This is a genomic window from Mycetohabitans rhizoxinica HKI 454 (assembly GCF_000198775.1).
Lineage (GTDB): Bacteria > Pseudomonadota > Gammaproteobacteria > Burkholderiales > Burkholderiaceae > Mycetohabitans > Mycetohabitans rhizoxinica.
Genome location: NC_014722.1, coordinates 458,934 through 516,604 on the forward strand (window position 1 = coordinate 458,934; position 57,671 = coordinate 516,604).

The following is a 57,671-nucleotide window of genomic DNA, read 5'->3' on the forward strand; positions in this document are numbered from 1 at the left end:
CGCCCTCGCCGCGCTGCGCGCCGATGGGCGGATCGCCGGCATGCCGCGCCTGGTGCTCGGCGCGGGCAGCAACGTCGTGCTCACGCGTGACTTCGATGGCTTGGCGCTCGTAATCGACTTGCGCGGCAGGCGCGTCGTCGCGCAGACCGACGATGCCTACATCGTCGAGGCCGCTGCCGGCGAGCGCTGGCACGACTTCGTTGACTGGACGCTGCAACAAGGCATGGCCGGATTGGAGAATCTCGCGCTGATCCCCGGTACGGTTGGCGCCGCGCCGGTGCAGAATATCGGCGCATATGGCCTCGAGCTTGCCGAGCGCTTCGAACGGTTGCGCGCGCTCGACATGGTCGATGGGCGTATCGTGGAACTCGATGCACCAGCCTGCGCGTTCGGCTATCGCGACAGCGTATTTAAGCATGCGGCGCGCGATAGGCTGATCATCCTGTCCGTCACGTTTCGCTTGCCGAAGCGATGGCGCGCCCGCGCTTCGTACGCGGACGTTGCAAGCCGACTTGCCGCGAGCGGGATTGGCGAGCCGACGGCGCGACAGATCTTCGACGCGGTTACCGCGATCCGACGTGAAAAGCTGCCTGACCCGGCGGTCCTGGGCAACGCAGGCAGTTTTTTCAAGAATCCGATCGTCGACGCCGAGCAGTTTGCGGCGCTGCGCGCGAAGGAGCCGGATATCGTGTGCTACACGCAGCGCGATGGCCGCGTCAAGCTGGCTGCCGGTTGGATGATCGATCGCTGCGGGTGGAAAGGGCGCTCGATTGGCGCGGCCGCCGTGCACGAGCGCCAGGCCCTGGTGCTGGTCAATCGCGGTGGCGCGACCGGCGAACAGATATTGGCGCTGGCGCGGGCAATCCGCGCGGATGTCAGCCAGCGCTTCGGCGTGCTACTCGACATGGAGCCGCTGGTCGTCTGAATCCGCGCATGCGAGGTGCTAGTGCTGGCGGCGGCGCGGCTGTCCGCCGCCATCGCGGGGCAGCTGGCGCGCATCCGGTATTGCGCATCCGATGTTGCGCACGGCCGACGAGAGGACTCAATGATTCAGGCGGCCGAGCATCAAGAACTCCATCAGCGCCTTTTGCACGTGCAGCCGGTTCTCGGCCTCGTCCCACACGACGCTTTGCCGACCGTCGATGACATCGGCGCTCACTTCCTCGCCACGATGCGCGGGCAGGCAATGCATGAACAGCGCGTCAGGCTGCGCGAGCGCCATCAGTTCCGCATCGACGCACCAATCCGCGAACGCGGCTTTGCGCGCGTCGTTTTCTTGTTCGAAGCCCATGCTGGTCCACACATCGGTCGTGACCAGGTGGGCGCCTTCGCAGGCGGCGCGCGGATCGTCGGTTTCTTCAACCGATGCCAGGTGCGCCGGGTCGATCGATGCGTGATCGAGCCTGTATCCCGGCGGCGTCGATACGCGTAGCTTGAAACCGAGGATGTGTGCGGCCTCGATCCATGTATAGGCCATGTTATTCGCATCGCCTACCCACGCGACGGTTTTGCCGCGGATCGGTCCCCGATGCTCGTGGAACGTGAAGACGTCGGCCAGCACCTGGCACGGGTGATACTCGTTGGTCAGTCCATTGATGACCGGAACGCGCGAATTTTGCGCAAAGCGCCGCAGGATGTCCTGGCCGAACGTGCGAATCATGATGATGTCGACCATTCGCGATATGACTTGCGCCGCATCCTCGATCGGTTCGCCGCGACCCAGCTGCGTGTCGCGCGTGCTCATGAAGACCGCGTGACCGCCCAACTGGAAGATCCCGGCTTCGAACGAGAGCCGGGTGCGCGTCGAGTTTTTCTCGAAGATCATGGCCAGCGTGCGATCGTGCAACGGGTGGTAGGTTTCGTAGTTCTTGAACTTCTGCTTCAGAATTCGGGCGCGTTCCAGCACGTAGTCGTAATCGTCGGCGGAAAAATCCCGGAATTGCAGGTAGTGGCGAATCGTCTTGGTGGAGGTCATAAAAACAGATACGGCGGACTGAGCCGGTCAGTACGCCGGGTGCCGCCGCTTGCCATGTGGATCATTCTATCCAGCATAAAGGATTTCGGCGCCTTTGACGAGCCGGCCTACGTCTGCTGCCGTGCCGGACCGGGCATCGCTACTTTGTACTGCGCCGGACGGTTCTTATACGCGGGCGACGCGGCCGGGTCGCCGGCGGGCAACAAGGCGGGCGCGCGTCAGCTTGTGCGCGCCTCCGGTTCGGCACGACGACTGCTCAGCGGGCAGGCAACTTAGCGCGACGGTGGCGAGAACAAGGAAACGACGGGAAAGCGCGGATCCGGTATTCCGGGCAAGATGGTGCACTGCGGCAAGGGACCACGTGCGCTATAATAAACGGCTTTCGCGGCGAGCCTGCCACCGTGGTGTCGCGCTGTGCGTGCGGCGGAACACGGTGTGGGAAACACGTCCGTGCGTCGCGGAGCCTCATTTGCCCCGTTCGCGGGTGCCGTCGAGTCGGTGCTGGCGGGGCGGTCTTTCAGGTGTTCCACATGGGCGACTCATCCTCAACCGAATACTTCATTCAAGGCATTACCAAGAGCGGAAAGAAGTTTCGGCCGAGTGACTGGTCGGAGCGGCTATGCGGTGTGATGTCGTCGTTTGGTCCAGGAGCGACGGGGCCGAACGCGAAGCTGAAGTATTCGCTATACGTGCGGCCTGTGATGCTCGGTGACATCAAGACGGTGATCGTCGATTCGCGGCTGCGCGACATTGAGCCGATGGCTTTCGATTTCGTGATGAATTTCGCGCGGGACAACGATCTGGTGGTGACCGAAGCCTGTGAGTTGCCGATCGAGCATCCAGTACAACGCGCCACGCCCAAACGCGAGGTTGGCTAAGCGAGGCGGCGAGCGACTGTTGCGGGCAGCGCCTGCTGCCGAATTGGCGTGGCCGCGCAGCGTCCTGCGGTTTGGGTTGTCATCTAAGCGCAAAAGCCCGCGATTGCGGGCTTTTTGCTTCGACTACTCCACTCCATCGCTGCACCACCGGTGTTGCGCCGGGCCGACTCGGTGCGTTTTGGCAAAACCAAGTCTTCACACGACGTGTCCGCTTGACGGGCCGCGCCGTGGGCGATCAACCGGTGTGGGGCTTTACGCTGCAGCCTGCGCCAGACCCTTGATAGCAGCGGCCAGGCGGCTCTTGTGGCGAGCGGCCTTGTTCTTATGGATGATTTTCTTGTCGGCGATGATGTCCAGCGTCTTCGACGATTGCTTCAGCACCTCGGCAGCCTTTGCCTTATCGCCGGATTCGATCGCCTTGCGCACGGCCTTGATCGCGGTACGCATTTTGGAGCGCAGCGCAGAATTGTGTGAGTTGGCTTTCGCGGCCTGACGGGCACGCTTGCGAGCTTGTGCGGAGTTAGCCATGACGGTTCCTTATCCTGTTTCCAGCGGTATTGGAGTATGAGCCGCGGGGAACGGTTGCCCGGCGGACTATCGAAACGGCGGATTATAACAATAAAACAATGGGATGCGCAATCGGCGTCCCCGTCCCGGATCGACCTAAGTAGGAACGTCCGGCCGGCTGCAGCGGCGACAGGCTCGGGCGGCCCATTGACCATCGCCCCGGGACCACCACCCGAGTCCCAGGACTACCGCCACGTCGCGCTGCCATCGGTCAGCGCGGCTACCGCGGCGTGCCGTGGTCGTGCCCGTCGCATAGGGTCCGTATAATTCCCCCGCATGAATCTACTCCGCGCCCTCGTCACCGTCAGTGGCTTCACCTTGCTTTCTCGGATCACCGGATTGGCGCGTGAAACGCTGATTGCCCGCGCTTTTGGCGCCAGCCTGTACACCGACGCGTTTAATGTCGCGTTCCGTATCCCGAACCTACTGCGGCGCCTGTCCGCCGAGGGCGCGTTTTCGCAGGCGTTCGTGCCGATCCTGGCCGAGTTCAAGAACCAGAAGGGGCACGAGGCGACGCGTACGCTGGTTGACGCGACCGCCACCGTGCTCGCCTGGGTGCTGGTCGGCCTGTCGGTGCTGGGCATCGCCGGCGCCGGGTTCGTCGTGTGGATGGTCGCATCGGGGTTGCGTCACGATGCTCAGGCGTTCGAGATCTCAGTGACGATGACGCGGATCATGTTTCCGTACATCGCGCTGATCTCGCTGACATCGCTGGCGTCCGGCGTCTTGAATACGTATCGGAATTTTTCGCTGCCGGCATTTGCGCCTGTCCTGCTCAATGTCAGCTTCATCGTCGCGGCATTGGTCGTTGCGCCGCGCTTGGCCACCCCAATCTACGCGCTCGCTTTCGCGGTGTTAGCCGGCGGCGTGTTACAGCTGCTTGCGCAACTGCCGGGGCTGAAACGGGTTCAGATGATGCCCCGGATCGGGCTCAATCCGGCCCGCGCGCTGGCCCATCCCGGGGTCAAGCGGGTCCTGTGGAAAATGATGCCTGCCAGCTTCGCGGTATCGGTCGCGCAGCTATCCCTGATCGTCAATACTAATATCGCTTCGCACCTGGCGCCCGGCAGCGTATCGTGGTTATCGTACGCGGATCGGTTGATGGAGTTCCCGACCGCGCTGCTGGGCGTCGCGCTCGGCACGATTCTATTGCCCAGCTTGTCCAAGGCGCATGCGGATGCCGATGCATCGGAATACTCGGCGCTGCTCGACTGGGGCTTGCGGCTCACTTTCCTGCTGGCTGCCCCCAGTGCTGTCGCGCTGTTCGTCTACGCTGAACCCTTAACAGCCACGTTGTTCAATTATGGACGGTTCTCGGGCCACGACGTCATGATGGTGTCGCGTGCACTGGCCGCCTATGGGGCGGGGTTGCTCGGGCTGATCCTGATCAAGATCCTCGCGCCCGGTTTTTATGCTAAACAGGACATTAAGACACCGGTGAAGATCGCGTTGGCGGTGCTAGTCGTCACGCAATTGTGCAATGTCGTGTTTGTGCCCCATCTTGCACATGCGGGCTTGTCGCTGAGTATCGGCATCGGCGCATGCGTGAATGCGCTGCTGCTGTTCGCCGGCTTGCGTCGGCGCTCGATCTATGTACCATCGGCCGGATGGGGACTGTTTTTTGTGCAGTTGGCCGGCGCGTGTCTTGTGCTTGCTGGCGTGATGCGCTGGTTCAACCAGTCGTTCGATTGGGTCGCACTGGGGCTCCACCCGGGTATGCGCATTGCAGCATTGGGTGCTACGCTGATCCTCTTTGCCGCACTATATTTTGCCATGTTGTTTTTGATGGGCTTTAAATATACGTACTTCCGCCGCCGCGTGAAATAACGAACCGATGACGACTTCCCGAATATTCGATTTTTTCACCACATTAGTCGCGCAGGACGAAAGCCTACCGCTGACCGAAGCCGCCTTGTCACTGGCGCAGGATGCCTATCCGGACCTGGACGTGCAGGGTACGCTCGCGGACATCGACGCGCTGGTGGTGCGGCTGCGTCGACGCATGCCGCAGGGTGCCGACGTGGCGCAGAAGTTATCGATGCTGAACCGATTCTTCTTCCGGGAGTTAGGGTTTTGCGCGAACCTGAACGACTACTATGATCCGGACAACAGCCATCTGAACATGGTGCTCAAGAAGCGACGCGGTGTTCCGATTTCGCTCGCCGTGATCTACTTGGAAATGGCCGAGCAACTCGGATTACCCGTCAAGGGCGTGTCGTTCCCGGGTCACTTCCTATTGCGGGCAACGATCGCGGAAGGCGAAGTGATGCTGGATCCGACGACCGGTGAGTCGCTGAGCGAGTCGCGTATGGTCGAGATGCTCGAGCCGTATTTGGACAGAGGCGGGCAATCGATCGCCGGCACGCTGCACGCGCTGCTGCAGCCGGCCACCGAGCGGGAGATCATCGCGCGGATGTTGCGCAATTTGAAAGCGATCTACCTGCAGACCGAACGCTGGCAACGGCTGCTGGCTGTCCAACAACGACTCGTCATCTTGCTGCCGGAGAACATCGAGGAAGTCCGCGATCGCGGCTTCGCGTATGCGCGGCTGGACTATTTACGACCGGCACTGGACGATTTAGAGCGCTATCTAGAGCAGGAGCCCGATGCAGCCGATGCGACTGTTATTGAGTCGCAATTGCAGGAGTTGCGCCAGCGTACGCGTCACGGCGATTGACGTCCCGACGCGGCGGCAACCAGTCCGGGTCCGGCTTGGGCCGTGCGCGAAGTGACTGCGGTTGCAATACAGGCCGTCTACCACGGTGATCAGGAGGCCCTGCATCAACGCCCGCTCATGTGAATGGCCACCGCCGATTCCATCCTCAAAAAGATCGCGCGTTGATGCAAAGTGATGTCTGGGACAAGACGCCAGCTAGATCTGTTGCCAAGGCGGTATGAGATGCCAGAGACAGTGCTAAGGCTGAAAATAACACAAGGCTACTCGTTCGGATGCGCATAGGGCTTCGTCAAAAAGACGGGAAAACGGATGGAGATCGACAATATGTGCTCGCTTACAACTGTGCGCTTAGTCGAAAGCCGACCGTGACGCGGGCCGTTGATAATGCCGATGGATGATACAGGGGCGTGCCGGCAGACAACTCGTACGTGTAGGTGGCCAAGCGCGTCGGCACCGTGCCGCGCAACCCTAGCGCCGCGCCGGCAAGCTGCATGCCGCTCTGGCCCTGTGTTAATGGACCAAAGACTTGGCCATAATCAAGCGCCGCGTAAGCGTGCTGCCCGGTGTGCGCAATCGGCGCTTGCAGTTCGTTGCGCCAGTAAAAGCCGCGTTCGCCGGCGAGCATTGTCTCGCCATCGAAACCGCGCACGGTGTAGCGGCTGCCAATGGTGAGGCCATCCAGATAAAAAAGCCGGTTGTTAGTGAACTGCCCGTGTGCGGCACTGACGTAGCGCAACGGCTGGCCCGCGAGTGTGAACGGCACGGACAGATTCGCATCCAGCGATGCCATGCGCAGTCGATACGTCGGACAGCCGCGTGGCAACGCTGGCATTGCGCCGAGCCAACCCAGACCCTGCCGGTACGCGAGCAGGCCGTCAAACTGTGCGCCGCCGAAATAATGTCGGTGAGTCAAGCCCAGCTCGATAAACGTATTATTACGTCGTTGTTGTTTGATTTCGGTGTCTTCAATAAAGCTCGCGCCAAAGCGCTTAATGCCGCGCAGCTGCACACCGAACACACCGGCCTGGCTGCGCGCTAATGTGCGATGCACGCGCGCGTCGACGAACTGGCTGTTGCCGCTCGCGACAAAGGTATGGTTCACGCCGGCAATCTGTTGGTAGTAGGTGTTGGTACTGGCAAACAGCGATGCTGTCCAGTACCCATACGGGATCGAATAGGAAGCGTTCCAGCCGTGCGAGCCGAGGCGCTTGTCGCCGAAACTCAGGTCATGGTTGGCCCCCACGTTGAGCATGTCGTTCAAGCCCAGCGGGTTATCGACGCCTACGCTCACTTGGCCTTGCAGCTTGCCGGTTGCCCGCGCGCCTGAGTTATCGACGGATGCGACAAGAGTCCACGGCTTGGCGCGCCTCACCTGGATCACCACGTCACTCTGACCTGGCATCTGGGCGGGCTCAATCCGCATGTCAACGTCCTGGCTCGGCACGCGCTTGAACTGCTCCAGGCCTTGTTCGAGATCGCGCAAATTCAGTGCGTCGCCGGCTCTAGCCGGAAATGCAGACTTCCATGTGCCGCGTATCGTTGGCTCCGAAAAACGCACGGCATGAATCACGCCCGGCACGAGCGTGACGGTCAACTTGCCGTGCGAGAGATCCTGCTCGGCCAGCATCACCCGTGATGTGATGTAGCCGCGGCTCAAAATCTTCTGTGCTAGCCCGCTGACAATCCGGTTCAAGCCTTGTTTGCCGACGCATTGACCCGCATAGTGCGCAAGCCATTGACGTGCAAATGCGAAGCGGTCCTGGGGCAACGCCGAGGCACCTTGTGCGCGCACGGCTGCCGGCAGCTGCTTGGGCACCTCAAGCGCGAAGTGCTCAATGCGAAAGCACGGCTGCTCGGTGGGCAACACCGGGTAAGCCGCGGCGGGCGGCGCGCTGGAGCGTACAGCAGGAGTGTTGATGGCCTGTTCGCGCTCTTGTGCCTGGCGCTGTTGCTCAAGCCGCTGTTCCGGATAGGCTGTCTGCGGCGTCGATTCGGGCGGGTTTTGCGCGAGCGCCCCGGGGCTGGTGCCTATGGCGCCGAGCAGCAGGGCCGTGCACCCTGCAAGCGGACCAGCGTAGCGAAGGGGTACCAGTGCTGTCGAGGTTGGCAAAGCAGGTGCTCCTTGGCAAATAGGGGCTGGCGCGGCCAGCGGGGACCTGATATTGGCATGGCGGGGCGGCCCACCAGGGTGGGCCGGTCCGTCCCGCGCAGTATTTTTTCTGATCGAATGGGGGCGGTGTCCGGGGCACGGCACAGGTGGTTGGGCAATGGCGAATCTTTATACTAAAGTGGTTAAATTGCCCGACGAGGCTAACCTATATGGCAATGCGTTGGATTCTAGTGGGTGTTGAGCCGGTGTGGCGTGTGGGCCGGGCCCGCTTCGTGGCGCTCGGGCTAAGCGCGTGGCCAGCGTGGGGCCTTGCGCAAATCGTGCCGGCTCCTGGGGGAGAGACTCGAGTCATCCAAACGCAAAATGGTTTGCCGCAGGTCGATATCGCCCGGCCGTCGGGGGCAGGGGTGTCGGTCAATCACTACCATCAGTTCGACGTCCAAGCGCCCGGCGCGATCCTGAACAATGCTTCGGCGGTTGTTAAAACGGATCAAGCAGGCTATATCAACGGCAATCCGCACTTCGACCCGAATCAGTCGGCGCGCCTAATCGTCAACGAGGTTCATAGCCTAGAGGCAAGCCAGCTGCGTGGCCATGTGGAAGTGGCAGGTCCGCGCGCCGAGGTGGTGGTTGCTAATCCGTCGGGCATTGTCGTGAACGGCGGGGGCTTCATCAACACAAGCCGGGCGACGCTGACGACCGGACAACCTTACTATGGCGCGGACGGCTCGCTAGCCGGCTTCAATGTGTCGCGTGGGCTGGTGACCGTGCATGGCGCAAAGTTTAATGCGTCAGACATTGATCAAGTCGACTTGATCGCGCGCGCAGTACAGGCGAACGCTAAAATTTACGCAAAAAACTTGAACGTGGTGACCGGCGCGAACCAAGTGCCTTACGACACGTTAGCGGCCACGCCAATTCATGGCGACGGGCCGGCGCCAAGCGTATCGATTGACGTTGGCCAACTTGGCGGTATGTACGCTGATAGGATCGTCATGGTCGGCACCGAATACGGTGTGGGGGTGCACAGCGCGGGTGAGATTAGTGCGCAGGCCGGTGATTTGACGCTGCACTCGAACGGCAAGCTCACGCTCACGCCAACGAGCCAAACCAATGCAAGCGGCCTATTAAGCGTGCGCGTGCAGGCCGACGTTCAAAACGATGGCAAGCTTTACGGCAAACAAGACGTGTCGGTTTCAAGCGAGAGTTTGCTGACCAATACGGGTACGCTCGCAGCTCAACGCAACTTGAAGGTCACAGCGCACAGCATGAACTCAAGCGGTGGGTTGGGCGCCGGGGCTGATGCCGACGGCGTGATCGACAGCACAGGCGAGCTCGAGGTCAAGACCACCGGTTCGCTGGTCGCCACGGGCCATCAATTGGCGGGCGGCAACATGACGCTTGAAGGCGCCGCCGTTGACCTGAAGCACAGTGAAACACTTACCGACGGTCATTTGGAACTTCATGCGAAGTCTGGCGATATCGACCTGACCGGCGCGGAAGTGGTGTCACAAGGCACTGCGCGCATCATCGCGGCTGATGGCGTAGTGAACCATAACCGAGGCAAGCTGTCGTCAGGCGACACACAGACGATCCGCGCCGCGGCATTGTCGAATCAGGACGGGCAGATTTTTTCAGAATCGACATTGGATATCGACGTAGCGGGGAAAATGGACAATCTCCGCGGGCTTGCGCGAGCAGCCGGGCGCGTCTTTGTGAAGGCCGGCTCACTGGACAATACGGCTGGGCGCGTCACATTGAGAAGCGATGACGAGCTGTCGGTGACGACGGCGGGCCAGCTGACGAACGCGGCGGGCCATACTGTGATAGGTGACCAAGGAGGCGTAATTGGCGGCAATGGCAACGTCAAAGTGCAAGCTGGCACGCTCAACAACAGAGGCCGCGTCTCCGCAAAAGAAATACTGAAGGTCAGAGGCCAGTCCATCGATAACACTGACGGCACGCTAAGCGCGAAACGGTTAGATGTGAAGGCCGATTCGCTCACGAATGAGGGAGGGTTGATTGCACAAACGGGCAAAGGCGACACCAAGGTCAGCGTAACTCACAAGCTCGATAATGCATTGGGCACGATCCGGAGCAACGGCGCGAATCTGACGCTGAGTGTCGGTAGTCTGATGAACAATAAAGGCACGCTTTACTACGGCGGCAGCGGCACACTGAAAGTGACTGAGGCCAGCACGCTGATGAACCTCGGTGGTTTGATCGATTCGACCGGCGCGATCGATGTGGATGGGCAATCGATTGACAACACCGGCGGTGTCATCCGTACGAAGTCCGGCTCTGTCACGCTCACCTCTGCGTCGACGCTCAAAAACAATCAAGGTGTCGTGCAAGGCGGGAATGGGCTCAAAGTGTCATCCGCCGACACGCTTTTCAATCAGGAGGGCACGCTCGTCAGCCTGAGCCCCACCGGCACGCTCACCGTATCCGCCCAAGAGCTCGACAATACGAATGGTCAAATTGCCGACACCGGTACGGTTCACACGTTGATTAAGGCCACGTCGATCCACAATGCCAATACGAACAGCCAGACCCATAGGGGTGTCATTCGCGGCAAAGGGGACGTGACGATCGACAGCGCCGCCGTGCAGAACGGCGCGAACGGCCAGATTGTCGCGGATCGGGACTTGACTTTTAAGAATACGGACCAGCTCACGAATGCGGGTCAGCTTACGGCGGATGGTGCGCTGACCGTCGATCAGCCGGACGCCGCCTTATTCAATGTGGACGGCCAAATCAGCGCGACGAAGATCAAGCTGACTGTCGCGAGCCTTGACAACACGGGCGGCCAGATCGCGAATCCGAAAGGCTCAAGTGGCGACATCAAGATGCAGACCGGCGTGCTGACCCATCATGCCGGCACCATCGCAAGCGCACGGGACCTGCAGCTCAGCGCGGCGTCGCTCATCGGCGATGGCCAACTCATCGGCGGTCGCGATGCGGCCATTTCGCTGCAAGGCGACTACACGCACGGTGCGAACAACCGGATCACCGCAAACCGCAACTTGATCTTCTCAACGACGGGTCAGCTGACGAACGCTGGCAAGCTGTTGGCAGTCGGTAACCTGACCACCCGCTCGAACGGTTTAATCAATCGAGGCGAGATCGGCTCGGGCACGCACGGTGTTCCCGGCACGGGGATAACTACGCTTGAGGCCGGCGGCGGCGAGCTAACCAACGAAGGGAAAATTAACGGCAATGCGATTACGACGACCAGCCAGCATCTGACGAACACGGGCTCGATCATCGGCGACACACTCACGCACACGGCGAACACGATCGTCAACGATGGTGCGCGGGCGGTCATGGCGGGCACGCAGCAGGTCAACCTCTATGGAGCCAATACTGTTACGAACCGGAACGGCGCAACGCTTGTTAGTCTCGGCGACTTAAACATCGCGAAAGACGACCAGAAGGATTCAAGCGGTAGACTGATTAATCAAATTGACACGGTGAACAATTTGTCGTCGACGATGGAAGCGCATGGTCTGATGAACATCGCGGCCCGTCAGCTCAACAATATCCGTCAAAATGTACAGATAGAGACCCGTTCGTCGAGTTCGACGCACACCATGCGCCAGTTGCCGTGGTGGAGGCCCTTTCCGCCGGGTAGTTCGCCCGCGTTCCAAGATGCGAATGTGCACATGCACCACGCGTACTATGTCAACCCAGCCGACATCATCTCATCGACGCCGATCCTGACGCCGGACGGCCATTGGGTAACTCAGCTTGTCGTGAACCTGCCGTGGAACGCATCGGTGTTCGAGTGGAAAAATAGTGGCCTAACTTATTGGCGACCCAATGGGGGCTATCAAGCGCAGTATCAGCAAGATTCGCGTGTTACGCTCCCGGCCGGTCAAGTGACACTCTATGCGTATGATGTGAAACACGGACAGTCGAATCCGGATCAGCAAGGCGGTACTGCGTGGGCTGAAAAATTTTCAAAAAATATCTATCTGAGAAGTTTTGGCAATACGGCCTACTCGAACCAGTACGGTAATTGCACAACAAACTGCGTGCGAATCGAAACTTATCCGGGCTATACCGACCCGAACACGCAGTTTATGAAAGAAACAGAGAGACGTCGTGAAGGCCATTGGCCGGTCGAGACCCAGCGGATCGCTCACCAGACGGTGACCGAGACCGAATTGTCGCCCAACAGCGGTGCGCCCGCGCTGTTGACCTCAGGCGCGGCGATGAACTTGACGATCGGTGAACTGGTGAACAACGACAATGGCACGATCGCCGCGGGTGGTGACTTAAACGTCAATGGCCAAAAGGTGCCGAACGGTCATGGCGCCGCGGTGATCAAGAATACGTCAACGCAGTTGACTAAAACGTATTCATTCACCAACCAATCCGGTTATAACCACGTAAAAGATCCTTATCCTGGCACTCCAGCAGAGTGGGTTACGTGGACCAACCCATCCATCACCTTCACGACTGGCATCGTGGGTGGCACGGTCACGAGCAACCAGGCTGTCACCCTCGATGCGGGCGACATTCGCAATATCAGTGTGCAGGCGACGCCCGTACCTGTAGGCGCGGACGCAGCCGTACTAGGTCTGACGGATTTGGATTTTGGCACAGGCCACGGCGTGGGAGCCCCGAGGGGCGCAAAACAGCGCTCAGGTGCGCCCGGTGTAATTAAGACGGTCGCGGGCGTGCGCACCAGCCGGCCCCAATTGAAATTGCCCACGAGTGGATTGTTTACCATCCAATCGGCACCTAATCATCCGCATCTGGTTGTCACCGATCCGCGTTTCACGAGCTACACCCAGTTCGTCTCGAGTGATTACATGCTTGGCCAGCTTGATTTGGACCCGCAAACCGTTCAAAAGCGGATCGGTGATGGCTATTACGAGTCGCAGCTGGTCATGGCGCAGGTGACTCAGCTGACGGGCAAGCGCTATCTGGAGGGCTTTACCAGCAACGAGGATGAATACAAGCAGCTGATGACCCATGGCGCGGCGTTTGGCAAACAGTTCAGTTTGAAACCCGGCATAGCGCTAACGGACGCCCAGATGGAGGCACTGACGACGGACATCGTCTGGTTGGTGAACCAAACGGTCACGCTAGCGGACGGCAGCCAGCAGACGGTACTTGCGCCACAAGTGTACCTCGCGAAGTCGAACCACGTCGATGTGACGCCGAGCGGTGCACTGATCGCGGGCAATACGGTCCAGATCAAAGGCACGGACATCGTGAATCAAGGTGGGACGATCGCTGCAAAAGGCGATGCGGCACTGGCAGCAAGCAACGACATCCAGAATTTAGGGGGAGCCATCCATGCCGACAACCTCGCATTGATGGCCGGCCACGACATCATCAATCAGTCGCTCATTAATACAGAGGCCCAGCATTTCACGACCGGCGCGTCGACGCATGCGTCGATCGGCGCACTCGGTACGCTAAACGCGAGCGGCGAGATGCGGATGCAGGCCGGTCATGATCTGACGGTGAAAGGCGCGCAGGTGACAACGGGGGGCAATCTCGGCGTGATGGCAGGCCACGCGGTAAACATTGGTACAGTGGAGACGGGTTCGACCATTCAAACGCACAACGATGCGCGCAATACCAGTGCGTACCGGAATACGACACAGGCGGGCAGCGCGTTGCAGACGGGCGGCAGCCTCGGCGTAACCAGCGGTGGCGATATTGGTGTGATGGGCAGCACGCTGACATCGGGTGCGGATATGGCGCTTGTCGGCACCGGCCATGTCACTATCCGGGACACGACGAATCGCGCCGCCGTGAATTTGAGCGGTGCGCATGATCGTGATTGGGCGTATGACAATCATATGGTGGAGACGAACGTAGCTAGTCAGCTGTCAGCAGGCGGCAGCGCCACGGTGGTGGCGGGTCAAGGTGCGTCTGGCAAACAGCTTGAAGTGCTGGGCTCAAACATTATGGCTGGCACGAAAGGACAGGGTAATGGAGCAGTGAACTTGGCTGCGTCGGGCGACGTAACGATCGCCGAGACGCGTACTCGTACCCGCGGCGATGCGGCCAGCCATTCAGAAGCAGACAAATTTTTGTCGAGTTCATCAACGGATACTGCGCGCAGTTATGCGGGCAGCAACGCGAACGGCTCGCTGGTGTCAGGCGAGACGGTGAGCGTGTCGGCCGGCCACGACCTGAACGTGCGGGGCAGTGCCGTGGTGAGCACGCACGGCACGGCATTGGCGGCAGCGAACAACATTAATATCGATACCGCGCAGAGTACGGCGCAGGAATCGAGTGACTATAAGCACCATCAATCGGGCCTACTGTCCGGAGGCGAACTGGCCGTGACGATCGGCTCGCGTAGGCAATCGGACCAGGCACAGTCATCGTCGCTCACGCATCACGGCAGCGTGGTCGGTTCGGTCAAGGGCAGCGTGACGATCGATGCGGGCAACGAACTGCATGTGACAGGCAGCGAGCTGATCGTCGCGAAGGACGTGGTGGGCAAGGCCAAAACGGTGACGTTGGAGACCGTGGCCGATGAACAGCACCATAGCGGACAACATGCGATGCGACAAAGCGGCGTGACGCTCGGGGTTCAAACGCCGGGCGTCGCAGCGGTGAGTAATGTGGTGCAGCAGGCCAGCGCGGGTGCCCACAGTCAAGACGATCGGGTGCGAGCGCTGCGCGGGATAGCCGGGGCAAGCGGCCTGTACGATGCGTACCAGTCGGTGCCGGGCGAATTAGGCACGCTGGCCAAGGGCGAGCTGCCCGAAGCGAAGCTGACGGTGAGCATCGGCTCGTCCGGCAGCCGCTCAGCGTTCAGCGAGGACAGTACGCAGGCGCGCGGCAATCGCGTGCAGGCAGGCGGGCTCGCAAAATTCCAGGCGACGGGCGAGAAGGACCAAGGCCAGGGGAACGTGATCATTCACGGTTCGGATATCGATGCGCAAAACGTCCACCTTGAGGCCACCCACCGGGTCGATCTGCTCAACAGCACCGACACCGAGCGTATGCGTAACGACAATGGCTCAACAAGCGGCAGCGTCGGCGTATCGATCGGCACGAAGGGGCTCGGGGTGTCGGCGTCGGCCGCGCGCGCCAAGGGCGACGGCAACTCGGACTGGGCGATGCAGAACAACACGCACGTTCGCGCGAGCGACACTGTGACGATCAAGAGCGGCGGCGATACGAACGTCGTGAGCGCGAACGTGAAGGGCAATCGGGTGGTCGCTGACGTACAGGGCGACCTGAATGTGGCGAGCGTCCAGGACACCAGCGTGAGTGCGGCGCACCAGCATAGCGCGGGCGTCGGGCTTAACGTGAGCCAGGGTGGGGGCAGTGCCAGTTTCAACGTGCAGAACGGTAACGCGCGTGGCAACTACGCGAGCGTTGCCGAGCAGGCGGGGATGCAGGCCGGCCAAGGCGGTTTTGACATCGCTGTGAAGGGCAACACCGATCTGAAGGGGGCGTATATCTCGAGCGAGGCCGCGAAAGATCAGAATCGCCTGAAGACTGGCACGCTGAGCTACTCGGCTATTGAGAACCACTCGGATTACCAGGCGAGCACCTTCGGCATCAGCGGTGGCGCGACGACAGGCGACGGCGGCAATGTGTACAAGCCGACCGGATCGACTTCGGGCAAGAATGCCGGGGGGGCGTCGCCGCTGTATCTGAGCGAGAGTGGCAGTAGTCGTGCCCGCACGCAAAGCGCGATCAGCGCTGCTGAGATCGAGATCACGAACCCTGATCAACAAAAGCAGGCTATCGCGGGGCTGAACCGCGATGCGACGAATCTGAACGGTCGGGTGGACAAGACGCCGGACGTCCAGCAGAGTTTGCAGAATCAGGGTGAGCTGATGAGCGCGATGCGTGACGCCGGCGAGGCGGTTGCGCGGCGGATCGGGGACGTGGCCGATGCCAAGCGCGACGCTTTGCTCCAGGCGGCTAGCGAGAGCGACGATCCGCAACTAAAGCAGCAGTATCTAGCTGAAGCGGAGCAATGGGATGAGAGCGGGCGCTACCGTGTTGGCCTGCAGAGCGCGGGCGGCTCGCTGGTGGGGGGCATTGGCGGAGGGCTGTTGGGAGCGGCGCAAAGTGGCGCGGGTTCGTTGGTGTCGGCGTTGCTGGCGAATAAGCTCGATGAGATGAGCCGGCAGATTGTGGATCAGAAGCCGACCGGTAATGCGGATTTGGACAAGACGCTGGGCAACATTGTGGCGAATGTGATGTCGAGCGTGGCGGGGGGCGTGGTTGGGGGAACGCAGGGTGCGCAGGCGGCGTACAACGTCGATCGGTTTAATCGGCAGTTGCATCAGGGCGAATACGATTTAGCGAAGCGGCATGCGAAGCTGGTGGCGCAGCAGCTCAAGATTAGTGAGCAGGAAGCGGAAGGCCGGATCGTAGCGGAAATACTGCGCAATTCGGATCAGCAAACAGCGGAAGCGACAGGCAGCAAGCATGATTACGAGATTCGCAGTATTGTAGGTTGCCAAAATCTGAATTGCTACGGTGATAAGAAGGATCTGCAATATGCGGATCATAATTACAACAGCCAGTACATCAAGCCGAATCAAGAGGCGTATGACGCAGGGCAGAGCCAGCTTGGGCGGGGACAGACGTATAACGAGCTAGTGACGTCGAACATCAATAAGGATCCGGTTGGTGCAACGGTGGCGGGCGCGGGGATGATGGGTCTAGGTTTGGCCGCGGGCGGTTCGTTGGCTCCGGCGGGCATGATGGGCGCGGGTGCGCTTTTGGGGCTGGGAGCTAATGGAGGTGTCCAACTCATGGGTGATCAGCCGTTTGACTGGACGAGCTTTGCGTTGTCGGGAGTGACGAGCGCGGTATCGACGGGGATGAAATTTGTTCCGGTGTTCATGACGGGAGTCGGCGGTGCGTTGACCGGCTCAGCACTGCAAGGTCAGAACCCGAATGCGGCGATGGGGGGCGCGGCGGTGGGGACGGTGATTGGGTATCCGATTGGAGCCAAAATTGAGGGCAAGCTCAATGACGTGCTGAATCCTTGGTATCGGCAGGAGTGGGTGGATGTTGGGATGGGGATGTCGAAGTATGTTGCGCCAAGTAAGCTTCCGTCATGGTTGGGCGGGGCTGCTGGTGGCGCGGCGCAAGAAAAAATGGGTGCTACTGTGCAGAACAAGCTTGACGAAGAAGCTGCAAAGAAATGAAGCCGAAGACAAGCTTTGAATTGTTTCGTTGGACATATTATTTTCTGTTCTGGTTTATAGGGATGGGGCTTTGCATCACTATCATCGAACTTGCCGCTGGCCCTGCGCTGCAATGGCTGCTGTACGACATTCCGTATCAATTGCCAACGTGGAATCGGGCTGGCCGAATGGCAGTGTTTGTTGTTCTGTTCAGTTTGTTCGCAGGAACAGTGACGTGGTTCAGTGAAAAAAAGTCATCGGGTCGATAGTCTGAAATGGTGAACAACCAGCATATGCTGAGTTCATCGTCTGTGGCGTTTGCCTGCTGCGGTGTCAGGGGATAATGGGCACGTCGGCGATCATGTAGTGATGTCTGATGTGGTGGTAATGCGTGGGTGCCGATAACTGACGCTAAAGAGGACATGCTGACCGGATAGGAATCCGGCGTGAGCAAGCAGGTCATTGGTGATCTGCATCCACGGGAAACGATGCGTCGGGCCTGGGTGAACGTGCTGTTTACGCTTGCGTTTCGCAAGTCGGCGGGCAAGAACGCAGAGCGCGATCAGCGCTGCTGAGATCGAGATCACGAACCCTGATCAACAAAAGCAGGCTATCGCGGGGCTGAACCGCGATGCGACGAATCTGAACGGTCGGGTGGACAAGACGCCGGACGTCCAGCAGAGTTTGCAGAATCAGGGTGAGCTGATGAGCGCGATGCGTGACGCCGGCGAGGCGGTTGCGCGGCGGATCGGGGACGTGGCCGATGCCAAGCGCGACGCTTTGCTCCAGGCGGCTAGCGAGAGCGACGATCCGCAACAGAAGCAGCAGTATTTGGCCGAAGCGGAGCAATGGGATGAGAGCGGGCGCTACCGTGTTGGTCTGCAGAGTGCGGGCGGCTCGCTGGTGGGAGGCATTGGTGGAGGGCTGTTGGGGGCGGCGCAAAGCGGCGCGGGGTCGTTGGTGTCGGCGTTGCTGGCGAATAAGCTTGATGCGGTGAGCCGGCAGATTGCGGATCAGAAGCCGACCGGTAATGCGGATTTGGACAAGACGCTGGGCAACATTGTGGCGAATGTGATGCCGAGCGTGGCGGGGGGCGTGGTTGGGGGAACGCAGGGTGCGCAGGCGGCGTATAACGTCGATCGCTTCAATCGGCAGACTAACGACAATGAAAAGAAGGCGATTGCGGAAAAAGCGGGCAGCAATAAGGCGGAGCAAGAGCGGCTAGTCAAAGCGGCGTGCTACGCGGTGAAATGCTGGGCCGAGTACAAGCCGGGTAGTGACGAGTACACAAAGCATTATGTGAGCCAGCTTGAGGCTTCACAACTTCAACCAGAAATCGATTGGGTGAATCAACAGAAAGAGGCGGGGCTGTTCAAGTACACGCCAGGTCAGAAGATTGGCGATGCGGTGAAGAGTGACCCGGTGGGGGTGGCAAAGGATGCGGCGAAGGTTGTTGTTGGAGGCGTGACAGCGAAGACAGGTGTTGGACTTTGCACGACAGGACTTGGCTGCACGGTCGGCGGCTGGATGGCGGGTTTTGGGTTGAGCGAAGTGGTAGAAGGTTCGACCGGGTTAATGAATCGCTATGGTGGCACTGCCTCGCCCGGAGTCAATCCATTGCGATTTGGCTTTAATCAGTTGGCCCCACAATGGGGGAGCACAATATATGATGGCATCAATTTCGGGATGTCCATCCTTTCTTTGAAGGCTCAGGTTCCGTTAAACGTTGGGATTGCTGATGGAATAAATAGGCCTGCTTCGATGTTTGGCGTGACAATCCCACGTATCGATAATGTGAATCTGCTGCCATTTATTAAGCAACCTTGGCCATATGGCACGACGCAAGGCGTCTTGCTTTACGGTGTTGGAGCGAAGGGAGCTGCCGTCGTCAACGATGTTCGGCAAACAGGAGATGAAAAATGAACTGGCGCAGACTGTATGCGACATTCCAAATCTGTTCTACTGTTTGCTTGGCCTCCGTAATTGGCGCTGGATGCTGGTCATTTCTTATTGCAGGGATATGCCGTTTGATATTCAAATTGGGTGAAGCTGTGGCGTTGCTTTCGATTGGGTTGCCATTATTTATTGTTCTGTTCATTGTGTTTACTAAGCATTTGCCGAAGCCGTTGCGCAAGTCGGGGATGCTGAGCGACGAACCGGAGAAATTCGGTCCGTGGTTCAGGTGAGAATCTGAGGCATGAAATGACACATCCGGCGGCCGGGCGCGTCATCTGCGGCATTTGCCTGCCTGCTGTGGTGTCAGGGGATGATGGGCACGCCTGCGTTCATGTAGTGATGGTCGGGCGTGATGGAAATGTACGGGTGTCGATAATCGACGCTGAAGAGCACATGCTGACCGGGGAGGGATCTGGCGTGAGCTAGCGGTTCAATCGGCAGTTGCATCCGATCGGCAGTTGCATCCGAAGGAGAGGAAGTGGATCAGTGATTGTGAAGCGGGTGTAGGCGAAGCGCTACGGTTTGACCGCTGAACAGGCGCGTGAAGAATTGACAATACAGACAAACCTGCAAGTGCAGAATGGCGCGCCAGGCGAATGGGATCAGCGAGCCCATGAATTTCTGAAGCAGGCGCATGGGATGCTGCCGGCAGACGGCGAAAGCGGGCTAGGGTATATGTTCTATGCGACGCCAGTGCAGAAGGCTGGTCCGAGCATGTATGCGGGCACTATCCGAGCGGCTTGGGGCTTAACGCGCCCTCACCAGGGGTCATCAATGCGTCAGTGAATCACGATGCAGCTAGTCGCGAGGTGATTGCAAAACAGACGCTGGGCGCAGCGTCTGGCGCGGCCGCGATTGCAGTGGGAGGCCCAGTTGCTGCGTTGCCAGGAGCGCCGATCCGCAACAGAAGCAGCAGTATCTAGCTGAAGTGGACCAATGGGGTGAAAGCGGCAGCTACCGTGTTGGCCTGCAGAGCGCGGGCGGCTCGCTGGTGGGGGGCATCGGCGGAGGGCTGCTGGGAGCGGCGCACAGTGGCACGGGTTCGTTGGTGTCGACGTTGCTGGCGAATAAACTCGATGAGGTGAGCCGGCAGATTGCGGATCAGAAGCCGACCGGCAATGCGGACTTGGACAAGACGCTGGGCAACATTGTGGCGAATGCGATGTCGACCGTGGCGGGGGGCGTGGTCGGCGGGGCACAAGGGGTGCAGGCTGCGTACAACGTCGATCTTACGAGATTCGCAGCATCGTGGGCTGCCAGAATCTAAATTGCTACGGTGATAAGAAGGATCCGCAATATGCGAATCACGATTATAACCGCAAGTTCATCGAGCCGAATCAAGAGGCGTATGACGCAGGGCAGAGCCAGCTTGGGCAGGGACAGACATATAACGAGCTAGTGACGTCTAATATTCAGAAAGATCCGGTTGGTTCAACATTGGCGGGTGCGGGAATGATCGGTTTGGGTGTTGCAACGGCAGGAGGCGTACCATCTTTGATGAGAATGGCAGTTGGTGGCAGTATTGGCGCTGGAGTAAATAGCGGTGTGCAGTATGTATTCAACAATGGAAAAATTGACCCAGTCGATGCAGGGGCAGCGGGTCTGGCAGGTGCGCTGACGTTTGGTACAAGCTTACTACCTGGTATGTTGATGCAAACAGGAGGTGCCTTGCTGAGCTCTGCTGTTAAAGAAGAGAATCCAAATGTTGGTATGGCAGGTGCTGCTGCTGGCTCACTGATAGGTTATAAAGTAGGTGGTTCGCTTGAGAAAGCCTTGAACGCGAAATTGAACCCGTGGTATCAGCCGGAGTGGGTTGATGTGGGCTTTGGCATGTTGAGATATGTTTCTCCAAGTGTGTTGCCTTCAACTCTCGGTACCATTGGAGGAACAGCGACTTCAGAGGGAGCTAATAATGCTACAGGCCGGATACTTAATCCTCCTGAATCGAAAAAGTGAGTGCAAGAATGAGTCGTGATGTTCAAGCATTATTTTTGTATATATTTATATGTTTAATAACATTAGCTGTCTTGGCGTTGGTTACTGAGTTTGGTGTGATTCCGATAATTGTTTGGATGCGTAATTCTTCAGTTTACTACTTGCCGGACTTAGCAAGGATGTATGCTTGGTGCAAGTTAATATTGTTTGCAGCAGTTGTGGGCGGTGCCGGTGCTTGGCTGTATGACAGAAAGCGGATCGGTCGATAGTCAGAGGTGTTACAGGTGAGGTAAGTAAGATAAGTGACACCGGCACTGTACCGCTTCAATTGGCAGTTGCATCAAGATGCGAATCCGCGCAAGGAAGAAAGAAAGCGCATTGAACAGGATAACGCGCCTGCGTATGCAGCAGCACACGCCGGAATGACGGTGGAGGAAGCTACCGATAGGCTCGTGGCCCAGTTGCTGCGGCAGGTGGATACGACGGCGGCAAGCGAGGGCGGTTGGGACCAGGATGCACCGAACTATTTGAATGCGTATGCGGCGGCCCATCCCGGTGAGACGATTGGGAAAGACCAGTGGGGCAATGCGGTGCCGTTGTTTGGCGCGGCGGCCGGATATCAGCGCAACGACAGCACGATTTTTAGCGCGAGTCCACAGACGACGAACCCGCCGCCTCAGTTGGGATTGGGTGCGGTTGGAGGATACTTTGCCGGGATGAGGCAAGGACTGGCCGACACTGTCAGTCATCCGTTGGATACGCTGTGGGGCGGGATCAAAGGTGCGTATGGGCTGGTCACAGATCCTCAGGGCACGGCGCAGCAGATGCAGGAGGCGGCGCGTCATGTCGTGACTCAGGCGGGGGAAGGAAACTTTGGGTCGGCAGGGCAGCAGGTGGGACGACAGGTCGGCTCGACGGTTATGGGTACAGCAGTAGGGGCGGGGGCTGGAAAAGCGGCTGCTGTACTCAAAGGAAAAAATACTTTAGCTTCCAACTACATGTATAACGCCATGACCCCCGGGCCTCTGCCAGATGGAGTCGCTGGCACGTTTGCAGGAGGACGTTACAGTGTTGGAACCGTTCAAGCTTCTGATACAGTTTTTTTAGGGCGGGAGATGCGAGCAATCCGGGTGGTTCTTTTTTTAGCTTCAAGATGCCCCAGAGCGTGGCGCAAGCGCGGATCGACAATGCGGTAAAGCCATATTGGACAGATCCTTCAACAGGGGCAATCACAGGTGTCTCACCCATTAACAGTGCCATTAGCGCTCGATTTCCGGTCGGAACAAAGTATTATTACGGCCCCGTTGGTATTCAGGGTGGGGTATACCTTGGTGGCCAAGATAGCATACAAATTTTCATTCCGAATGCCCGCACCATCGGGACGTTCACGCCTATAAAACCATTGAAATGAATAAATTCAGTACGCTCGATCAGTTAGCAGACACATTACTTAGGCTAGTGAATTTACTTACCCTAGATCCGTCATGTCAATGGGTACATAAATTTAAGCTCGATTTGGAACAGGCGAATCGGCTGAAAGCAATGTCTTTCAATTCGAGTGATCTTGCGAAATTATCTGCTTCTATTAGGCACGTATATGGAGGAATGGGGTCGTTCAACGACTACGAGCCAACTTGGTATGATTCAGCCACAGGGCGATATGTCCCTATTAAAGGAACAGAGGATTTTGATATGCTGCGAAAAAAGGTGTTTGATTTGGCGATAGCATTGATTACAGTGGGACCAAGTGACTTGCCATGAAAAGCCAGAAGCAGTTTGAAATTTGAGAAGCCGCTTCAGTCGGCAGTTCCATCAGGATGCGGATCCGTGCAAGGATGAAGAAAGCGCATTGAACAAGACATCGTATCTGCGTAAACGTCAGCACACGCTGGATGGCGGTGGAGGAAGCTACCGATAGGCTCGCGGCCCAGTTGTTGCGACAGGTGGATACGACAGCGGCGAGCCAGGGCGGTTGGGACCAGGATGCATCGAACTATTTAAATGCGTATGCGGCGGCTCATCCTGGTGAGACGATCGGGAAAGACCAGTGGGGCAATGCGGTGCCGTTGTTTGGTACGGCGGCTGGGTATCAGCGCAACGACAGCTGCTAAGGAATAAATCTACGAATGGGGAAAAATCTTCAGGCGTTGCTTGTGTATATGCTTATTTGCTTGTTGACGTTTATTGTAGGTGCATTGTTTGTTGAATTTGTTTTGAGGCCTTTTATTGTTTGGCTACAAGGTGGTAAGTTATATTATTTTCCAAATTTAAAAAGGATTTATGGGTGGTGTAAATTGATAGTTTTTGCTGCAATTTTGTGCGGATTTTGGGCATGGTTGTGTGATAAAAATCAGATTAATCGATAGTTATTTTCAATAGGCAGTTGCATCAGGATGCGAATCCGTGCAAGGAGGAAAGAAAGCACATTGAACGGGATATCCCACCTGCGTACGCGGCGGCACACGCCGGAATGACGGTGAAGGAAGCTACCGAGTCGGCCCTGAACAATCCGTCCAGGCTTATGCAGCAAGGCTGGAAAGCTGAAACGGTATTGTGGGGATTGCAAGAGGCAGGCATATTGGTGTGAATTTGCTGCAAATTTCGACGAGGGTTGAATGGGTTTAAAGACGCTGGTGTCAGAGAGGGATTTATTGCGCCAGCCGCTGCGCGAGCAGATCAACTTGAAGCATCCGTTGGTTCGCCTGGCTGATCTAATTGACTGGGACCGATTGAGCACGGCGATGAGCGCGAGCTTCGTGTCGCAGCGCGGCCGGCCGGCAACGTCGCCGCGTTTGATCGCGGGGTTGCTGTATTTGGGTAATCCCCCCAAAAAACCGGTGGGAACAGAAGTAGAATTTTCTCGTTAAGGGAGTTCTACGCAATGAAGAAGTCGAGATTCACGGACAGCCAGATCATGGAGGCGCTCAAGCGCGTGGAGGCAGGGCTGGCGGTACCGGATCTGTGCCGAGAGCTGGGCATTAGCACAGCGACGTTCTACAAGTGGCGCTCGAAGTACGGTGGCATGGACGTGTCGCTGATGGCGCGGATGAAAGAACTGGAAGCCGAGAATGCCCGGCTGCGCAAGATGTACGTCGAAGAGAAGATCAAGGCCGAAATCGTTTCGCAGGCACTCGCAAAAAAGGACTGAGGCCATCTCGCCGGCGCGAGATGGCCATGCACGCGGTGTCCAGCCGAGGCATATCGATCCGGCTGGCATGTGAGGCGTTTGGGGTCAGCCAGAGCTGCTATCGGTACGCTGGCCTGCGCAATGCCGAGAACGAGGAGATTGCGAACTGGCTGCTGCGTCTGATCGACAACCACCGGAACTGGGGCTTCGGGCTGTGTTTCCTGTACCTGCGCAATGTGAAGGGTTTCGGTTGGAATCACAAGCGGGTGTACCGGATCTATCGCGAACTGGAGTTGAACCTGCGGGTCAAGCCACGCAAGCGGCTAGTCCGGCAGGTTCCGGAACCGCTGTCGGTGCCCACTGCCGTCAACCAGCTCTGGTCGATGGACTTCATGCACGACCAACTGGCCGACGGACGCAGCATCCGACTGTTTAACGTGATCGACGACTTCAACCGCGAAGCGCTCGGCATCGAGATCGACTTCTCGCTGCCCTCGCAGCGGGTGATCCGTGCGCTGCAGCAGATCATCAGCTGGCGTGGCCGGCCCAAGGCGATTCGGTGTGACAATGGGCCCGAGTACCTGAGCGCGACGATCACCGAATGGGCCCGGCAATACGGCATCAGGCTCGACTACATCCAGCCGGGTAAGCCTCAGCAGAATGCGTATGTCGAGCGATTCAACCGGACGGTGCGTTACGAATGGCTGTCGCAGTACCACTGGGAGGACCTGGAGCACGTTCAGCGTTTCGCGACCGACTGGATGTGGACTTACAATCACGATCGCCCGAACATGGCCTTGGGCGGATTGACGCCAAAACAGCGGCTGGCCATGGCCGCATAGTTTCTACTTCTGAACCCCGTGGAAAACGGGGAGATTACCAGTCCGTTTCCCTCAGTGGGTGGTACTGTATTTGGCACAATAAGCTCAGAAGGAGCGGGTGGTGTGGTCAATGCAATCTTGAATCCTCCTTCCAAGGTTTCTGAGAAATGAATGTGCGAGTGAAGCGTGAGGTTGTTGCAATTAGTTACTTCTTTTTGTTCTTTTTGCTATTGCTAATTATAGCAGGGGGGGTATTAGAATTTATATTTTGGCCTTCTCTAGCCTGGATGTTAGGATCTGATGGCTATCGGACGCCATCAATAGACCGTTTATGCAAATGGGGGGAGGTTATTTTGATTGTTTCGCCTGTTTGTTCAATCATTATGTGGCTTTATGAAAAAATATTATCTGGCCGGTAGATGTTGGAAAACAATTGGTCTAGAAGGTTGATGGTAGGAGTTAGCGTTTCGACCGGCAGTTGCGTCTTAAAAAGAGGAATGGGTTAGGGATTGTGAAGCGGTGTATGCGAAGCGCCACGGTTTGAGCGCCGAACAGGCGCGTGAAGAGTTGGCAATACAGAGGCAAGCCTGCAAGTGCAGAATGGCTCGCCAGACGAATGGAACCAGCTAGCCCATGAATTTCTGAAGCAGGCGCATGGGATGTTGCTGGCAGAGGGTGACAGCGGGCCGGGGTATTGTTCTATACGACGCCAGATCAGAAGGCCGGTCCGAGCATGTATGCGGGGCATTATCCGGATGGAGTGGGTTTGAATTATCCATCGGCAGAGCAAATCAACAGCAGTGTAAGTAAGGAGCAAGCGGATAGGAACCTAATAGGCGGGGCAACAATTGCGGCAGTGGCAGGTGGTGCGTTGGCCGTTGGTACTCCGGTTGCGGCAGCTGTTGGAAATATCGGGTTTGCCACGATAGGAGCCTCGACTGGTGCAGGTATGGATGCTGCTGGTCAGTATGCGCAATCCGGTACGGTCCGGCCAGCACAGTCGGCATTAGCGGGGGCGACTGGTGCAATCGCAGGGCCCATTGGTGCGAACACTGGATTCGTGGGAAATATATTGTTGAGCGGTGCTAGCAGCGTTACCAATACATTTTTCAACAATATCTACTACGGTGAATCGAACAGCACCCTGTATGCTGGTGGAGTCGGTGTTTTGTCTGGAGTGGGCGGCTATCTCGTTGGCTCAGCCACAACCCGAGGGCTTACACAAGTGACACAGCCATTTATTTACCCAAATCTTAATCCTAAGATTCCTGCCTTGTTACAAGGTGTTAGAAATCTCTTCCCTGGATTTGGCGGTGCCACTGCGGGTTCTATAGTTCAAGGCACGTCGTCATTCGTGCCGAGCAAGGAATCACAGAAATGAGAATCTCGAAAATTGACGTGTTAATTTGCGACGATGGATGGAAAGGAGCATGTACTCGTGTATTAGGAATTGTTCTTGTTTATTTAGGATTCATGTATCTTCCTGTGGTTGTTGCTTGGGCATCTGCTATCTTAGATATAGTTGGTATGTCAGAAGCACAGTTGAGAAAGCATGAATCGATTTTGTACGTCATCAAAATAGTTGTTGTTATGGTAATCGCGGTTGAAGTAATACGCATGCTTTTGATTGCTGTTAAAACGCGATGCTAGTAACGATCTGACTTTCTGCTTTAACGGGCTGCTGCATCAGGATGCGAATTTGCGCAAGGACGAGAGAAAGCGCATTAAACAGGATAACGCGCCTGCGTATGCAGCAGCACACGCCGGAATGACGGTGGAGGAAGCTACCGATAGGCTCGTGGCCCAGTTGCTGCGGCAGGTGGATACGATGGCGGCAAGCCAGGGCGGTTGGGACCAGGATGCACCGAACTATTTGAATGCGTATGCGGCGGCTCATCCCGGTGAGACGATTGGGAAAGACCAGTGGGGCAATGCGGTGCCGTTGTTTGGCACGGCGTCTGGGTATCAGCGTAACGACAGTACGATCTTCAGTGTGGCGCCGCAGACGACGAACCCGCCGCCTCAGTTAGGCTTGGGTGCGGTCGGAGAATACTTGGCCGGGATGGGACAAAGGCTGGCTGACACGATCGGACATCCATTGGATACGCTGAGAGCCGGGTTAAAGGCGCCTATGGGCTTATCACGGATCCTCAGGGATGCAGGAGGCGATGCTTCATGTGGTGACGCAGGCAGGGGGAGGGAACTTTGGGCCGGCTGGTGAGCAGGTGGGGCAGCAGTTTGGTTTGACGGTCGTGAGTACGGCGGCAGGTATTGGGACTGGGAAGACGGGGATGAAATTTGTGCCGGTGTTCATGACGGGAGTCGGCGGTGCATTGACCGGCTCAGCACTGCAAGGTCAGAACCCGAATGCGGCGATAGGGGGCGCGGCGGTGGGGACGGTAATTGGGTATCCGATTGCGGCCAAAATTGAGGGCAAGCTCAATGACGTGCTGAATCCTTGGTATCGGCAGGAGTGGGTGGATGTTGGGATGGGAATGTCGAAGTATGTGCCGCCAAACTTTATTCCATCATGGACGGGCGGTTTCGGAGGTGGCGTTATACAAGAAAAAGCCGGCGCGGCTGTGCAAACAAGATAGATGGAGCCGGTAAGAAATGAAATCGAAGACTGCCTTTGAATGGTTTCGTTGGGTACATAATGTGTTGCTCTGGTTTATCGTGGCAGCCCTAATCGTGACAATAAGTGAACTGATTGCCGGCCCTGCGCTGCAATGGCTGCTGTACGACATTCCGTATCAATTGCCCACGTGGAATCGGGCTGGCCGAATGGTGGTGTTCGTCGTGGTATCCAGTTTGTTGATTGGCACGTTGATATGGTTCTAGGAAAAGAAGTCATCAGGTCGATAGTCTGATGAACAACCAGCATATGCTGAGTTCATTGCCTGCTGCGGTGTCTGAGGATAATGGGCACGTGCCGGTGATCATGCTGGTGTGATGGTAATGCACGGGTGCCAATAACCGATGCTGAAGAGGACGTGCTGACCGGATAGGAATCCGGCGTGAGCGAGCAGGTCATTGGTGATCTGCATCCACGGGAAAGCGATGCGTTAGGTCTGAGTGAGCGTGCTGTTTGCGCTTGCGTTCCGCAAGATGGCGGGCAAAAATGCAGAGCGCGATCAGCGCTGCTGAGATCGAGATTACGAACCCTGATCAAAAAAGCAGGCTATCGCGGGGCTGAACCGCGATGCGACGAATCTAAACGGCCAGGTGGACAAGACGCCGGACGTCCAGCAGACCTTGCAGAATCACGGGTGAGCTGATGAGCGCGATGCGTGACGCTGGTGAGGCGGTTGCGCGGCGGATCGGGGATGTGGCGGATGCTAAGCGCGACGGCTTGCTCAAGGCGGCCGAGGAGAGCGACGATCCGCAACTGAAGCAGCAGTATCTAGCTGAAGCGGACCAATGGGGTGAAAGCGGGAGCTACCGTGTTGGATTGCAGAGCGCGGGCAGCTCACTGGTGGGGGCATTGGTGGAGGGCTGTTGGGGGCGGCGCAAAGCGGTGCGGGGTCGTTGATGTCGGCGTTGCTGGCGAATAAGCTCGATGCGGTGAGCCGACAGATTGCGGATCAGAAGCCGACCGGCAACGCGGACTTGGACAAGACGCTGGGCAACATTGTGGCGAATGCGATGTCGACCGTGGCGGGGGGCGTGGTCGGTGGGGCACAAGGGGCGCAGGCGGCGTACAACGTCGATCGCTTCAATCGGCAGTTGGATCTGCAGGAAAAGGCGTTGGCCCAACAGCTTGCGGAGAAGAGTGGTGGCAAATACAGCCAGCAGCAGATCGAAGACCAGATGCGGCAGATGTCGATGACAGACGGTGGCCCAATATATGCCGGGAGCCCCGACATCTTGATAGGTGATCAGCGTCCGACGGATGCACAAGCCAAGTGGATATATGGGGGTAAGACTGCGGACGGTAATCCAATCCTGGCGCAGGCGACGGTAGCAAATGATACTGAACTGCAGCGGTATATCGTGGATACGGTGAGGAGCAGCGATGTGCCAAGCACGATCAGCTACACGGCGGCGCCCACGCAACTAGAGATGGGACCGTGAAGGTATGCGCTTAAGCCCTCGGCGAAGCCCTGTGCGACGGCCGAATGTGCAGCGGGACTGGCACCAGCGGGGGTGTTCTATTATCCGCCGGATTTGCCAAAAGAGCAGATTGCGGATGCGACAAGCACAGTTTCAACTATGGCGGGGCGGGTTGGTGCCTTTACAACAGCGGTTGCCTCAATTCCGGGACCACATGTTCCTGAGACTGCGGCTATCGGTTTGATGGCTACGACAGTGGGATTCGTAGCTACAAACATAGAGCAAACTATGCGCCCCGACACGGGGCGGTTTGCCTATGAAAGTGGATTGAATGCGGTCGTTCAAATGGCTGGGGACCGTTACCCTTTTTCGGCACCTTTTATTAACGAAGGTGCAGAGTGGATCAAAGGGCAAGGTGTTTCCAATACTATCAAGGGCTTTTTAAATCGAAATTGGGATTATCTCTTTACACTATCGCCAACCGATGTTTCTAATAGAGGAACTAGGCAATGAAATGGATTGAGGATGGTAATTTTACTCCACGAGTTAGGGCGGCCTTCGTCATAGGTGGAGTTACATTATGGATCGGATCTCTTGCATGGGTGATTCCACCTCGTTGGCTTAGGTTGATTGCCTTTTTTATCGGGTTTGCAATAATGCTAATTGGTGGTATTACTAGTCGTTCGCATAGTTTAGGAGTCAAACCGTTTGGCAACTCATACCACAAAGCTCGGAAGAGTTATAAGGAGAAGGGGGATACTGAAACGGACCGGATAAACTAGGCACGATGCTCAAATAAGCTTCCTCGTACACCTTTCAATATAAGGACGACATCAGATAATGAGCGCCTCAATCGGCAGATGTATCCGCAGGAAAAGGTGTTGGCTTAACAGCTTACGGAGACCAGAGTTGGGACCGCGCAGGTATGCGCTCAAGCTCCGGGCGAAGCCTTGTGCGACAGCCAAATGTGAAGCGGGACTAGCATCAGCGGGGATGCTCTATTATCCGCCGGTTTGCCAAAAGAGCAGATTGCGGATACTGCTACGGCTTTATCGACGGCAGCTGGCCGGTTTGGCGTGACAACAGGTGCGATTGCGGCCGTACCTTCGCTGTATGCTCCTGGTGCTACGACACTCACGCTTGGTGCGGAAATGGTTGGTTTGGGGGCTAGTGCTGTCGAGCAAATAGTTAGCCGAATCCAGTTGCGTTTGGTGTAAATAGCGCTGTTGATCTATTGTTGTTCCGACCTACTGATAAGTATCCTATTTGGGGGCAGTCATAAACGAAGTTGGAAATTTTGTGAAAGGATCAGATTGGTTGGAAAGGGTAAAAGATTCAAATAACTGAAAATGAAAAATATTAAATTTATTTAAGATGGGAATTTTAGTAGGTGGCTCTGTACAGTATTGTGTCTTATCGGAGCTATTATCGTATATATAAGTGCTTGTTGTGTTCATTCAATATTGTTGTTGGGAGTTGGTTTATTTTTAGCTGCTGTGGGGGGCTATTCAAGTCGAGCGCATATGCTAAAAATCAAGCCGTTCAACAATTCATTCAAAAAAGCAAGGGAGAGTTATAAGAAGGGTGATGCGGAAAAGGAAGGAGGAGGTAATTAAGAAGCCTGGCGTTGCCCGGTTTCTCTGATTTAATCGGCAGTTGCATTCGTAGGAGAGGAAGTGGATCAGTGATTGTGAAGCGGTGTATGCAAAGCGCTACGGTTTGAGCACCGAACAGGCGCTTGAAAAATTGACACTACAGGCAAACCTGCAAGTGCAGAATGGCTCGTCAGGCGGCTGGAATCTGCGGGCCCACGAATTCTTGACATAAACGCATGGGTTGTTGCCGGCGGAGGGTGACAGCGGGCCTGGGTATATGTTCTATGCGACGCCAGCGCAGAAGGCTGATCCGAGCATGTATGCGGGGCACCATCCGAGCGGCTTGGGGCTTAACAAGCCCACATCAGAAGCGATTAATGCGTCGGTCAATCATGATGCAGCCAGTCGCGAGGTGATTGCGAAACAGACGCTGGGTGCGGCGGCTGGCGCAGGAGCGATTGTGTTGGCACCGAAGGTTGCTATGGCAGCGGGGCTGGGTGCGGGGTATGACTACGCTGGCGATGTGATCAGCCGAGCAATGGGGTTGTCGAATGGTGAACCGAGTGCAGGGAAGTCGCTGGTTGTGGGTGGTGTTGCTGGAGTAACGGCGCCGTTTTTCTTGCCGTTGAGCACGTTGGGTGGGAGTGCTGTGGGAAAAATTGTGGTGGGTGTTTATAACAGTGTGTTGGCGGGAACGGGGGCGTTTGCAGGTACAGCGATAACAAATTCAAATAGCAGTCCAGATTTGTCTGGTGGAATTGGTGCTGGAATTGCTGCAGCGGGTGAATTTACTCGATATATTGTTCCAGGCCAACTTGGTGCAAGTTTAGGGTATATTTTTCAAATTTTTCCAGGTCCTATGCAGGCAGCGATTGAAAAGGAGAAAAATAAAGGAGAAAAGAATTAATGTCTTATTTGATGAAACGTAGGAAATTGTATCGGCGATTTGCCTTTGGATACCTTGGCATACTGGGTATGATTTTAGTTCCACTATTATTTTCGATAATTCAGGGTGCGGGTTGGAAGCCTGTGCTTACCGGAGTGCCGGGGTACTTGACATTTTTTTTTGCAGTGTCCTGGCAGTTTGTTAAAGAGCTTCGCGCCTTAAGGCGCGAGGAACAGGAAGCGGAGAATTCAAAGAAAAAAGACGAGTAGTTGTATCGACCCAATTACATCGGTTGTTTTGCTTCAATTGACAGTTGCATCAGGATGCAAGTTCGCGCAAGGACGAGAGAAAGCGCATTAAACGAAACATCGCACCGGCGTACGCGGCGGCACACGCCGGAATGACGGTGGGGGAAGCTACCGATAGGCTCGCGGTCCAGTTGTTGCGTCAGGTGGATACGGCGGCGGCGAGTCAGGGTGGTTGGGACCAGGATGCATCGAACTATTTGAATGCGTATGCGGCGGCTCATCCCGGTGAGACGATCGGGAAAGACCAGTGGGGCAATGCGGTGCCGTTGTTTGGTATTGCGGCTGGGTATCAGCGCAACGACAGCACGATTTTTAGCGCGAATCCGCAGACAACGAACCCGCCGCTTCAGTTAGGATTGGGTGCGGGTGGCGGATACTTTGCCGGGCTGGGGCAAGGGCTGGCCGACACTGTCAGTCATCCGTTGGATACGCTGTGGGGCGGGATCAAAGGTGCGTATGGGCTTATCATGGATCCTCAGGGCACAGCCCAGCAGATGCAGGCGACGCGTGCTGTTGTGGTCCAAGTGGGTGAAGGGAATTTCAAGCCCTCAGGTGAGCAAGTCGGGCAGCAGTTGGGGGCGACGGTCATCGGTACAGCGGTAGGGATTGGGGCAGGGAAAGCTGCTACTACGATTAAAGGCAAAGCTGCCCAGGTCGCAGATAGCCATTCCACAGTACAGGGGGAAAACATGCCGCAAACACAACAGCAGGGGCCGACAGTGCTGTAAATGTGGCAACCTACAAACCTCTAAAAAATCAACTCGTAAATAAAAATATTGCAAATATTGCTGCGGCAGACTCTAGGCTTGCTGTGGTAATCAATGAAAGCAGAAAAGGGAATGTAAACTTCTCAATTGGCAGAGGTACAGTGAATGAGCCCGACTATCTCGGAAAGCTGTGGGTCGGTGATGGTGCGAAGAAAACCAGTGACGGTTCTGGATGGATCAGTGCGGATGGAACACGCGTTTATCGGCCTCCAGTGAAAAAGGTGTCACCTTATGCGGTTACTAGTATCCAGGCAAATTTTGAAATATATAGGATTAACGCGGTAACCGGTCAGCGTGTTAAGATAGGTAATGGTCACTTAAACGTGATTGATTAAGGGGTAAGCGATGCATGCGGTTTTAAAGGGAATATCTTGCGATGAGTGTGATTTGAAGGAATTTATGCCTGATGATAGGAAATATTTTTTTTGAATCTTCATCTTTGCATTGGATTAACAGATAAATTAGGTTCAGACAATTTTGAACTCTATGTCTGTACGCCAGAATGGCTAAATAAAGCTATATGGGAACCCAGGTGGGGGCGCCACTTGCTTATTGTTCGAGAGTACGACTTACTATTAATTGAAGAATTCATTCGTAGCTACATCGAAAAATGCGATGGACAAGATTGGAACGCCATCGTTGCAAAACTGGCAAGGATGTTTGCTTGGGAATTTGAAGATTATCAGGCATGAGCGTACCCCTAGTAATAATAGGATAAGTTTTATTCAGTTGTATCAAGGTGGGTCTGCAAGGACGAAAGAAAGGGCATTGAATAAGACATCGCACCGGCGTACGCGGCACACATTTAGAAATGACGGTAGAGGAAGCTACCGATATTCTTGCGGCCCAATTGTTGCGTTAGGTGGATGCGACAGCGGCGAGCCAGGGCGGTGGGAACCAGGATGCATCGAACTATTTAAATGCGTATGCGGCGGCCCATCCCGGTGAGACGATCGGGAAAGACCAGTGGGGCAATGCGGTGCCGTTGTTTGGCGCGGCGGCTGGGTATCAGCGCAACGACAGCACGATTTTCAGTGCGGCGCCGCAGACGACGAACCAGCCGCCTCAATTGGGATTGGGTGCGGTTGGTGGATACTTTGCCGGGATGGGGCAAGGGCTGGCTGACACGATCGGACACCCATTAGATACGCTGGGGGGCGGGGTTAAAGGCGCTTATGGGCTTATTACGGATCCTCAGGACACGGCGCAGCAGATGCAGGAGGCGACGCGTGCTGTTGTGGTCCAAGCGGGTGAAGGGAATTTCAAGCCCTCAGGTGAGCAAGTGGGGCCAGCAGGTTGGTTTGACAGTTGTAGGTACAGTGGCAGGTGTCGGGACTGGGAAAGCAGTTGCAGCGATCAAGGGCAAAGTTACCCCAATTGTGAATAATAATGCTGCGTTACATGGGGGAGAAAAACGTCGCAAACCGTCCAACTGATATACCTGTTGGCATAAGCGGAAGCCCGATGAAAGTTGAGCCTGGCACTAATGTACCAACTACAATAAATGGTATTAATTATTCAGGACACGCGCTTGATCAGATGTAGGGTCGTGGTGTTCCACCATCGGTGGTAAAAAATGTAATTAAGCATGGAGTTGTATATCCGACGAGAGCCGGGACGGTAGGTTATTATGATAAAGTAAATAATATACGAATTATTACAAATGCTAACGCGGGCCGTGTGGTTATCGTTATTCCTGGAGCTCCCGGAAAATGAGTGAAATTTCCGATTTTCTAGCAGCTAATGTGAAACGTGTTTTACTTAAGGACTGGGACCCCATAGGTATAAAAGATGTGCCCGAAGCCCACGATGAGTATGATTCATATGTCTTGAGAATTTGTGGACTGCTTTGCGCTGGCGAAACTGTAGATGGAGTTTACCGCTATCTTCGTTGGGTCGAGCAAGAGCGAATGGGGCTTGATGGAAATGAAATCCATACTGCAAAAATTGCAAAAGAGTTGGCAAATCTTCCTCTAACGCGGAGGTAGATTATTTATCCATGTGAATATTCTAATTTTACTTCAATCGGTAGTTGCATCAGGACGCGAATCCGCGCAAGGAGGAAAGAAAGCGCATTGAACGGGATATCCCACCTGCGTACGCGGCGGCACACGCCGGAATGACGGTGAAGGAAGCACCGAGTCGGTCCTGAACAATTGGTCCAGGCTTATGCAGCAAGGCTGGGAAGCTGAAACGGTATTGTGGGAATTGCAAGAGGCAGGCATATTGACGTGAATTTCCTGCAAATTTCGACGAGGGTTGAATGGGTCCAAAGACGCCGGTGCCAGAGGAAGATTTCTTTCGCCAACCTCTGCGCGAGCAGATCAACTTGAAGCATCCGTTGGTTCGTCTGGCCGATCTAATTGACTGGAACCGATTGAGCACGGCAATGAGCGCGAGCTTCGTGTCGTCTGCTAATTGAAATAAAGTGGTGCAGTTTTTTAAGCAAGCTTACAGTAATCCTTCTTCTATTGTTGGTCCGGGAACAGTTCCAGGTAGTAACCTCCGCGAATTTTATTTGCCGGGAATAACAGGTACAGGTGCAAAGATTCAGTTCGTTGAATTGAATGGTAAGATTCTTACGATTATTGCAAAATGAAAAATTTAAATTTTGAATTTCTTCGTTGGATGCCTTGTGCCTCTTATGCTGACATGGAGGCACAAGGATCTAAAGTATTGGTCATCGATACTTTGAAAACTGATGATACGAGCAGGTGGGGATATTTTTATACCCCAAATGGGGCGCATATCAATATCGGCTATGCAGATGTTGGACTTATACCTCAGGCCGTAGCGATTGACGGACGAGTGATAGTCGGCATTAGTGAACGTTTGGTTGGGTATCATCTATTTAACAATGCGCTATATTTCTCTTACCGTATGCCGTTCATTTTTCATGAATTTATCGAGATTGGTGATTCGTTACTGATTGTAAGAGATGAAATGGGATTCGTGGGTATAGCCCACGATGGGGCGGAGCTGTGGAAATTTTGCACAGAAGGGGTTATTAGTAATTTCAAAGTTGGCTCATATAATATAAGTGGGGAAACGGTGGACGGGGAGGGTTTTACATTTAAATTGCCAATTGACGATAGATGAATGTAAGTGACGAATCTAGTTGCGAATAGACACATTGTATGAAATTTTAAGCAGTTCGCTTCAATCGGCAGTTGCATCCGCAGGCGAGGAAGTGGATCAGTGATCGTGAAGTGGTGTATGCAAAGCGCTACGGTTTGACCGCCGAACAGGCGCGTGAAGAATTGACAATACAGGCAAACCTGCAAGTGCAGAATGGCGCGCCAGGCGAATGGAGTCAGCGAGCCTATAAATTTTTGGAGCAGGCGCACGGGATGTTGCCGGCAGACGGTGAAAGCGGGTTAGGTTATATGTTCTATGCGACGCCAGCGCAAAAGGCTGATCCGAGCATGTATGCGGAGCACTATCCGAGCGGCGTGGGGCTTAACGCGCCCTCACCAGAGGTCATCAATGCGTCAGTGAATCGCGATGCAGCTAGTCGCGAGGTGATTGCAAAACAGACGCTGGGCGCAGCGTCTGGCGCGGCCGCGATTGCAGAGGGAGGCCCAGTTGCTGCGTTGCCAAGAGCGCCGATCCGCAACAGAAGCAGCAGTATCTAGCTGAAGCGGACCAATGGGGTGAAAGCGGCAGCTACCGTGTGGCCTGCAGAGCGCGGGGGCTCGCTGGTGGGGGCATCGGCGGAGGGCTGCTGGGAGCGGTGCACAGTGGCACGGGTTCGTTGGTGTCGGCGTTGCTGGCGAATAAGCTCGATGCGGTGAGCCGGCAGATTGCGGATCAGAAGCCGACCGGCAACGCGGACTTGGACAAGACGCTGGGCAACATTGTGGCGAATGCGATGTCGACCGTGGCGGGGGGCGTGGTCGGTGGGGCACAAGGGGCGCAGGCGGCGTACAACGTCGATCGGTTCAATCGGCAGTTGGATCTGCAGGAAAAGGCGTTGGCCCAACAGCTTGCGGAGAAGAGTGGCGGCAAATACAGCCAGCAGCAGATCGAAGACCAGATGCGGCAGATGTCGATGACAGACGGTGGCCCAATATATGCCGGGAGCCCCGACATCTTGATAGGTGATCAGCGTCCGACGGATGCACAAGCCAAGTGGATATATGGGGGTAAGACTGCGGACGGTAATCCAATCCTGACGCAGGCGACGGTAGCAAATGATACTGAATATATTTTTTTATGCACTTTCTTTTTTTGTGGTTTACCTTGTCGCTCCTCCGAAGGCCGTGTTTCTTGCAGGCTTGTCATTATTTTTCTTTGTGTGCGCATGTCTTATCGGGCGACCGGCAGCGCCACATTTACTGTTCATGCTGCTTACTCGTCCAGCAATTTTTCTTATGTGCTTCGTTGTGATCGGCTTTGGGGTATTCGGAACGGGAGAGCTTGATCTGACGGTATTTGCTCCTGCTCTTTCACTATCTTTGCTCGGTGCTGCATTTGCAGATCGAGTAGAAAAATCGCATCACAAGAAAAGTAAGGCAGACGAGTGATCGCTTCAACCGGCAGTTGGGCTTGGACAACCGGCTTGCCGCCGTGCTCGGGCCAGCATCCGGGCTGTGCCCGCGCCCAAGCCCAAAGCGCCACCCGTGATGACAAACACGTGGTCGCGGATCTGCATGCCGATTGTCTCCTGATGCCGATACGCGTGCAGCCTCGTGAGCCGCGCCGCATGGGCGGCGCCACGATCGTGGCAATCCTGGATCGTTGTGTCCTGGATGGTGCTGCTCTGTGCCGGTTACTGCAGTGCGTCGAACACCCGTTGGCGGATCTCTTCGACGGTGCCGAGCCCGGAGATTTTCCGGTACTGGGGGGCCTTCAGCCCATTCTCGTCACCGCGCTGCGCCCATTGCATGTAGTAGTCGATTAACGGGCACGTTTGCGCGACGTAGACGTCCAGGCGCTTGCGGACCGTTTCTTCCTTGTCGTCGTCGCGCTGGACCAGGGGCTCGCCTGTCACGTCGTCGACCATGTCGACCTTCGGCGGATTGAACTTGATGTGATACGTGCGCCCCGAGGCCGGGTGCGTGCGGCGCCCGCTCATGCGCTCGATGATCTCGTTGAACGGCACGTCGATTTCCAGCACGTAGTCGATCGCCACGCCAGCCTGCTTCATCGCGTCGGCCTGTGGGATCGTACGCGGAAAGCCGTCGAACAGGTAGCCGTTCTTACAATCGGCCTGCTGAAGCCGTTCTTTGACGAGTCCGATGATCAGTGTATCCGGAACGAGCTCGCCCGCGTCCATGTAGCGCTTGGCCTCGACGCCGAGCGGCGTGCCGGCCTTCACGGCCGCGCGCAGCATGTCGCCGGTTGAGATTTGCGGGATTGCAAACTTGTCCTTGATGAAGTTCGCCTGGGTGCCCTTGCCCGCGCCAGGGGCGCCTAACAGGATCAAACGCATGATGATTATCTCCGAGATTGCTTGTGAATTCTGTGAGCGGGCAGACCATCAGCGTTGCACGCTAATCTGACTGCAACCTGACGCACGGTGCGTGTGCGCGGCGGGTAACGCGTCGCCAATGGGCACCGTACATGCCGCCTGTCGCGCCTGTTGCTACCGGGCGCGTAGCATAAGCGCCCGATTATGCCACGCGGCGCACGATCCTCAGCCTCGTTGAGCGAGAATCGCGCGAACTCGTGCCAGATCCGCTGGCGTGTCGACACCGGGCGGCGGCGCGTGCGGCGTAAGCAGTACCGCGATCCGTTCCCCATGCCACATCGCCCGCAGTTGCTCGAGTGCCTCGGCGATTTCGATCGGCGCCTGCGAAAGGTTGGGGTAGCGGCGCAGGAAGCCAGCCCGGTATGCGTACAGGCCGATGTGACGATGTACCGTGGTGCTTGACGCTGGCAGCCGCGCGATATCGACCACAGGCGCCGCGCCGCCCTCCGGGCTCCACTGCGGCTGGTACGCGTCGCGTGACCACGGGATCGGCGCGCGGGAAAAGTACAGGGCGATACCGCGGGCATCGAGAACCACCTTCACGATGTTCGGATTGAAGACCTGCGCTGGCTCGGTGATCGGATGGGCGGCGGTGGCAATCGCACAATCGGGATTGGCGGCCAGGTGCGCGGCGACGCCGGCGATCAGCCGCGGCTCGATCAGCGGCTCATCGCCTTGCACGTTGACCACCAGCGCGTCGTCGGGCAGTCGGCATGCTTGGACCACCTCAGCCAGCCGGTCGGTACCGGTCGGATGGTCGGTGCGGGTCAGCAGCGCCTCGATGCCATGTGCTTGGCACGCATTGAGCACGACTTCGGCGTCGGTGGCGATCAACACGCGGCTCGCGCCTGACGCGCGGGCTTGCTCGGCCACGTGTACCACCATGGGCTTGCCGGCTAGGTCGGCGAGCGGCTTGCCCGGCAGGCGGGTGGACGCGAGGCGGGCCGGAACGACGACGATGAATGGCACTGCGGCGTGCATCAGATTAGTTGCCGGCCGGCTCGATCGGCGTGCCTTCGACCGTCTGGCGCGCCTCATCGGCCAGCATCACTGGAATGCCGTCGCGGATCGGATACGCGAGTTTATCGGCATGGCAAATTAATTCCTGCGCGTTGCGATCATGGTGCAGAGGCCCCTTACACAGCGGGCAAACGAGGATTTCAAGCAGGCGAGCGTCCACGAAGTTTCTCCACAACGAGCGCAATCAGGCGCGGGTCGAGCGTGGCGTCGACGGGCACTGCCCATAGACGCGTGTCACGCCAAGCCGTGCATTTTACCGCATCCTTTTCGGTGATTAGGATTGCATCGGCTGCATCGGTCACGAACGGGTTCTCATCGAAAGGATAGTGGTCGGGCAGCGCGCGTGTTGCGGGCACGAGGCCGCTCGCCCGCAGTGTCGCGAAGAAACGCTCCGGCGCGCCGATGCCGGCAGCGGCCAGCACGCGCTCGCCGGCAAACTGCGCCAGCGGCCGGCGCAGGTGCGGATGATCCAAGTGCCATGCGTCGGCGGGCTGCAGCGTCAGCGCGAAAGTTGCTGGCCATGGTGGCAAGCTGCGCCCGTAAGGGTTGTTGATCAACGTTGCGTCGCGGGCGCGACTCAGCGGTTCGCGCAACGGTTCCGGCGGGCAGCAGAAACCCGTTGCCCCCTAGCCGGTGATCGAAGACCACCAGCTCGATGTCGCGCGCGAGCCGGTAGTGCTGCAGGCCGTCGTCGCTGACGATCACATCCACTTCCCGATGGGCCTGCACCAGCGCGCGGGCGGCCGCGACCCGGTCCGGGCAGACCCACACGGGCACCCCGGTGCGGCGGGCGATCAGCAGCGGCTCATCGCCCGCCAGCGCAGGCGACGACGCGGGGCTAACCGCGGTGGGCTGCACGATGCGCGCGCCATAGCCGCGCGACACCACGCCGGGCGTGAAGCCTGCGTCGCGCAACGCCTCGATCAGCGCGATGACGGTGGGCGTCTTGCCGGTGCCGCCGACCGTCACGTTGCCCACTACCACGACCGGTACGCTGACGTGCCACGTCTTGCGCCAGCCGCGCGCATACGCGAGCCGGCGCAGCGCGCAGACGGCGGCAAATAACTGGGACAAGGGCCATAGCGTGTATGCGAGCACCCCACGGCGCTGCCATTCACGCGAGAACACATGCTCGAGACGGGCAATGATGGCACGGGACAGTGGTATAGGCATGGCGGTGGGTATGGATGGGGTAGGCGCCGGACAACGGCACGGCAGGCCGCAACTCTAACGTGCTGCGGGCGCGCGCGGCAAGCCGGCTGACAGGCCGGGTGGGCCCGATGTGCGCACGGGCGTGCCGGTCACTTTAGTCCACAATGGGTTCGACGCTGATGGATGTTCGATACTCCAGCATACTATCCCCAATTATTGTGGATAAATTTGTGGGAATCTCGGGGTTACCGCCGGTAAACCCAAGGAGCGGAAAGGTTTTTATTGACTTGCCGCCTACCGGAGCAGCGTGCAAAGGGAGCAGCGTGCAAAGCCTTGCGCGGCAACGGTTTGACGCTCCCGTGCGGGTACGGCCGACTGGTGCGGCGCAAAGACCGGTAGAATCGACTGTGTGGATAGCTGCGGCCCCGCCGGGGTCGTACCGGATCCTCTCGCCCCGAATACCGTCCGATGACAGCAGAATTTTCCCCCCCGGCCCCCTTTGTCGGCGGCGACGCGGTGATTCCCGTGTCCGCCTTGAATCGCGCGATCGGCACCCTGCTCGAGCGTGCATTTGCGCTTGCCTGGATCGCCGGCGAAGTCTCGAACTTTACGCGGGCAGCCAGCGGCCATTGGTATTTCTCGATCAAGGACGATTGCGCGCAGATTCGTTGCGTGATGTTCCGTGGCCGTGCCCAATATGCACAGTTCACGCCGCGCGAGGGCGACCGGATCGAGGTGCGTGCCACGGTGACGATGTACGAGCCGCGTGGCGAGTTGCAACTGAACGTGGAGGCGGTCCGGCGCACTGGGCAAGGTCGGCTGTACGAAGCATTTTTGAAGCTGAAGGCGCAGCTCGAGGCCGAGGGCCTGTTCGCCGCTGAGCGCAAGCGCGTGCTGCCGTCGCACCCGCGGGCCATCGGTATCGTCACGTCGCTGCAAGCCGCGGCGCTGCGTGACGTGCTGACTACGCTTGCACGGCGCGCCCCGCATGTACCGATCATCGTCTACCCGGCGCCGGTGCAGGGCGCTGAGGCGGCCGCGCGTGTTGCGGCAATGATCGTCACGGCCAATCGTCGTGCCGAAGTCGATGTGCTGATCGTGTGCCGCGGCGGTGGTTCGATCGAGGACTTGTGGGCGTTCAACGATGAATCGCTTGCGCGGGCGATTGCCTCCAGCACATTGCCGATCGTGTCCGGCGTTGGGCACGAAACCGATTTCACCATTGCTGACTTCGCGGCTGATGTCCGCGCGCCGACGCCGACGGCGGCAGCGGAACTGGTCAGTGCGCAGCGCACCATGCTGTTGCGCGAGTTGGACCATCGCCACGCGGCGCTGGCGCGCGGCTTCGGCCGGATGATGGAGCGGCGCGCGCAGCAGTTGGACTGGCTCGCGCGCCGGCTGGTGAGCCCATCCGAGCGGATCGCCCGGCAGCGTCAGCACCTGCGGCAACTGTCGCTGCGGTTGTGTTCGGCCGGCGCGCGTCCGGTGCGAGACGCGCGCGCGCGGCTGACGATGGTCCAGTTACGCTGGCGGCGCAGCCAGCCCGACACAGAGCGGGCAGCTGAACGGGTGCAACGGCTCGGGCAGCGCCTGCGCGATGCCCTGCACAGGCAGCATGAGCGTCGACGCGCGCAGGTATCCGAGTTGGCTGCCCGCACCGAATTGCTCAGTCCGCGGCGCACGCTGGAGCGCGGCTATGCGGCGCTGATCGACCCGCACAGCGGCGCGGCGGTGCGCGCGCCGGACGCGCTCAATCCGGGCGGCCGCGTGACGGTGCATCTCGCGCACGGCAGCGCGGATTTGGGCATTGCGCACGTGCAGCCTCGCCTGGATGAGGAATTCTAGGGCGGCGCGCGGGCGGCTTGCCCGATGGGCGGGTGGGTAGCGCGAAGGCGGGCGCGAAACCGGTAGGCCGGCGCATGAGTGTCCGGCGCATGCGTGTCGCCCGCCCGCGGTGCTGGCGATATCAGCGCTGACCGCTGCGCAGGATGGCGCACTGCCGAGCAGTTCTGACTCATTCACAGGAATAAGCAAAGCAATGCTGCGCGTAAAGGTCCGACGATTTGCGGGGTTATTCCAACTCACCTAGAATCGAGTGCTCGGCAGCATGACTTACCCTGGTCCCCAATTCGTTATAAAGGAAGCTTGCACCATGGCACAACATACGCTCCCCCCTTTGCCGTTCGCGAAGAATGCGCTGGCTCCGCACATCTCGGAAGAGACGCTGGAATTCCACTACGGCAAACACCACCAGGCCTATGTGACGAACCTGAACAACCTGATCCCGGGTACGGAGTTCGAGAACTTGTCGCTAGAGGAGATCGTCAAGCGATCGTCGGGCGGCATCTTTAACAACGCAGCACAAGTGTGGAACCACACGTTTTTCTGGAACAGCCTGTCGCCGCAGGGCGGCGGCGCGCCGACCGGCAAGCTCGGTGACGCGATCAACGCGAAGTGGGGCTCATACGACGCATTCAAGGAAGCTTTCACAAAGGTGGCGATCGGCACGTTCGGCTCCGGCTGGGCCTGGCTCGTGAAGAAGGCCGATGGCTCACTGGACATCGTCTCGACTAGCAACGCCGCGACGCCGTTGACGACTGACGCCACGCCGTTACTGACGCTGGACGTCTGGGAGCACGCTTACTATATCGACTATCGCAACGCACGTCCGAAGTTTGTCGACGCGTTCTGGAACGTCGTGAACTGGGATTTCGCCGCCAAGAACTTCGGCGTGTGAAGCTCGCGCGCGGCATCGCCGCGCGCGTACCCGCCACGCGTCGCTCCTACGCGAGCGACGCGCCATCTCAGCCGATGTCTGTGCACAGCACCATTAGGTGGCCTGCCACCCATACCGCCATCGACGTGGTCAGGCAAAGCTGCGCGTCATTGATCGACAGGTACACGGCAGCGTGCACGCCGCCGTGCGCCGCTTAGAGGGTCTCAGCATCGCCATCGTGCCTTCCGGGGCTGCGGATGTCCGGCGCCAGTTGCCCGAATATCCACGCGGATAGCGCGGTGATCACGCCAACGCAGACGAATGTCGCGTGAAATGCTGGCAGCGTTTGTGATGGCGCGTTGTGTCCGAACAGTGCCGTGAACGTGGCGAGCAGCGCGCCGGCGATCGTGACACCCAGGCTCATCGACAGCATTTGCACAAGCGAAAACAGGCTGTTACCGCTGCTTGCCCCTTCGCGTCCAAGGTCTTTCAGCGTCAACGTATTCATCGCGGTAAATTGCATCGAATTCACGCTGCCGAAGATCGCCAGTTGCACGAGTCGGATCCACAGCGGCTGTTCGGGTGACATCAGCGCAAAGCTGGCCATGGTTGCCCCGAGCAGGACGGTGTTGGCCAGCAGCACGCGGCGGTAGCCGTGGCGCATGATCAACGTCGTGACGATGCGCTTGGACGCCATGCCGGCCGCTGCCACCGGCAGCATCATCAGACCCGCATGAAACGGTGTGTAGCCGAGGCTCACCTGCAGCAGAAGCGGTAACAGATAGGGCATCGCGCCGCTGCCAATGCGCGCAAACAGATTACCCAGCAGGCCGACGCTGAACGTGTGAATATGGAACAACTCGAGCGAGAACAGCGGGTGCGGGCTGCGCGTCGCGTGCAGGGCGTAGGCCGTCAAGCATGCGAAGGCCAGCACCAGCAATACCAGCACGAGCGCGTGCGCCAGCCGCAACTCGGCTAGCCCGTCCAATGCCAGCGTCAATGCCAGTATGGCCGCGGCGAGCAACAAGTAGCCCTTCACGTCGAAGCGCCCGACTTTGTCCAGCGGCTCGCCAAGCATGAACAGCGCTGTCGCGATGCAGCCCGCCAGGCCGACCGGCACGTTGATCAAGAACACCCAGTGCCATGACGCGACGTCGGTGAGCCAGCCGCCCAGCGTCGGTCCGATCAATGGCCCGACCAGCCCGGGAATCGCCACGAAGCTCAGTGCCGGCAGGTAGCGCTCGCGTGGGAAGCTGCGCAGCACGGCAAGCCGTCCGACGGGCAGCAGCATCGCACCGCCCACGCCCTGCACCACACGCGAGGCGACGAGTTGCCAGAGGGCCGACGCGTTCGCGCACATTAGCGAGCCGAGCGTGAAAATGAGGATGGCGCTGAAGAACACGCGTCGCGTGCCGAACCGGTCGGCCAAGAAGCCAGAAACCGGGATCATCAACGCCATCGTCAGCGAGTACGCGATCACCACGGACTGCATTCGCAATGCCGATTCGCCGAGGCTGCGCGCCATGGCTGGCAGTGCAGTATTGACGATCGTCGTGTCCAGCGCCTGCATGAAGAATCCTGTCGCGACCAGCCACAGCATGATGGTCAGCTTGCGCTCCGCTGCAACGGCGTGGTGGGTGGGTCGAGACGGGGTTCCGGACATGGGCAAATCGGACGGTTTCGCAACACAAGCCGCTATTCTAGGTGGCTTTGGCCCGTCGCTCGCGCCGCTTCTCGATAAAGCGCCGCGCCCGCGCATCGGCCTGCGCATCGGTCAGCGTGACGCTTCCGCGCACTTCGGATTTTGGGCAGCCGAGCCGGTTTTCGGACCGCACAACTGCTCGAACGTTGCGACAATCTCGTTGGCGTTAAACGGCGTACCGTCGTGTGTCGCGAAAACGCACGTTCTTTCGCAGCCTGAACGTCCATACGCTGCCATTCATCGATCGCGTGGTGCTGCAGCGGGTCGCGACACGCCGCGGCGCGCTGCATGCCCGACAGCACCACGGCGCGGCAAGGGGGGCATGGGTAGGGCTCAGCGTGCCGACTTCGCGTTGATGACGGCGTCGGCAACATGCTGTGGACTTTCCGCGTAGTGCTTGAACTCCATCGTATAGGTCGCGCGCCCCTGTGTTAGCGAGCGCAACGTGGTCGAATAGCCAAACATTTCGGCCAGCGGCACTTCGGCGCGCACCACCTTGCCGCCGCCTCCTGCGATGTCCTCCATACCCTGGACGATGCCGCGGCGGCTGGACAGATCGCCCATTACGTTGCCCATGAAATCCTCCGGCGTTTCGACCTCGACCGCCACCACCGGCTCGAGCAGCACGGGCCGTGCGCGCCGCATGCCTTCCTTGAACGCGATCGAGCCGGCCATCCGGAACGCGTTTTCGTTCGAGTCCACGTCGTGGTATGAGCCGAATGTCAGCGTCACCTTGATGTCCACGACCGGATAGCCCGCTAGCACGCCGGCCTGCATCGCTTCACGGATGCCCCGATCCACCGCCGGGATGAACTCGCGCGGAATCACGCCGCCCTTGATCGCGTCGACGAACTCATAGCCCTTGCCGGGCGGCTGCGGCTCCAGTGCGATCACCGCGTGCCCGTATTGGCCGCGGCCGCCGGACTGCTTAACGAATTTACCCTCGACGTCCTGCACCGCGTTGCGTACCGTCTCACGATAGGCCACTTGGGGCCTGCCGACCGACGCCTCGACGTTGAACTCGCGTTTCATCCGATCGACCAGGATTTCCAGGTGCAGCTCGCCCATGCCAGAGATGATCGTCTGGCCTGACTCCTCGTCGGTTTTTACACGGAACGACGGATCCTCCTGCGCGAGGCGGTTCAATGCGATACCCATCTTTTCCTGGTCGGCTTTTGTTTTCGGCTCCACGGCTTGCGAGATCACCGGCTCCGGAAAGATCATCCGCTCCAGGATGATCACGTTGTTCGGGTCGCACAGCGTATCGCCGGTGCTCGCCTCCTTCAGGCCGACCGCGGCGGCGATGTCACCGGCGCGCACCTCCTTGATTTCGGTTCGCTCGTTCGCGTGCATTTGCAGGATACGGCCGATCCGTTCTCGCTTGCTCTTGGTTGGATTGAGCACGGTGTCGCCCGAGCTAACGACCCCGGAGTACACGCGAAAGAAGATGAGCTGGCCGACGAACGGGTCCGTCATGATCTTGAACGCCAGCGCGGAGAACGGCTCGTCGTCGGCCGGGTGCCGCTCGGCCTGCTCGTCGTCCGGCGTGTGGCCGAGGATCGCCGGCACGTCAACCGGTGACGGCAAGTAATCGATGACCGCGTCAAGCATCGCCTGCACGCCTTTATTCTTGAACGCACTGCCGCACAGCATCGGCACGATCTCATTGGCGATCGTGCGCTTGCGCAGTGCCTCCTTGATCTCTTGCTCGGTCAGCGAATGATGATCTTCAAGGTATTTTTCGAGCAGCGCCTCGCTGGCTTCCGCTGCTGCCTCGACCATCTTGTCGCGCCATTGTTGCGCAAGCCCGGCCAGATCGGTCGGGATGTCACGGTACTCGAATTTCACGCCAAGACTGTCCTCGTCCCAAATGATCGCCTTCATTTTGACCAGGTCGATGACGCCCTGGAAATGGTCTTCCGCGCCGATCGGAATTTGAATCGGTACCGCGACGCCGCGCAGCCGTTCGCCGATCTGCCGCTGCACGCGGAAAAAATCCGCACCAACGCGGTCCATCTTATTGACGAACGCGATGCGCGGCACGTTGTACTTATTGGCCTGACGCCACACCGTTTCCGATTGCGGCTGAACGCCGCCGACCGAGTCGTAGACCATGCACGCGCCATCGAGCACGCGCATCGAGCGCTCGACCTCGATCGTAAAGTCCACGTGCCCCGGGGTGTCGATAATATTGATCCGGTGTTCCGGATAGTTGCCTGCCATGCCTTTCCAGAACGCCGTGGTTGCCGCTGACGTAATGGTGATGCCGCGCTCCTGCTCTTGCTCCATCCAGTCCATCGTCGCGGCGCCCTCGTGCACTTCACCCATCTTGTGGCTCACGCCGGTGTAGAAGAGGATGCGCTCGGTGGTCGTCGTCTTGCCGGCGTCAATATGGGCGCTGATGCCTATGTTCCGGTAGCGCTCGATGGGAGTTTTACGGGCCACTTGAATCTCCTTCTTCGCGATGGGATGGCCGGTCCGGCAGGCATCGGACACCGCGTCCGCCTGACGAACCGGGAAAAACGGCCTGCGCGGGCGCTCAGTCGCGCGCGCGCCAACAGACATAGGATAGCGTTGCGCGGGCCATTTTGCTTGATTCGGTGAGCAAACGCGTTGCCCGATGAGCGGGTCGGGCGGATAGCAAGTGAGGCGCCGCGGTGTGGGGTGTTGCGGTGTGGGGTGCGATCAGCGTGCGGGCGGCAAGCCGAGCACGCGCATGCCAGGCTTGATGCCCTTTGATGCAAACCATCCCTTGCTCATCTCGAGCGCGTATACGCCATTGTGAGCGGGACAGTGGTTATTTTGTGTCTGCGCCTGCATTTCGTCCAGATCCGTGATCGTGCCATCAGCGCGGATGAAGGCGATCGACAGCGGCAACGGCGTATTTTTCATCCAGAAGCAATGGATGGCGTTCTCGTCAAATACGAACAACATGCCTTCGTTCGGCGCCAGCGACTTGCGGAACATCAGCCCTTGCTCGCGATCGGCCGGGTTCGCGGCAATGGCCGCGTCGACCACGTACATGCCGATCGTCAATGAGGCACGCGGAAATTGCTCGGGGCGCTTCAGTGCGGCCGGCAGCGGCTGCGCCAGCGCGCCGCAGGTCCCCAGCGCGAGCGTGACGCCGGCTACCAGCGCGGCGGCAACACGGGCCAGTGGCGCTGGCCTCGAGGTATTGATGCAAAGCCGCGGTGAGGCGGGGCGGGCGTGCCGGGCGGGCACGCGGAACAAGCGGGACACAGACAGCGCGGATCGCACCGAAACAACCACGGCAGACTCCTCGTAATATGAATACGCGCATGTTACGCGAATCGCTGGGTAGTACAGACCAACAAAAAGGCAGATCGCCTTGCGGCAACCTGCCTTTGAATACCGTCGCAACGGCAGTGCAGCGTCGTTCTTGTTGCTTGGGGAGACGAAAAACTTAATTCGAAGCCGCTTCCGAAGCAGCAGCAGCCTTCTTCGCCGCCTTCTTGTGCGACTTGTGAGCCTTCTTGTGTGCTTCGGTCTTCGAAGCAGCTGCCGGCGCCGATGCGGCTTCCGGCGCCGACGATTGCGCGAAAGCAGCGGTGGCGAACAGGCCAGCGACCAGGGCAGCGATCAGTTTGTTCATGTTGTTTTTCCTCAAACTTAGTTAAATTAACCAAATGACCCGCTTGATGAGTCATGTCAATCAACGCGGGATCCAGCTTTCGGTTGACAGGCTCGTTTAACAATTCACGCGGGCCCACTGCGTTCGTGCCATCCTGCGTGTGGCGGGGTGGCGACGTCGGCCGATGCCGGGGCACGCTGTGGCGGCATCCGAGCTAATAACGCGGCGCCTGTCGGACTGGTTGACGTGTGGCAAATGGGTGAAAACCCTATGCCGGCAAGCGGCACGAGGCAGAGACCGGTTCGAGGGCAGCGGCAGCGCTAGGGCCAGGGACCAAAGGGCAGGGCTAGGGCCAAGGGACAGGGACAGGTGGCACGACGTGCGCGTCAGCGCGTGCCGTGCCACGGCGCTGACGGTGGCAGCGCGCGCCATTGGCCGGGCGCCAGGCCGAGCGCGAATAAATCCAGCGCGCCGATACCAACGCGAATCAGGCGCAACGTCGGAAAGCCCACTGCTGCGGTCATCCGTCGCACTTGGCGATTACGGCCCTCGCCAAGGGCCAGCTCGATCCACGTGGTCGGAATCGCAGCGCGATAGCGTACCGGTGGATCGCGCTGCCACAGGCCGGAGGGCGGCTCGATGAAACGGGCGCGGCAGGGTCGGCTCACGTAGTCTCCAAGGTCCACGCCGCGCTCTAGAGCGGCCAGTGCCGAAGCCGGTGCAGCGCCGTCCAGTTGTGCCCAGTAGCGCTTGACCAGCTTGTGGCGCGGCTCGGCGATGCGCGCCTGTAGCGCGCCGTCGTCGGTGAGCAACAACAGGCCTTCGCTGTCCGCATCGAGCCGACCTGCTGGGTAGACATCGGGCACGTTGACCCATGTGGCCAGCGATGCACGTGTCTCGTGGGCGGAGAACTGGCAAATCGTGCCATATGGTTTGTTCAATGCAATGAGTCGCATGGGCGATGCACGGGCGCCAGGCCCGTCCCTATGGCAAACGGCGAGATATTAGCGCATAATACGGAACGCAAGTCTTGTGTCTTATATAAGACTAAGCGCATCGACGCGGTGCCGTGGTGTCTTGCCGGCGCTAGAATAACGCTTCGCCACGAGCGACTCGCGAGTCTCGGTGAGGCCGCCGCGAGCTGCCTTAGCAGGCGACGCAGGAATTAATGCATGTTGGCGCGTAGCCGCGCAGCATACTTTCAGCCCGTCCATACCATTGGAGTCGAACATGCCGTATCAGCACATCAAGGTTCCGGCCGGTGAGAAGATCACCGTCAACCAGGACTTCTCGCTCAACGTCCCGGATCAGCCGATCATTCCGTACATCGAAGGCGATGGCATCGGCTTTGACATTACGCCGGTGATGGTCAAGGTGGTCGACGCGGCGGTCGAGAAGGCCTATGGCGGCAAGAAAAAGATCGCATGGATGGAGATCTTCGCCGGCGAGAAGGCGACCAAGGTTTACGGGCCGGATGTGTGGCTTCCGGAGGAAACGCTGCAGATCCTGAAGGAGTACGTTGTCTCGATCAAAGGGCCGCTGACCACACCGGTTGGCGGCGGCATCCGCTCGCTGAACGTGGCGCTGCGCCAGGAGCTGGACCTGTACGTGTGCCTGCGTCCGGTGCAGTACTTCAAGGGCGTGCCTTCGCCGGTGCGTGAGCCCGAGAAGACCAACATGGTGATTTTCCGCGAGAATTCGGAAGATATCTACGCGGGCATTGAATGGGCCGCGGAGTCGGAGCAGGCCAAGAAGGTGATCAAGTTTTTGCGCGAGGAAATGGGTGTCAAGAAGATCCGTTTCCCGGAGACATCGGGGCTTGGCATCAAGCCCGTGTCGCGCGAAGGCACGCAACGGCTGGTGCGCAAGGCCATTCAGTATGCGCTCGACAATAACCGCAAGTCGGTCACGCTGGTGCACAAAGGCAACATCATGAAGTTCACCGAAGGCGCGTTCCGCGACTACGGCTATGCGCTCGCCCAGAAGGAGTTCGGCGCGCAGCTGATCGACGGTGGCCCGTGGATGAAGATCAAGCATCCAAAAAGCGGTGCCGAGATCGTGATCAAGGATGTAATCGCCGACGCCTTCCTGCAGCAGATCCTGCTGCGTCCGGCCGAATACGACGTGATCGCGACGTTGAATCTGAACGGTGACTACATTTCGGACGCGTTGGCGGCGCAGGTCGGCGGCATTGGTATCGCGCCGGGCGCCAACCTGTCGGATTCGGTCGCGATGTTCGAGGCCACCCACGGGACCGCGCCGAAATACGCTGGCAAAGACTACGTGAACCCGGGCTCGGAAATCTTGTCGGCCGAGATGATGCTGCGCCACCTAGGCTGGACTGAAGCGGCTGACGTGATCATTTCCGCGATGGAAAAGTCGATCTTGCAAAAGCGCGTTACGTATGACTTCGCGCGCTTGATGGAGGGCGCGACGCAGGTGTCGTGCTCTGGCTTCGGTCAGGTGTTGATCGAAAATATGTAACGGTATCCCGCACGGGCCGGCGTATCGTGCCGGAGCACAGGACCCCTGTGGCACAGGTAATGTGCCACAGGGGTTTTTTGCGTCGGCGCGGCGCGCGTTGCGCCGACCCTTCGCCGGCCTTGCATCGCGTCGCACCCACGCCATGGCGGGCTGCGGCAATTCGCCACTGACCCGCGGCGGTGGCTGAAATACAATTGAAAGAAGGGCGTTGGCGACGGATAATCTTGACCCGTCCGATTTCACGATCTTCACCGTCGTCTCTGCGACGCTTGTGCGTTGTTGTCCGATGTCCCATCGCCGCACCCAAAAACTGACCGCCTGGCTCGGCCTGACGGCGATCTGGTTGATCGTTGTGATGCCGCTCGCCTCGCAGTGGCTCAGCCACGCGGGGCGCGGCGTCGACACGGTACTGTGCAGTGCGGCCACGACGGGCGAACGGGCCTCGGCCCACGGATCGGCGCACGTTGGTGGGCACCTGGACGCATGCGGCTATTGCAGCCTGCTTGCCCACAGTCCGGCAATCGGCGCACCGCAGGTCGCGACGCTCATGCTGCAGCGCCAGCGCGCGGCCACGCTGCCGGTGATCGAGGGCGTACCCCGGCCTACGTCGCGGCATCTTGTCTCTTACCCTCGGGCCCCCCCAGGCACGGTTTGACGGCGACTTCTTTGCTCATTCCGTAACCGATGCCTGCCGGACCGGCCATTCAACTGCCGGCCTGGAGGGTATGCCATGGGTTGTTTGCATGAAATTCTCTTTCCTGGATCAGGCGGCGTCGCGTCGCCTGATCAACGCGCATCTTGTATTGGAACGTAACCGCTGTCGGCGTTGGGCGCCTTCGGTGTTCGCCGCGGCGAGCTTGTTGGGAACAGTGAGCGCTCACGCGCAAGCTGATGCGTCGCCGCCTGACGCGCCCCCGGCGGGCGCCGCGTCGGTGCTCGTGCCGATCGAGGTCATCGCCAATGCGCCGAAGCATCCGCTGGTCGTGGTGACCGACCCGAAGCAGCCGCGTCAGCCGCTGCCCGCGAGCGACGGCGCCGACTATCTGAAGACGGTGCCGGGCTTTTCGGCGATCCGCAGCGGCGGCACCAATGCAGACGCGGTGTTTCGCGGTATGTCCGGATCGCGGCTGAGCTTATTGAGCAATGGCGCGCCGATGCTGGGTGCCTGTCCGGGCCGCATGGATGCCCCGACCTCGTATATCGCGCCGGAGAGCTACGACAAGGTGACCGTCGTCAAGGGGCCGCAATCGGTACTTTACGGGCCGGGCGCATCGGCCGGCACGGTGCTGTTTGAGCGCACGACCCGCCGCTTCGACGCGCCGGGCATGCGCTTCGATGGGAGCCTGGTTGGCGGCTCATTCGGGCGCAACGACCAGAATGTCGACTTGAGCGCGGGCGTGCGCGAAGGCTATGCGCGCGTGATCGCCAATCACGCGCATCAACAAGACTACCGCGACGGCAACGGCAATACGGTGCCATCGCAGTGGGACAAATGGAACGTCGACACGGCACTGGGCTGGACGCCAAACGAGCATACCCGCATTGAAGCGAGCGCCGGTACTGGCGACGGCTATGCGCGCTACGCCGGCCGCTTCAAGGACGGTGCACGGTTCCGGCGCGAAAGTTATGGTCTGCGTGCCGAGCGCTCGCACCTGGGCGAGGTTTTGGACCGCGTCGAAGCGCAGGTCTACTATAACGATTTCGACCATGTGATGGATAACTTCACGCTGCGCTCGCCGGCAGGCGGCGGCAGGTCCATGCCGATGGCATCCGAAGTGCGACGGCGCACGTTCGGCGCTCGCAGTGCCGCGACGCTGCGGTTCACGGACCAGTTTAAGCTGGTGGCGGGCGTGGATGGGCAGCACCATGCGCTCGACAACCGGTCGCTGCAGCAGGCCGCCGCCAACGGCAACGGTCCGTGGAAGCCGTCGGCAACCTTGTGGAGCATTGGCGGATTTGGCGAACTAACCTGGTACGCGACGCAGGCTGAGCGGATGGTGACGGGGCTGCGGATGGACCGCGCCGCGGCACGCGACCGGCGCGTCAACGTCGGCTCCGGCGCGATGCAAGCACCGAATCCGACGGCCAACGTGCAACGCGAGCGCACTTTGCCCAGCGGCTTCGTGCGTTACGAGCGCGATCTCGCGACGTTGCCCGCGATGTGGTACGTCGGGATCGGGCATGCCGAGCGTTTCCCTGATTACTGGGAGCTGTTCTCGCCGAAACGGGGCCCAGAGGGCTCGATCAACGCGTTTTCGTCATTGTGTCCCGAAAAGACGACGCAACTGGATATTGGCGCGCAGTACAGTGGCGAGCGCGTTGACGCCTGGGTGTCGGCGTATGCGGGCAGCGTGCGGGATTTCATCCTGTTCGACTACGTGTCCGAGCCGATGGGACCAGCCAGTCGTGCGACGCAGGTCGGTGCACGGATCCTCGGTGGCGAATTGGGCGCCACGTGGCGCGCCACGCCGGCGTGGCGGTTCGAGACCTCACTGGCGTACGCGTGGGGGCGTAATAACGACACGGGCGGGCCGCTGCCGCAGATTCCACCGCTGGAAGCGCGCGTTGGCGCAAATTACCAGCACGGGACGTGGTCGGTCGGGGCGCTGTGGCGCGTGGTGGCGGCGCAGCGCCGGTACGCGTCCAATGAAGGGAACGTGGTCGGCAAGGATTTTGGGCCGAGCGCCGGTTTCGGCGTCGTGTCACTGCATGCGCAGTACGCGTTCGGCAAGGCGGCCACGCTGACGTTGGGCGTAGACAACTTGTTCGACAACGCGTACACCGAGCACCTGAACCTGGCGGGCAACGCGGGCTTTGGCTACTCGGCCAATTCACCGGTCATGGAGTCCGGCCGCACGGTGTGGTTGCGCCTCGGCGTCAAACTGTAGCGGCGCGAAAAAAGGAAAACCCGGTTTGCAACCGGGTTTTTCTGCTTCACGACGCAAGCGATTCGAACGATCAGGCTGCCGCCTGGATATTCGAAGCCTGTTTGCCTTTCGGTCCTTGCACGACTTCGAAGCTGACCTTCTGTCCTTCCTTGAGGGTCTTGAAGCCGTTCATCTGGATAGCCGAAAAATGCGCGAACAAATCCTCACCGCCTTCGTCCGGCGTGATGAATCCGTAACCTTTGGCGTCATTGAACCATTTGACCGTACCAGTCGCCATCCTACTTCCCCTGTCACTCTCGTCCTTGCTACACGAGCACGCTCGAAAAGCTCCGTGCCCCATGCGGCCGGATCCCTCTAACAAGCTCACCCGGCATTTTTCCTTCGTCTACAACCGGAAAAAAGTGCCAGCTTGATTGTTGGTGGTCTAAAAGTCAGTGTCAAGGAAATTTTGAGACGCCCGAAACCCGTTGTATGGGCTCTAAATGCAGGCCTGCACCACGCGTGAGAGTCATCTTGACGTTATCTCAATGTGCTCTGTCCGACGCCCACGCAGCGCGTGCGCTTGAAAAGTCGCATAATGCACCGAGATAGCCATGGAACGAAGTTTGCGCAAGCAGGATCAGCGCAACGCTGTGCGCTTCGCCGTAGGGCGGGTGGTTACCGTTGGCAGGGTGCCGGAGAGGCTGTCGCGCTCTTCTGGTGACGAAAGGATGTGTGCCGCGCCGTATCGGGTGCCCGTTGGAGAGTTTTGGCGGGATTGCTTGCGTGGCCGAGTTGTTTAGAATGGGTGTATGGCCATTATCCCGGATAAGCAGGACGGTACAGTACTGGAGCGGCAGGAACACAAGGCCAAGCCGCCGTCGATGTACCGCGTGGTTTTGCTGAACGACGACTTCACGCCAATGGAATTCGTCGTGATGGTAATACAGCAATACTTCAACAAGGATCGCGATACGGCGACGCAGATTATGTTGAAAGTGCATTATGAGGGGCGTGGAATTTGCGGGGTCTATACGCGGGACATTGCGTCGACCAAGGTTGAGCAGGTTGTAACGCACGCGCGGCAAGCGGGACACCCGCTGCAGTGTGTGATGGAGGAAGCATGATTGCCCAGGAACTGGAAGTCAGCCTTCATATGGCGTTCATGGAAGCACGCCAGGCAAGGCATGAGTTCATCACCGTCGAACACCTGTTGCTCGCCCTGCTGGATAACCCAACGGCGGCGGAGGTGCTTCGCGCATGCGCCGCGAACATCGAGGATCTGCGCCAGAACTTGCGCAACTTCATCCACGATAACACGCCGATCGTGCCGGGGACCGACGACGTCGACACGCAGCCTACATTGGGCTTTCAACGCGTGATCCAGCGCGCGATCATGCATGTACAGTCGACCTCCAGCGGCAAAAAGGAGGTGACCGGCGCGAACGTGTTGGTGGCGATCTTCGGCGAGAAGGACTCACACGCGGTGTACTACCTGCAGCAGCAGGGCGTGACCCGGCTGGACGTGGTCAACTTTATTTCGCACGGCATCGCGAAGACTGCGGGGCCGGATGTGGCGAAGGCCGGTGAGCCGCCGGCCGACGGTGACGATGCCAGCGCGCAGAAGGAAACGCCGCTGGCACAATTTACCCAAAACCTGAATCAGCAGGCGCGCGACGGCAAGATCGACCCATTGATCGGACGCGAGCCCGAGGTCGAGCGGATGGTGCAGGTGTTGTGTCGGCGTCGCAAGAACAATCCGCTGATGGTGGGCGAGGCCGGCGTGGGCAAGACGGCCATCGTCGAAGGGCTGGCATGGCGGATCGTGCGCGGCGAGGTGCCCGATATCCTGGCGGATGCGCAAGTGTTTTCCCTCGACTTGGGGGCGCTGCTGGCGGGCACGAAGTACCGGGGCGACTTTGAGCAGCGGCTCAAGACGGTGCTCAAGGAGTTGAGGGACCGTCCGCATGCGATCCTGTTCATTGATGAAATTCATACGCTGATCGGCGCGGGCGCCGCCTCGGGCGGCACGCTCGATGCGTCGAACCTGCTCAAGCCGGCGCTGTCGTCCGGCCAACTCAAGTGCATCGGGGCAACGACCTTTACCGAATTCCGGGGCATCTTTGAAAAAGATGCAGCGTTGTCGCGGCGCTTCCAAAAAATCGACGTAACCGAGCCGACGGTCGAGCAGACGGTGGCGATCCTGCGTGGCTTGAAGTCCCGCTTCGAGGAGCATCATGGCGTCAAGTACTCATCCGGCGCGCTGTCGGCGGCGGCCGAGTTGTCTGCACGATTCATCACCGACCGGCATTTGCCGGACAAGGCGATCGACGTGATCGACGAGGCGGGTGCGGCGCAGCGAATCCTGCCCAGGTCCAAGCAAAAGAAAACGATCGGCAAGACGGAGATCGAGGACATTATTTCCAAGATCGCGCGGGTGCCGGCGCAAAGTGTGTCGCAGGACGACCGCAGCAAACTGCAGACGCTGGACCGTGATTTGAAGAGCGTGGTGTTTGGCCAGGATCCGGCCATTGATGCGTTGGCCGCGGCCATCAAGATGGCGCGGGCGGGGCTGGGCAAGACGGACAAGCCGATCGGCGCGTTCTTGTTCTCCGGGCCGACCGGCGTCGGCAAGACAGAGGTGGCGCGTCAACTGGCCTTTACGATGGGCATCGAGTTGGTGCGCTTCGATATGTCCGAATATATGGAGCGCCACGCGGTGAGCCGGCTGATCGGCGCGCCGCCCGGCTATGTCGGGTTCGACCAGGGCGGGCTGCTGACGGAGGCGGTGACGAAGAAGCCGCATTGCGTGCTGTTGCTCGACGAGATCGAGAAGGCGCATCCGGACATCTTTAACGTGCTGCTGCAAGTGATGGACCATGGCACGTTGACGGACAACAACGGCCGCAAGTCGGATTTTCGTAACGTCATCATCATCATGACGACGAACGCGGGCGCCGAGGCGATGAATAAGGCGACGATCGGGTTCACGACACGGCGTGAGACCGGCGACGAGATGGCGGACATCAAGCGGATGTTCACGCCGGAGTTTCGCAATCGGCTCGACGCGATCATCAGCTTCCGCTCGCTTGATGAGGAAATCATCATGCGCGTGGTCGACAAGTTCCTGATGCAGCTGGAGGATCAGTTGCACGAGAAGAAGGTCGATGCGTTGTTTACCGATGCGTTGCGCAAGCACTTGGCCAAGCACGGTTTCGACCCATTGATGGGTGCGCGGCCGATGCAGCGGCTGATCCAGGATACGATTCGCCGCGCGTTGGCGGACGAGTTGTTGTTCGGCAAGCTGATGAATGGTGGGCGCGTGACGGTCAATGTCGATGACAACGACAAGGTGCAACTCACGTTTGACGAGAACGCGGCGCCGCGCAATCCGACAAACCCGGAAACGGCCGAAGTCGAGTGACCGCGGTGCTCGCGCAATAATAAGGCGCGGGCAACGTCCCGCGCTTTTTCTCGCTCAGTGCCGGCCAGTGCTGCCGAAGCCGCCGGCACCCCGTTCGCTGTGCGAGAAATCGTCGACCACGTTGAATTGCACCTGCGCCACCGGCACCACTACGAGTTGCGCAAGCCGCTCCATCGGATTCAGCGTGAACGTGGTCTCGCCGCGGTTCCACGTGGAGATCATCAACTGGCCTTGATAATCGGAATCGATCAGTCCCACCAGGTTGCCGAGCACGATGCCATGTTTGTGGCCCAATCCGGAGCGCGGCAAGATCAATGCCGCATAGCCTGGCGTACCGATATGGATGGCCMGGCCGGTCGGCACCAGCGCGGTGGCGCCCGGTTGCAGAATCAGCGGTTCGTCCAGGCAAGCGCGCAGGTCTAGACCGGCGCTGCCGGCAGTGGCATAGGCGG

54 protein-coding genes and 4 pseudogenes (2 of these 58 cut by a window edge) are annotated in these 57,671 nt (G+C 58.6%); 43 read left to right on the plus strand and 15 right to left on the minus strand.

All coding sequences use genetic code 11. From position 1 onward, the window contains the following. On the plus strand, positions 1-925 hold the 3' portion of the coding sequence (gene murB / locus RBRH_RS02005) for a UDP-N-acetylmuramate dehydrogenase (RefSeq protein ID WP_041754034.1). It extends 125 nt beyond the left edge of the window; only the last 925 of its 1,050 coding nucleotides appear in the window; its start codon lies beyond the left edge, outside the window; its stop codon occupies positions 923-925. Between the two features lie 117 nt (positions 926-1,042). On the opposite strand, the gene argF is transcribed toward murB, so the two are convergent. Beyond that, positions 1,043-1,975: an ornithine carbamoyltransferase gene (gene argF / locus RBRH_RS02010; RefSeq protein ID WP_013434234.1), complete on the minus strand. Its 933-nt coding sequence runs from the start codon at positions 1,973-1,975 to the stop codon at positions 1,043-1,045. Between the two features lie 530 nt (positions 1,976-2,505). Here argF and RBRH_RS02015 point away from each other — a divergent pair. Then, positions 2,506-2,853, plus strand: coding sequence for a DUF3579 domain-containing protein (locus RBRH_RS02015; protein ID WP_041753054.1), 348 nt, complete (start codon positions 2,506-2,508; stop codon positions 2,851-2,853). A gap of 252 nt (positions 2,854-3,105) precedes the next feature. Here RBRH_RS02015 and rpsT read toward each other — a convergent pair whose 3' ends face one another. Then, complete coding sequence (gene rpsT / locus RBRH_RS02020) at positions 3,106-3,381, minus strand: 30S ribosomal protein S20 (RefSeq protein ID WP_013434237.1); 276 nt, start codon at positions 3,379-3,381, stop codon at positions 3,106-3,108. 315 nt (positions 3,382-3,696) lie between these two features. Here rpsT and murJ point away from each other — a divergent pair, with 315 nt between their 5' ends. Then, a complete protein-coding gene (gene murJ, locus RBRH_RS02025; RefSeq protein ID WP_013434238.1) occupies positions 3,697-5,247 on the plus strand; it encodes a murein biosynthesis integral membrane protein MurJ in 1,551 nt (516 codons plus the stop codon). A 7-nt stretch (positions 5,248-5,254) separates the two neighbouring features. Beyond that, positions 5,255-6,097, plus strand: coding sequence for a SirB1 family protein (locus tag RBRH_RS02030; RefSeq protein ID WP_013434239.1), 843 nt, complete (start codon positions 5,255-5,257; stop codon positions 6,095-6,097). Positions 6,098-6,431: 334 nt separating this feature from the next. Here the strand turns inward: RBRH_RS02030 and RBRH_RS02035 are convergent, their stop codons facing one another. Beyond that, positions 6,432-8,144, minus strand: a complete 1,713-nt coding sequence (locus RBRH_RS02035; RefSeq protein ID WP_049786436.1) for a ShlB/FhaC/HecB family hemolysin secretion/activation protein — start codon at positions 8,142-8,144, stop codon at positions 6,432-6,434. A 278-nt stretch (positions 8,145-8,422) separates the two neighbouring features. Here RBRH_RS02035 and RBRH_RS02040 point away from each other — a divergent pair, with 278 nt between their 5' ends. The 31 genes and pseudogenes from RBRH_RS02040 to RBRH_RS02150 all read left to right on the plus strand — a co-directional run bounded on the left by RBRH_RS02040 (position 8,423) and on the right by RBRH_RS02150 (position 37,212). Beyond that, complete coding sequence (locus RBRH_RS02040) at positions 8,423-17,362, plus strand: two-partner secretion domain-containing protein (protein WP_232509320.1); 8,940 nt, start codon at positions 8,423-8,425, stop codon at positions 17,360-17,362. Beyond that, positions 17,359-17,610, plus strand: a complete 252-nt coding sequence (locus RBRH_RS02045) for a hypothetical protein (RefSeq protein ID WP_013434243.1) — start codon at positions 17,359-17,361, stop codon at positions 17,608-17,610. The genes RBRH_RS02040 and RBRH_RS02045 overlap by 4 nt, the downstream gene beginning before the upstream one ends. A 253-nt stretch (positions 17,611-17,863) precedes the next feature. Next, positions 17,864-19,264, plus strand: a complete 1,401-nt coding sequence (locus tag RBRH_RS02050; RefSeq protein WP_013434245.1) for a hemolysin — start codon at positions 17,864-17,866, stop codon at positions 19,262-19,264. Next, a complete protein-coding gene (locus tag RBRH_RS18545; RefSeq protein WP_157864316.1) occupies positions 19,261-19,527 on the plus strand; it encodes a hypothetical protein in 267 nt (88 codons plus the stop codon). The genes RBRH_RS02050 and RBRH_RS18545 overlap by 4 nt, the downstream gene beginning before the upstream one ends. 698 nt (positions 19,528-20,225) lie before the next feature. Beyond that, positions 20,226-20,564 carry a hypothetical protein gene (locus RBRH_RS02055; RefSeq protein ID WP_013434249.1) on the plus strand — a complete coding sequence of 113 codons (339 nt, stop codon included), beginning with the start codon at positions 20,226-20,228 and terminating at the stop codon, positions 20,562-20,564. Continuing rightward, positions 20,546-21,253, plus strand: a complete 708-nt coding sequence (locus tag RBRH_RS18550; RefSeq protein WP_013434250.1) for a hypothetical protein — start codon at positions 20,546-20,548, stop codon at positions 21,251-21,253. The genes RBRH_RS02055 and RBRH_RS18550 overlap by 19 nt, the downstream gene beginning before the upstream one ends. 281 nt (positions 21,254-21,534) lie before the next feature. Further along, a complete protein-coding gene (locus RBRH_RS02060) occupies positions 21,535-22,428 on the plus strand; it encodes a hypothetical protein (RefSeq protein ID WP_013434252.1) in 894 nt (297 codons plus the stop codon). A gap of 211 nt (positions 22,429-22,639) precedes the next feature. Next, positions 22,640-22,993 (plus strand): DUF6966 domain-containing protein, encoded by a 354-nt coding sequence (locus RBRH_RS18555; protein WP_157864317.1) that lies wholly within the window; start codon positions 22,640-22,642, stop codon positions 22,991-22,993. Between the two features lie 137 nt (positions 22,994-23,130). Continuing rightward, positions 23,131-23,343, plus strand: a complete 213-nt coding sequence (locus tag RBRH_RS20035; RefSeq protein ID WP_232509321.1) for a hypothetical protein — start codon at positions 23,131-23,133, stop codon at positions 23,341-23,343. 15 nt (positions 23,344-23,358) lie between these two features. Further along, on the plus strand, positions 23,359-23,598 hold the full coding sequence (locus RBRH_RS19605) for a hypothetical protein (protein ID WP_013434255.1): 240 nt from the start codon (positions 23,359-23,361) through the stop codon (positions 23,596-23,598). A gap of 249 nt (positions 23,599-23,847) precedes the next feature. Next, positions 23,848-24,048 (plus strand): annotated as a pseudogene (locus RBRH_RS16930) (IS5/IS1182 family transposase); the annotation flags it as partial. Between the two features lie 65 nt (positions 24,049-24,113). Next, positions 24,114-25,201, plus strand: a protein-coding gene (locus RBRH_RS02085; RefSeq protein WP_157864318.1) for an IS3 family transposase whose coding sequence is annotated in 2 segments (ribosomal slippage) — positions 24,114-24,375 and positions 24,375-25,201 — 1,089 coding nt in all. Because the reading frame shifts where the segments join, the coding sequence is not laid out codon by codon here. 745 nt (positions 25,202-25,946) lie between these two features. Beyond that, positions 25,947-26,561 carry a hypothetical protein gene (locus tag RBRH_RS18560; protein ID WP_157864319.1) on the plus strand — a complete coding sequence of 205 codons (615 nt, stop codon included), beginning with the start codon at positions 25,947-25,949 and terminating at the stop codon, positions 26,559-26,561. Continuing rightward, positions 26,558-26,830 (plus strand): hypothetical protein, encoded by a 273-nt coding sequence (locus tag RBRH_RS18565; protein WP_157864320.1) that lies wholly within the window; start codon positions 26,558-26,560, stop codon positions 26,828-26,830. Before RBRH_RS18560 ends, RBRH_RS18565 begins: the two co-directional genes overlap by 4 nt. Continuing rightward, positions 26,808-27,401 carry a hypothetical protein gene (locus tag RBRH_RS02090; RefSeq protein ID WP_013434261.1) on the plus strand — a complete coding sequence of 198 codons (594 nt, stop codon included), beginning with the start codon at positions 26,808-26,810 and terminating at the stop codon, positions 27,399-27,401. Before RBRH_RS18565 ends, RBRH_RS02090 begins: the two co-directional genes overlap by 23 nt. 70 nt (positions 27,402-27,471) lie before the next feature. Then, positions 27,472-27,777 carry a hypothetical protein gene (locus RBRH_RS19610; RefSeq protein WP_041753059.1) on the plus strand — a complete coding sequence of 102 codons (306 nt, stop codon included), beginning with the start codon at positions 27,472-27,474 and terminating at the stop codon, positions 27,775-27,777. A 16-nt stretch (positions 27,778-27,793) separates the two neighbouring features. After that, the gene (locus tag RBRH_RS02100; protein ID WP_013434263.1) at positions 27,794-28,021 is read left to right on the plus strand and encodes a hypothetical protein; all 228 of its coding nucleotides are present in this window, start codon (positions 27,794-27,796) and stop codon (positions 28,019-28,021) included. A 436-nt stretch (positions 28,022-28,457) separates the two neighbouring features. Beyond that, entirely contained in the window at positions 28,458-28,712 is a 255-nt protein-coding gene (locus RBRH_RS02105; RefSeq protein ID WP_013434264.1) for a hypothetical protein, read from the plus strand. Next, entirely contained in the window at positions 28,712-29,254 is a 543-nt protein-coding gene (locus RBRH_RS02110; protein WP_041753060.1) for a hypothetical protein, read from the plus strand. Before RBRH_RS02105 ends, RBRH_RS02110 begins: the two co-directional genes overlap by 1 nt. Positions 29,255-29,326: 72 nt before the next feature. Next, a complete protein-coding gene (locus tag RBRH_RS18570; RefSeq protein ID WP_013434266.1) occupies positions 29,327-29,746 on the plus strand; it encodes a hypothetical protein in 420 nt (139 codons plus the stop codon). A 1,359-nt stretch (positions 29,747-31,105) separates the two neighbouring features. Next, positions 31,106-31,735, plus strand: a complete 630-nt coding sequence (locus RBRH_RS02115) for a hypothetical protein (protein WP_041753061.1) — start codon at positions 31,106-31,108, stop codon at positions 31,733-31,735. A gap of 292 nt (positions 31,736-32,027) precedes the next feature. After that, complete coding sequence (locus tag RBRH_RS02125; protein WP_013434272.1) at positions 32,028-32,750, plus strand: hypothetical protein; 723 nt, start codon at positions 32,028-32,030, stop codon at positions 32,748-32,750. Positions 32,751-32,752: 2 nt separating this feature from the next. Continuing rightward, the gene (locus RBRH_RS16945; RefSeq protein WP_013434273.1) at positions 32,753-33,124 is read left to right on the plus strand and encodes a hypothetical protein; all 372 of its coding nucleotides are present in this window, start codon (positions 32,753-32,755) and stop codon (positions 33,122-33,124) included. A gap of 90 nt (positions 33,125-33,214) precedes the next feature. Beyond that, positions 33,215-33,481 (plus strand): Imm8 family immunity protein, encoded by a 267-nt coding sequence (locus RBRH_RS16950; RefSeq protein ID WP_013434274.1) that lies wholly within the window; start codon positions 33,215-33,217, stop codon positions 33,479-33,481. A gap of 170 nt (positions 33,482-33,651) precedes the next feature. Next, a complete protein-coding gene (locus RBRH_RS02130) occupies positions 33,652-34,176 on the plus strand; it encodes a hypothetical protein (RefSeq protein WP_013434275.1) in 525 nt (174 codons plus the stop codon). A gap of 325 nt (positions 34,177-34,501) precedes the next feature. Then, positions 34,502-34,777, plus strand: coding sequence for a hypothetical protein (locus tag RBRH_RS16955; protein ID WP_083813419.1), 276 nt, complete (start codon positions 34,502-34,504; stop codon positions 34,775-34,777). A 275-nt stretch (positions 34,778-35,052) separates the two neighbouring features. Further along, positions 35,053-35,199 (plus strand): annotated as a pseudogene (locus RBRH_RS18575) (IS5/IS1182 family transposase); the annotation flags it as partial. Positions 35,200-35,220: 21 nt separating this feature from the next. Beyond that, positions 35,221-35,388 carry a hypothetical protein gene (locus RBRH_RS18580; RefSeq protein ID WP_157864321.1) on the plus strand — a complete coding sequence of 56 codons (168 nt, stop codon included), beginning with the start codon at positions 35,221-35,223 and terminating at the stop codon, positions 35,386-35,388. After that, positions 35,385-35,888, plus strand: coding sequence for a hypothetical protein (locus RBRH_RS02140; RefSeq protein ID WP_013434279.1), 504 nt, complete (start codon positions 35,385-35,387; stop codon positions 35,886-35,888). The genes RBRH_RS18580 and RBRH_RS02140 overlap by 4 nt, the downstream gene beginning before the upstream one ends. Before the next feature lie 110 nt (positions 35,889-35,998). Continuing rightward, complete coding sequence (locus tag RBRH_RS20040) at positions 35,999-36,424, plus strand: hypothetical protein (RefSeq protein ID WP_232509322.1); 426 nt, start codon at positions 35,999-36,001, stop codon at positions 36,422-36,424. 131 nt (positions 36,425-36,555) lie between these two features. Beyond that, positions 36,556-37,212, plus strand: coding sequence for a hypothetical protein (locus RBRH_RS02150; protein ID WP_162145543.1), 657 nt, complete (start codon positions 36,556-36,558; stop codon positions 37,210-37,212). 147 nt (positions 37,213-37,359) lie between these two features. Here RBRH_RS02150 and RBRH_RS18585 read toward each other — a convergent pair. From RBRH_RS18585 to lpxK, 5 genes and pseudogenes are all read right to left on the minus strand, one after another. Continuing rightward, a pseudogene (locus RBRH_RS18585) lies at positions 37,360-37,443 on the minus strand (3-hydroxyacyl-CoA dehydrogenase); the annotation flags it as partial. Between the two features lie 117 nt (positions 37,444-37,560). After that, complete coding sequence (gene adk / locus RBRH_RS02155; RefSeq protein WP_013434282.1) at positions 37,561-38,223, minus strand: adenylate kinase; 663 nt, start codon at positions 38,221-38,223, stop codon at positions 37,561-37,563. A gap of 204 nt (positions 38,224-38,427) precedes the next feature. After that, positions 38,428-39,243: a 3-deoxy-manno-octulosonate cytidylyltransferase gene (gene kdsB / locus RBRH_RS02160; protein ID WP_041753063.1), complete on the minus strand. Its 816-nt coding sequence runs from the start codon at positions 39,241-39,243 to the stop codon at positions 38,428-38,430. A gap of 4 nt (positions 39,244-39,247) precedes the next feature. Beyond that, on the minus strand, positions 39,248-39,442 hold the full coding sequence (locus tag RBRH_RS02165) for a Trm112 family protein (protein ID WP_013434284.1): 195 nt from the start codon (positions 39,440-39,442) through the stop codon (positions 39,248-39,250). Then, positions 39,423-40,455 (minus strand): annotated as a pseudogene (lpxK, locus tag RBRH_RS02170) (tetraacyldisaccharide 4'-kinase). Before lpxK ends, RBRH_RS02165 begins: the two are co-directional and overlap by 20 nt. A gap of 447 nt (positions 40,456-40,902) precedes the next feature. Between lpxK and xseA the strand changes: the two are divergent. Together xseA and sodB are read left to right on the plus strand one after the other, a co-directional pair. Next, a complete protein-coding gene (xseA, locus tag RBRH_RS02175; protein ID WP_013434286.1) occupies positions 40,903-42,279 on the plus strand; it encodes an exodeoxyribonuclease VII large subunit in 1,377 nt (458 codons plus the stop codon). 307 nt (positions 42,280-42,586) lie between these two features. Continuing rightward, entirely contained in the window at positions 42,587-43,171 is a 585-nt protein-coding gene (sodB, locus tag RBRH_RS02180) for a superoxide dismutase [Fe] (protein ID WP_041753065.1), read from the plus strand. A 193-nt stretch (positions 43,172-43,364) separates the two neighbouring features. On the opposite strand, the gene mdtD is transcribed toward sodB, so the two are convergent. Further along, complete coding sequence (gene mdtD / locus RBRH_RS02185) at positions 43,365-44,813, minus strand: multidrug transporter subunit MdtD (RefSeq protein WP_041753067.1); 1,449 nt, start codon at positions 44,811-44,813, stop codon at positions 43,365-43,367. A 224-nt stretch (positions 44,814-45,037) separates the two neighbouring features. Here mdtD and RBRH_RS21040 point away from each other — a divergent pair, with 224 nt between their 5' ends. Then, complete coding sequence (locus RBRH_RS21040) at positions 45,038-45,208, plus strand: hypothetical protein (protein ID WP_013434293.1); 171 nt, start codon at positions 45,038-45,040, stop codon at positions 45,206-45,208. On the opposite strand, the gene fusA is transcribed toward RBRH_RS21040, so the two are convergent. From fusA to RBRH_RS02205, 4 genes are all read right to left on the minus strand, one after another. Then, positions 45,186-47,297, minus strand: coding sequence for an elongation factor G (gene fusA, locus RBRH_RS02190; RefSeq protein ID WP_041754042.1), 2,112 nt, complete (start codon positions 47,295-47,297; stop codon positions 45,186-45,188). The genes RBRH_RS21040 and fusA overlap by 23 nt on opposite strands. A gap of 240 nt (positions 47,298-47,537) precedes the next feature. Then, the gene (locus tag RBRH_RS02195) at positions 47,538-48,032 is read right to left on the minus strand and encodes a DUF192 domain-containing protein (RefSeq protein WP_041754043.1); all 495 of its coding nucleotides are present in this window, start codon (positions 48,030-48,032) and stop codon (positions 47,538-47,540) included. Between the two features lie 244 nt (positions 48,033-48,276). After that, positions 48,277-48,465: a hypothetical protein gene (locus RBRH_RS02200; RefSeq protein WP_041753068.1), complete on the minus strand. Its 189-nt coding sequence runs from the start codon at positions 48,463-48,465 to the stop codon at positions 48,277-48,279. A 365-nt stretch (positions 48,466-48,830) separates the two neighbouring features. Next, positions 48,831-49,400: a pseudouridine synthase gene (locus RBRH_RS02205; protein ID WP_013434297.1), complete on the minus strand. Its 570-nt coding sequence runs from the start codon at positions 49,398-49,400 to the stop codon at positions 48,831-48,833. Between the two features lie 274 nt (positions 49,401-49,674). On the opposite strand from RBRH_RS02205, the gene icd reads away from it, so the two are divergent. From icd to RBRH_RS02220, 3 genes are all read left to right on the plus strand, one after another. Then, a complete protein-coding gene (icd, locus tag RBRH_RS02210) occupies positions 49,675-50,928 on the plus strand; it encodes an NADP-dependent isocitrate dehydrogenase (protein ID WP_041753070.1) in 1,254 nt (417 codons plus the stop codon). Positions 50,929-51,214: 286 nt separating this feature from the next. Continuing rightward, positions 51,215-51,583: a DUF2946 domain-containing protein gene (locus tag RBRH_RS02215; protein ID WP_041754045.1), complete on the plus strand. Its 369-nt coding sequence runs from the start codon at positions 51,215-51,217 to the stop codon at positions 51,581-51,583. A gap of 88 nt (positions 51,584-51,671) precedes the next feature. Beyond that, positions 51,672-53,816, plus strand: coding sequence for a TonB-dependent copper receptor (locus RBRH_RS02220; protein WP_041753071.1), 2,145 nt, complete (start codon positions 51,672-51,674; stop codon positions 53,814-53,816). A gap of 70 nt (positions 53,817-53,886) precedes the next feature. Here RBRH_RS02220 and cspD read toward each other — a convergent pair whose 3' ends face one another. Then, positions 53,887-54,093: a cold shock domain-containing protein CspD gene (gene cspD / locus RBRH_RS02225; protein WP_041753073.1), complete on the minus strand. Its 207-nt coding sequence runs from the start codon at positions 54,091-54,093 to the stop codon at positions 53,887-53,889. Between the two features lie 514 nt (positions 54,094-54,607). On the opposite strand from cspD, the gene clpS reads away from it, so the two are divergent. Beyond that, a complete protein-coding gene (gene clpS, locus RBRH_RS02230) occupies positions 54,608-54,922 on the plus strand; it encodes an ATP-dependent Clp protease adapter ClpS (RefSeq protein ID WP_013434303.1) in 315 nt (104 codons plus the stop codon). Then, entirely contained in the window at positions 54,919-57,219 is a 2,301-nt protein-coding gene (gene clpA / locus RBRH_RS02235; protein ID WP_041753075.1) for an ATP-dependent Clp protease ATP-binding subunit ClpA, read from the plus strand. The genes clpS and clpA overlap by 4 nt, the downstream gene beginning before the upstream one ends. Positions 57,220-57,273: 54 nt before the next feature. Here the strand turns inward: clpA and dut are convergent, their stop codons facing one another. Beyond that, positions 57,274-57,671, minus strand: the 3' portion of a protein-coding gene (gene dut, locus RBRH_RS02240) for a dUTP diphosphatase (protein WP_041753076.1). 49 nt of this gene lie beyond the right edge of the window; 398 of the gene's 447 nt are visible here — the last part of the coding sequence; its start codon lies off the right edge, out of view; it ends in the stop codon at positions 57,274-57,276.

Coding starts and splice junctions, on each gene's coding strand:
- RBRH_RS02015 (WP_041753054.1), top strand. CDS start 2,506: ATGGGCGACTCATCCTCAACCGAATACTTCATTCAAGGCATTACCAAG.
- RBRH_RS19605 (WP_013434255.1), top strand. CDS start 23,359: ATGGGGAAAAATCTTCAGGCGTTGCTTGTGTATATGCTTATTTGCTTG.
- murJ (WP_013434238.1), top strand. CDS start 3,697: ATGAATCTACTCCGCGCCCTCGTCACCGTCAGTGGCTTCACCTTGCTT.
- xseA (WP_013434286.1), top strand. CDS start 40,903: ATGACAGCAGAATTTTCCCCCCCGGCCCCCTTTGTCGGCGGCGACGCG.
- RBRH_RS19610 (WP_041753059.1), top strand. CDS start 27,472: ATGAAATTTGTGCCGGTGTTCATGACGGGAGTCGGCGGTGCATTGACC.
- RBRH_RS02110 (WP_041753060.1), top strand. CDS start 28,712: ATGTCGGCGTTGCTGGCGAATAAGCTCGATGCGGTGAGCCGACAGATT.
- RBRH_RS16955 (WP_083813419.1), top strand. CDS start 34,502: ATGAGTGAAATTTCCGATTTTCTAGCAGCTAATGTGAAACGTGTTTTA.
- RBRH_RS02115 (WP_041753061.1), top strand. CDS start 31,106: ATGTTCTATGCGACGCCAGCGCAGAAGGCTGATCCGAGCATGTATGCG.
- RBRH_RS02045 (WP_013434243.1), top strand. CDS start 17,359: ATGAAGCCGAAGACAAGCTTTGAATTGTTTCGTTGGACATATTATTTT.
- clpA (WP_041753075.1), top strand. CDS start 54,919: ATGATTGCCCAGGAACTGGAAGTCAGCCTTCATATGGCGTTCATGGAA.
- sodB (WP_041753065.1), top strand. CDS start 42,587: ATGGCACAACATACGCTCCCCCCTTTGCCGTTCGCGAAGAATGCGCTG.
- adk (WP_013434282.1), bottom strand. CDS start 38,223: ATGCGTTTGATCCTGTTAGGCGCCCCTGGCGCGGGCAAGGGCACCCAG.
- RBRH_RS02215 (WP_041754045.1), top strand. CDS start 51,215: ATGTCCCATCGCCGCACCCAAAAACTGACCGCCTGGCTCGGCCTGACG.
- RBRH_RS18545 (WP_157864316.1), top strand. CDS start 19,261: ATGAACTGGCGCAGACTGTATGCGACATTCCAAATCTGTTCTACTGTT.
- kdsB (WP_041753063.1), bottom strand. CDS start 39,243: ATGCACGCCGCAGTGCCATTCATCGTCGTCGTTCCGGCCCGCCTCGCG.
- RBRH_RS02205 (WP_013434297.1), bottom strand. CDS start 49,400: ATGCGACTCATTGCATTGAACAAACCATATGGCACGATTTGCCAGTTC.
- argF (WP_013434234.1), bottom strand. CDS start 1,975: ATGACCTCCACCAAGACGATTCGCCACTACCTGCAATTCCGGGATTTT.
- RBRH_RS02030 (WP_013434239.1), top strand. CDS start 5,255: ATGACGACTTCCCGAATATTCGATTTTTTCACCACATTAGTCGCGCAG.
- RBRH_RS02105 (WP_013434264.1), top strand. CDS start 28,458: ATGAGCGCGATGCGTGACGCTGGTGAGGCGGTTGCGCGGCGGATCGGG.
- cspD (WP_041753073.1), bottom strand. CDS start 54,093: ATGGCGACTGGTACGGTCAAATGGTTCAATGACGCCAAAGGTTACGGA.
- RBRH_RS18565 (WP_157864320.1), top strand. CDS start 26,558: ATGAGAATCTCGAAAATTGACGTGTTAATTTGCGACGATGGATGGAAA.
- RBRH_RS02200 (WP_041753068.1), bottom strand. CDS start 48,465: ATGAACAAACTGATCGCTGCCCTGGTCGCTGGCCTGTTCGCCACCGCT.
- RBRH_RS02100 (WP_013434263.1), top strand. CDS start 27,794: ATGAAATCGAAGACTGCCTTTGAATGGTTTCGTTGGGTACATAATGTG.
- RBRH_RS18555 (WP_157864317.1), top strand. CDS start 22,640: ATGAATAAATTCAGTACGCTCGATCAGTTAGCAGACACATTACTTAGG.
- mdtD (WP_041753067.1), bottom strand. CDS start 44,813: ATGTCCGGAACCCCGTCTCGACCCACCCACCACGCCGTTGCAGCGGAG.
- icd (WP_041753070.1), top strand. CDS start 49,675: ATGCCGTATCAGCACATCAAGGTTCCGGCCGGTGAGAAGATCACCGTC.
- RBRH_RS02220 (WP_041753071.1), top strand. CDS start 51,672: ATGAAATTCTCTTTCCTGGATCAGGCGGCGTCGCGTCGCCTGATCAAC.
- clpS (WP_013434303.1), top strand. CDS start 54,608: ATGGCCATTATCCCGGATAAGCAGGACGGTACAGTACTGGAGCGGCAG.
- rpsT (WP_013434237.1), bottom strand. CDS start 3,381: ATGGCTAACTCCGCACAAGCTCGCAAGCGTGCCCGTCAGGCCGCGAAA.
- RBRH_RS02140 (WP_013434279.1), top strand. CDS start 35,385: ATGAAAAATTTAAATTTTGAATTTCTTCGTTGGATGCCTTGTGCCTCT.
- RBRH_RS02040 (WP_232509320.1), top strand. CDS start 8,423: ATGCGTTGGATTCTAGTGGGTGTTGAGCCGGTGTGGCGTGTGGGCCGG.